The 57,671-nt window shown below is 51.2% G+C and carries 49 protein-coding genes (2 of these 49 cut by a window edge); 32 read left to right on the top strand and 17 right to left on the bottom strand.

Translation table 11 applies throughout. The annotated features are described in order from the left end of the window. From QEH59_RS08035 to QEH59_RS08025, 3 genes are all read left to right on the top strand, one after another. On the top strand, positions 1-1,294 hold the 3' portion of the coding sequence (locus QEH59_RS08035) for a tRNA uridine-5-carboxymethylaminomethyl modification enzyme MnmG/GidA (protein ID WP_308984849.1). It extends 692 nt beyond the left edge of the window; the window shows 1,294 of its 1,986 coding nt (coding positions 693-1,986); its start codon lies beyond the left edge, outside the window; the stop codon is at positions 1,292-1,294. A gap of 272 nt (positions 1,295-1,566) precedes the next feature. Continuing rightward, the gene (locus QEH59_RS08030) at positions 1,567-2,268 is read left to right on the top strand and encodes a response regulator transcription factor (protein WP_308984848.1); all 702 of its coding nucleotides are present in this window, start codon (positions 1,567-1,569) and stop codon (positions 2,266-2,268) included. Positions 2,269-2,381: 113 nt separating this feature from the next. Beyond that, positions 2,382-3,680 (top strand): sensor histidine kinase, encoded by a 1,299-nt coding sequence (locus QEH59_RS08025; protein WP_308984847.1) that lies wholly within the window; start codon positions 2,382-2,384, stop codon positions 3,678-3,680. Positions 3,681-3,838: 158 nt separating this feature from the next. Here QEH59_RS08025 and QEH59_RS08020 read toward each other — a convergent pair whose 3' ends face one another. Continuing rightward, positions 3,839-5,116, bottom strand: coding sequence for a type II secretion system F family protein (locus tag QEH59_RS08020; protein WP_308984846.1), 1,278 nt, complete (start codon positions 5,114-5,116; stop codon positions 3,839-3,841). A gap of 149 nt (positions 5,117-5,265) precedes the next feature. On the opposite strand from QEH59_RS08020, the gene QEH59_RS08015 reads away from it, so the two are divergent. After that, positions 5,266-6,078, top strand: coding sequence for a hypothetical protein (locus QEH59_RS08015; protein ID WP_308984845.1), 813 nt, complete (start codon positions 5,266-5,268; stop codon positions 6,076-6,078). A 127-nt stretch (positions 6,079-6,205) separates the two neighbouring features. Beyond that, positions 6,206-6,709: an NUDIX hydrolase gene (locus tag QEH59_RS08010; protein WP_308984844.1), complete on the top strand. Its 504-nt coding sequence runs from the start codon at positions 6,206-6,208 to the stop codon at positions 6,707-6,709. A 5-nt stretch (positions 6,710-6,714) separates the two neighbouring features. On the opposite strand, the gene QEH59_RS08005 is transcribed toward QEH59_RS08010, so the two are convergent. The 4 genes from QEH59_RS08005 to queC form a co-directional block, all read right to left on the bottom strand. Then, the gene (locus QEH59_RS08005; protein WP_308984843.1) at positions 6,715-7,419 is read right to left on the bottom strand and encodes a hypothetical protein; all 705 of its coding nucleotides are present in this window, start codon (positions 7,417-7,419) and stop codon (positions 6,715-6,717) included. After that, a complete protein-coding gene (locus QEH59_RS08000) occupies positions 7,419-10,493 on the bottom strand; it encodes a hypothetical protein (RefSeq protein ID WP_308984842.1) in 3,075 nt (1,024 codons plus the stop codon). Before QEH59_RS08000 ends, QEH59_RS08005 begins: the two co-directional genes overlap by 1 nt. A gap of 326 nt (positions 10,494-10,819) precedes the next feature. Next, complete coding sequence (locus QEH59_RS07995) at positions 10,820-11,263, bottom strand: 6-pyruvoyl trahydropterin synthase family protein (RefSeq protein ID WP_308984841.1); 444 nt, start codon at positions 11,261-11,263, stop codon at positions 10,820-10,822. 61 nt (positions 11,264-11,324) lie between these two features. After that, entirely contained in the window at positions 11,325-12,017 is a 693-nt protein-coding gene (queC, locus tag QEH59_RS07990; protein ID WP_308984840.1) for a 7-cyano-7-deazaguanine synthase QueC, read from the bottom strand. A 361-nt stretch (positions 12,018-12,378) separates the two neighbouring features. Here queC and nusA point away from each other — a divergent pair, with 361 nt between their 5' ends. The 8 genes from nusA to QEH59_RS07950 all read left to right on the top strand — a co-directional run bounded on the left by nusA (position 12,379) and on the right by QEH59_RS07950 (position 21,576). Continuing rightward, positions 12,379-13,629 (top strand): transcription termination factor NusA, encoded by a 1,251-nt coding sequence (gene nusA / locus QEH59_RS07985; protein WP_308984839.1) that lies wholly within the window; start codon positions 12,379-12,381, stop codon positions 13,627-13,629. 53 nt (positions 13,630-13,682) lie between these two features. Further along, entirely contained in the window at positions 13,683-16,367 is a 2,685-nt protein-coding gene (gene infB / locus QEH59_RS07980; protein ID WP_308984838.1) for a translation initiation factor IF-2, read from the top strand. A gap of 209 nt (positions 16,368-16,576) precedes the next feature. Then, positions 16,577-16,927, top strand: a complete 351-nt coding sequence (rbfA, locus tag QEH59_RS07975) for a 30S ribosome-binding factor RbfA (RefSeq protein WP_308984837.1) — start codon at positions 16,577-16,579, stop codon at positions 16,925-16,927. After that, a complete protein-coding gene (locus QEH59_RS07970) occupies positions 16,917-17,915 on the top strand; it encodes a DHH family phosphoesterase (protein WP_308984836.1) in 999 nt (332 codons plus the stop codon). The genes rbfA and QEH59_RS07970 overlap by 11 nt, the downstream gene beginning before the upstream one ends. Before the next feature lie 73 nt (positions 17,916-17,988). Continuing rightward, complete coding sequence (gene truB, locus QEH59_RS07965; RefSeq protein ID WP_308984835.1) at positions 17,989-18,717, top strand: tRNA pseudouridine(55) synthase TruB; 729 nt, start codon at positions 17,989-17,991, stop codon at positions 18,715-18,717. A 92-nt stretch (positions 18,718-18,809) separates the two neighbouring features. Continuing rightward, positions 18,810-19,754, top strand: coding sequence for a riboflavin biosynthesis protein RibF (ribF, locus tag QEH59_RS07960; protein WP_308984834.1), 945 nt, complete (start codon positions 18,810-18,812; stop codon positions 19,752-19,754). Between the two features lie 144 nt (positions 19,755-19,898). Beyond that, positions 19,899-20,837 carry an RluA family pseudouridine synthase gene (locus QEH59_RS07955; RefSeq protein WP_308984833.1) on the top strand — a complete coding sequence of 313 codons (939 nt, stop codon included), beginning with the start codon at positions 19,899-19,901 and terminating at the stop codon, positions 20,835-20,837. Between the two features lie 169 nt (positions 20,838-21,006). Beyond that, the gene (locus tag QEH59_RS07950) at positions 21,007-21,576 is read left to right on the top strand and encodes a response regulator (RefSeq protein WP_308984832.1); all 570 of its coding nucleotides are present in this window, start codon (positions 21,007-21,009) and stop codon (positions 21,574-21,576) included. 7 nt (positions 21,577-21,583) lie between these two features. On the opposite strand, the gene QEH59_RS07945 is transcribed toward QEH59_RS07950, so the two are convergent. After that, positions 21,584-21,856: a hypothetical protein gene (locus QEH59_RS07945; protein ID WP_308984831.1), complete on the bottom strand. Its 273-nt coding sequence runs from the start codon at positions 21,854-21,856 to the stop codon at positions 21,584-21,586. 122 nt (positions 21,857-21,978) lie between these two features. Between QEH59_RS07945 and QEH59_RS07940 the strand changes: the two genes are divergently transcribed. Together QEH59_RS07940 and QEH59_RS07935 are read left to right on the top strand one after the other, a co-directional pair. Further along, positions 21,979-22,980, top strand: coding sequence for an NAD(P)H-dependent glycerol-3-phosphate dehydrogenase (locus QEH59_RS07940; RefSeq protein ID WP_308984830.1), 1,002 nt, complete (start codon positions 21,979-21,981; stop codon positions 22,978-22,980). Positions 22,981-23,068: 88 nt separating this feature from the next. Next, positions 23,069-23,578, top strand: coding sequence for an SET domain-containing protein (locus QEH59_RS07935; RefSeq protein WP_308949335.1), 510 nt, complete (start codon positions 23,069-23,071; stop codon positions 23,576-23,578). 95 nt (positions 23,579-23,673) lie between these two features. Here the strand turns inward: QEH59_RS07935 and QEH59_RS07930 are convergent, their stop codons facing one another. The 4 genes from QEH59_RS07930 to QEH59_RS07915 form a co-directional block, all read right to left on the bottom strand. Further along, positions 23,674-24,870, bottom strand: a complete 1,197-nt coding sequence (locus QEH59_RS07930; protein ID WP_308984829.1) for an AIR synthase-related protein — start codon at positions 24,868-24,870, stop codon at positions 23,674-23,676. Positions 24,871-25,042: 172 nt separating this feature from the next. Next, positions 25,043-25,423 carry a GxxExxY protein gene (locus QEH59_RS07925; protein WP_308984828.1) on the bottom strand — a complete coding sequence of 127 codons (381 nt, stop codon included), beginning with the start codon at positions 25,421-25,423 and terminating at the stop codon, positions 25,043-25,045. Positions 25,424-25,693: 270 nt separating this feature from the next. Further along, positions 25,694-26,344 carry a lysophospholipid acyltransferase family protein gene (locus tag QEH59_RS07920; protein ID WP_308949332.1) on the bottom strand — a complete coding sequence of 217 codons (651 nt, stop codon included), beginning with the start codon at positions 26,342-26,344 and terminating at the stop codon, positions 25,694-25,696. Between the two features lie 63 nt (positions 26,345-26,407). Next, positions 26,408-27,037, bottom strand: a complete 630-nt coding sequence (locus tag QEH59_RS07915) for a (d)CMP kinase (protein ID WP_308984868.1) — start codon at positions 27,035-27,037, stop codon at positions 26,408-26,410. A 280-nt stretch (positions 27,038-27,317) separates the two neighbouring features. On the opposite strand from QEH59_RS07915, the gene QEH59_RS07910 reads away from it, so the two are divergent. Together QEH59_RS07910 and QEH59_RS07905 are read left to right on the top strand one after the other, a co-directional pair. Further along, a complete protein-coding gene (locus QEH59_RS07910) occupies positions 27,318-29,564 on the top strand; it encodes a TonB-dependent receptor (RefSeq protein ID WP_308984827.1) in 2,247 nt (748 codons plus the stop codon). Positions 29,565-29,584: 20 nt separating this feature from the next. Continuing rightward, entirely contained in the window at positions 29,585-30,661 is a 1,077-nt protein-coding gene (locus tag QEH59_RS07905) for a PepSY-associated TM helix domain-containing protein (protein ID WP_308984826.1), read from the top strand. 64 nt (positions 30,662-30,725) lie between these two features. On the opposite strand, the gene QEH59_RS07900 is transcribed toward QEH59_RS07905, so the two are convergent. Next, positions 30,726-32,705, bottom strand: coding sequence for a TonB-dependent receptor domain-containing protein (locus QEH59_RS07900; RefSeq protein ID WP_308984825.1), 1,980 nt, complete (start codon positions 32,703-32,705; stop codon positions 30,726-30,728). A gap of 42 nt (positions 32,706-32,747) precedes the next feature. Next, entirely contained in the window at positions 32,748-33,917 is a 1,170-nt protein-coding gene (locus QEH59_RS07895; protein WP_308984824.1) for a PepSY-associated TM helix domain-containing protein, read from the bottom strand. A gap of 263 nt (positions 33,918-34,180) precedes the next feature. Between QEH59_RS07895 and QEH59_RS07890 the strand changes: the two genes are divergently transcribed. Continuing rightward, the gene (locus tag QEH59_RS07890; RefSeq protein WP_308984823.1) at positions 34,181-35,083 is read left to right on the top strand and encodes a hypothetical protein; all 903 of its coding nucleotides are present in this window, start codon (positions 34,181-34,183) and stop codon (positions 35,081-35,083) included. Beyond that, positions 35,073-35,498, top strand: a complete 426-nt coding sequence (locus tag QEH59_RS07885; protein ID WP_308984822.1) for a hypothetical protein — start codon at positions 35,073-35,075, stop codon at positions 35,496-35,498. The genes QEH59_RS07890 and QEH59_RS07885 overlap by 11 nt, the downstream gene beginning before the upstream one ends. Positions 35,499-35,552: 54 nt before the next feature. On the opposite strand, the gene QEH59_RS07880 is transcribed toward QEH59_RS07885, so the two are convergent. Continuing rightward, positions 35,553-36,221 carry a hypothetical protein gene (locus tag QEH59_RS07880; protein WP_308984821.1) on the bottom strand — a complete coding sequence of 223 codons (669 nt, stop codon included), beginning with the start codon at positions 36,219-36,221 and terminating at the stop codon, positions 35,553-35,555. Positions 36,222-36,478: 257 nt separating this feature from the next. On the opposite strand from QEH59_RS07880, the gene QEH59_RS07875 reads away from it, so the two are divergent. From QEH59_RS07875 to QEH59_RS07835, 9 genes are all read left to right on the top strand, one after another. Then, complete coding sequence (locus QEH59_RS07875; protein ID WP_308984820.1) at positions 36,479-38,164, top strand: SUMF1/EgtB/PvdO family nonheme iron enzyme; 1,686 nt, start codon at positions 36,479-36,481, stop codon at positions 38,162-38,164. Between the two features lie 27 nt (positions 38,165-38,191). Continuing rightward, positions 38,192-39,259 (top strand): PstS family phosphate ABC transporter substrate-binding protein, encoded by a 1,068-nt coding sequence (locus tag QEH59_RS07870; RefSeq protein WP_308984819.1) that lies wholly within the window; start codon positions 38,192-38,194, stop codon positions 39,257-39,259. A gap of 200 nt (positions 39,260-39,459) precedes the next feature. Continuing rightward, positions 39,460-40,227, top strand: a complete 768-nt coding sequence (locus QEH59_RS07865; protein WP_308984818.1) for a DUF3450 family protein — start codon at positions 39,460-39,462, stop codon at positions 40,225-40,227. Next, positions 40,224-41,654 (top strand): MotA/TolQ/ExbB proton channel family protein, encoded by a 1,431-nt coding sequence (locus QEH59_RS07860; RefSeq protein ID WP_308984817.1) that lies wholly within the window; start codon positions 40,224-40,226, stop codon positions 41,652-41,654. Before QEH59_RS07865 ends, QEH59_RS07860 begins: the two co-directional genes overlap by 4 nt. Positions 41,655-41,665: 11 nt before the next feature. Beyond that, complete coding sequence (locus QEH59_RS07855) at positions 41,666-42,367, top strand: MotA/TolQ/ExbB proton channel family protein (RefSeq protein WP_308984816.1); 702 nt, start codon at positions 41,666-41,668, stop codon at positions 42,365-42,367. Further along, complete coding sequence (locus QEH59_RS07850; protein WP_308949320.1) at positions 42,364-42,768, top strand: ExbD/TolR family protein; 405 nt, start codon at positions 42,364-42,366, stop codon at positions 42,766-42,768. Before QEH59_RS07855 ends, QEH59_RS07850 begins: the two co-directional genes overlap by 4 nt. Before the next feature lie 28 nt (positions 42,769-42,796). Next, positions 42,797-43,462 (top strand): energy transducer TonB, encoded by a 666-nt coding sequence (locus QEH59_RS07845; protein ID WP_308949319.1) that lies wholly within the window; start codon positions 42,797-42,799, stop codon positions 43,460-43,462. Between the two features lie 12 nt (positions 43,463-43,474). After that, on the top strand, positions 43,475-44,827 hold the full coding sequence (locus tag QEH59_RS07840; RefSeq protein ID WP_308984815.1) for a tetratricopeptide repeat protein: 1,353 nt from the start codon (positions 43,475-43,477) through the stop codon (positions 44,825-44,827). Positions 44,828-44,981: 154 nt separating this feature from the next. After that, positions 44,982-46,094 (top strand): PAS domain-containing sensor histidine kinase, encoded by a 1,113-nt coding sequence (locus QEH59_RS07835; RefSeq protein ID WP_308984814.1) that lies wholly within the window; start codon positions 44,982-44,984, stop codon positions 46,092-46,094. A 67-nt stretch (positions 46,095-46,161) separates the two neighbouring features. Here the strand turns inward: QEH59_RS07835 and QEH59_RS07830 are convergent, their stop codons facing one another. The 3 genes from QEH59_RS07830 to QEH59_RS07820 all read right to left on the bottom strand — a co-directional run bounded on the left by QEH59_RS07830 (position 46,162) and on the right by QEH59_RS07820 (position 52,045). Further along, positions 46,162-47,700 carry a sialate O-acetylesterase gene (locus QEH59_RS07830; RefSeq protein ID WP_308984813.1) on the bottom strand — a complete coding sequence of 513 codons (1,539 nt, stop codon included), beginning with the start codon at positions 47,698-47,700 and terminating at the stop codon, positions 46,162-46,164. Positions 47,701-47,780: 80 nt separating this feature from the next. After that, positions 47,781-48,488, bottom strand: a complete 708-nt coding sequence (locus QEH59_RS07825) for a hypothetical protein (RefSeq protein ID WP_308984812.1) — start codon at positions 48,486-48,488, stop codon at positions 47,781-47,783. 50 nt (positions 48,489-48,538) lie between these two features. Then, positions 48,539-52,045, bottom strand: coding sequence for a hypothetical protein (locus tag QEH59_RS07820; RefSeq protein WP_308984811.1), 3,507 nt, complete (start codon positions 52,043-52,045; stop codon positions 48,539-48,541). Between the two features lie 86 nt (positions 52,046-52,131). On the opposite strand from QEH59_RS07820, the gene QEH59_RS07815 reads away from it, so the two are divergent. The 4 genes from QEH59_RS07815 (at position 52,132) to QEH59_RS07800 (ending at position 56,571) form a co-directional block, all read left to right on the top strand. Then, positions 52,132-53,142 carry a LacI family DNA-binding transcriptional regulator gene (locus tag QEH59_RS07815; protein ID WP_308984810.1) on the top strand — a complete coding sequence of 337 codons (1,011 nt, stop codon included), beginning with the start codon at positions 52,132-52,134 and terminating at the stop codon, positions 53,140-53,142. Between the two features lie 163 nt (positions 53,143-53,305). Continuing rightward, a complete protein-coding gene (locus QEH59_RS07810; RefSeq protein ID WP_308984809.1) occupies positions 53,306-54,139 on the top strand; it encodes a hypothetical protein in 834 nt (277 codons plus the stop codon). A 145-nt stretch (positions 54,140-54,284) separates the two neighbouring features. After that, positions 54,285-55,613: a BNR-4 repeat-containing protein gene (locus QEH59_RS07805; RefSeq protein ID WP_308984808.1), complete on the top strand. Its 1,329-nt coding sequence runs from the start codon at positions 54,285-54,287 to the stop codon at positions 55,611-55,613. A gap of 136 nt (positions 55,614-55,749) precedes the next feature. Further along, positions 55,750-56,571, top strand: coding sequence for a DUF6250 domain-containing protein (locus tag QEH59_RS07800; RefSeq protein ID WP_308984807.1), 822 nt, complete (start codon positions 55,750-55,752; stop codon positions 56,569-56,571). A 3-nt stretch (positions 56,572-56,574) separates the two neighbouring features. Here the strand turns inward: QEH59_RS07800 and aroA are convergent, their stop codons facing one another. Further along, positions 56,575-57,671, bottom strand: the 3' portion of a protein-coding gene (gene aroA / locus QEH59_RS07795; protein ID WP_308984806.1) for a 3-phosphoshikimate 1-carboxyvinyltransferase. The gene runs 265 nt beyond the window's last position; 1,097 of the gene's 1,362 nt are visible here — the last part of the coding sequence; its start codon lies beyond the right edge, outside the window — the gene reads right to left on this strand; it ends in the stop codon at positions 56,575-56,577.

Below are 57,671 nucleotides of genomic sequence, written 5' to 3'. Positions count from 1 at the left end.
ATTGTTTGCGTTTTACGATACCCGTGGAATCGATAATGTGTTCCACGTGGAACAATCGCAGCGTGGAGCAGAAAAGTCTGAGAGCGGAACGTTCCACGTGGAACAATCAAGTTCCACGGCTGAAAATGCCGAGCACCCACTGTTCCACGTGGAACATGCGGGACAGCGCAAGCTGGGTTGGCTGCCGGGGGCGGATCAGGTTTCGTGTTGGATGACGTATACGGGTCCAGCCACGCGTCAGGTAGTGACCGATAATTTGCACATGTCGCCGATGTATTCGGGGCAAATTGAAGGCACGGGGCCGCGTTACTGTCCGAGTATCGAGGATAAGTTTGTGCGCTTCGCAGATAAGGAGCGCCATATGTTGTTCCTGGAGCCGGAGGGACGAAATACCAATGAGTGGTATATAAATGGGCTTTCGACGAGTTTGCCCTTTGAAGTGCAGTTGGACATGCTGCGCAGTATTGATGGACTCGAGAATGTGCACATGCTGCGCCCGGCCTATGCGGTAGAGTATGATTTCGCGCCGCCGACACAGTTGTATCCTTCCTTAGAGTCTAAAAAGGTCGAAAACTTGTTCTTTGCGGGGCAAATTAACGGCACCTCGGGCTACGAGGAAGCTGCAGGGCAGGGCTTAATTGCCGGTGTGAATGCGGTTCAGAAGATTCGCGGGCAGGAGCCTTTGGTTTTACAGCGACATGAGGCCTATCTCGGCGTGTTGATTGATGATTTAGTGACGAAGGGCACTAAGGAGCCGTATCGTATGTTCTCCAGTCGTGCGGAGCACCGTTTATTATTTAATCATCCGAGTGCGGAGTTGCGCTTGCTGGATTCGGTGAATCGTTTGCAACTAGTGGATCGTCAGCGTTTGGCTCGTATGAAAGAAAAGGCTGCCAAGGTGTCTGAATGGACGCAGCGCTTAGAAGTGGAGCGTCGGGCAGGGGAGACCTATGCTTTGCATTTACGTCGTTCCCACTCGCAGCAGGACTTTCCAGCAGAGCTCTTGCAGGAAAGCAAAGAGGTGCGTGAGGAGGTGCACTATCGGGTCGTATTTAAAGGCTATTTGGAGCGTGAGCAAAAGCAGATCGAGAAGATGAAGCACATTGATAAGATCAAGTTGCCAGAGGGCTTTGATTTTACTGAAGTAAAGGGCTTGCGCAGCGAGAGTGCACAGAAGTTAATCGAGATTGCGCCGCGGACACTCGGGCAGGCCAGCCGTATCAGCGGGGTGAACCCGGCGGATATTAGTATTTTGATGGTGCACCTGGAGGCGCGCAGTGGCTCCAGGTGCTAAGCCTTGGTGCTGGGCTTGGACGGGGTTCTTGTTACACAATTATAAGTAGATGATCCTGTTAGTCGGTGTGGGCTTGTGTGGTTGATCCCAATTTGTTACAGCCATGCAACGGTCGGGTTTCGGTTGGGTTAAAATTGAGTCGGTATCAGGATGCAATAGCTTTAAGCGTTGACCTGTAATTGGATGTGATCGGTGTTGGTTGAGCAAAAAGATAATTGAGACTCTTCTCAAGACATGATAAACAAACAGGCTGTCGAGCCTACGTAATCAAAATGATCGCACCCAAAGTACACCGTATCTTAGTTTTAGACGACGAGCCCGACGTCACAGAGTTACTTGAGTATAAGCTCGAGCAGGAGGGGTATCGTGTAGAAGTTTTGAATGATCCTCTCATTTTTGTCGCTAAAGTCCGCGACTTTCAGCCAGATTTGATGATTTTGGATATTATGATGCCAGAGCTCAACGGCTTGCAGCTTTGCCGTATTGCTCGTTCTGATCCATCGATGAAAGAGATTCCCATCATTTTTTTGAGTGCACGCGGTGAGGCAGAGGATCGAGTTAAGGGCTTGGAGACTGGTGCGGATGATTACTTGTCTAAGCCGTTTAATGCGAAGGAGTTATTGCTTCGTATTAATAATATGCTGAATCGTATGGGAGCCCCGGTTGAACATACTGGGCAATCGCGAATCGAGATTGCTGGTGTGGTGATTGATGAGGACTTGCATGAGTTGACTGTAGATGGGGGCCATGTGGTATTGACGGCCACTGAATTTCGCTTGCTGAAGCTTTTGATGGAGCGTAAGGGGCGTGTGCAATCTCGGGAGCATTTGCTAGTAAATGTTTGGCATTATGATACGGATATTGAAACGCGGACTGTGGATACGCATGTGCGCCGTGTCAGGGAGAAGCTGGGCGCTTATGCGCATCTGATTGAAACGGTGCGTGGTGTAGGCTACCGTGCCGTAGATATTTAATTTTTAGGCAAGCGAATCAGGGGCGTGTATTGCTTGTCTAGTTCTGTTCATGGAGCCTCTGCCATATTTAGGTCGACCAGTTTGATTGATTGGTATTAAGTCTTATTCTTATCATGCTATGGTTCCTTACGTTAGTGCTACTGATTCTTACGGTCGCGTTGTCTATTCATATTTTGCGGTTACGCCGTTTGTTTCGAGAATTGGATGGTTCTGTGCGTTCGCGTCGTCGTTTATTGCTTGAGGATTCTGCACAAACCTTACGTAAGATTGGTGCTTTCGGGCTCGTGGAATCTTTGAATGAGTTAGTGGATTCACATAACCAGGCTTCGGCCCAGGAAAGTGGTTATTCCAGTCAAGTAGAAGCGATGTTGGGTGCGGTGCAGGAGGTTGTCATTGTGTTTAATGGTGATCGTGTGGTGGAGTATGCGAACCGTTCTGCGGAAAGGCTTTTTCGTGATGGGCAGTCGATTCAAGGTTTACGTTTAGAAGGAGTTTTTCGTTCCTTGACCTTGCTGGAATTATTGGATGCTGCGACCGATGTGGAGAGGACGGGCCCTTCGCAAATTCGCATTGAGCAAGACGGAGAAACGCTTTGGTTTGAAGCTTCGTGTGCAAAAGTTATAGGCATGGAGCCTGCGGCCACACGTTCTACCCTGTTGGTCTTACATGATATCACTAAATTAAAAGCGCTCGAAGTGATGCGACGTGAGTTTGTGGCAAATGTTTCGCATGAGTTACGTACTCCATTGACTATCATTAAGGGGTTTGCTGAAACCCTGATCGACGATGAGGCAACAATCGATCCAAAGTCCAGGAGTCGCTTCACTTTAAAAATTCTCAATAATGCAGAGCGTTTGCATGTTTTGGTTGAGGACTTGTTGACTCTATCGCGGATAGAATCGCGGCCGGATCAAATCGAACCCATTGAGCAGCCGCTACGTCCATTGCTGGACGAGGTCGCCGAGAATTACCGTACGCGTCTCAATTCCGAGCATCAAAGAATAGAGGTGAAAATGGATGCTAATGTGGGTGCGCTCGCCTTCGATCGTTATCGAATTAATCAAGTGTTGGATAATTTTATAGAAAATGTTTTTCGCTATGCGCCTGATTTTACCTGTATTCAGTTAGTGGTTGTCCATGAGGAGGCGCTGGGGCAGGTGCGCTGTTTGGTCATTGATGATGGGCCTGGTATTCCTGAGAAGGATTTGCCGCATTTGTTTGAGCGATTTTATCGAGTCGATAAGGGGCGTTCGAGGGAAACTGGAGGTACTGGTTTAGGACTGAGTATTGTGAAGCATATTGTGCAATTACATGGTGGCACAGTGCAGGCTGAAAGCACTCTTGGCGAGGGCACTCGCATGTCCTTTACGCTGCCGTTTTCAAGATCTTATACCAATTCTAAGAATACATGATCTATCTGGTGTTCTGAGGGGGAGGCATCGCGGTGATTTGTAGGCCGAGGCTAGGAAACGCATTTCCATTAAGTTCAGAATTTTTTTGAATGGGTCTTAGGTTCCAGCGGCTGCGAGCCTTTGTGGACTCGTTTAATTTTAGTCTGTGGCTGATGGGATTATGACAGTGTGCGACTGACTTGGAATACACTGGTTACGATCCCTAGTGCGATGAGTGCGACTAACACAAAGGCGCAAATCAGGGCACCTGTAGAAACCAGTGTGGTTAATTGAGAGAGTCGCGAGGTTAGTTCATTGCGAAAACCTTTTGTGACTTCATTCATGCTATGTGCTAGGTTGCCAGTGTTTTCCCCTACGGTTAAGATGTCAGCGGCTAGGTCAGGCATAAAGTTGTTACGTTGAAAGGCCTGAGCGATTGAGAGGCCTTCATTGACTTGGCTGCGGGCGATATTGAAACGCTCTTTTAGGTCAGAATTTTTGACTGTTCGTTCGGTCAAGCGCAGTGTTTCAGTGGTATTGATGCCGCTTTCAAGTAGGGTGCTGATTAAATTCCCCACTTGAAATAGGTCGCTGTATAAAAATATTTTGCCTAGAAGTGGAAGCTTTAGCAGCCATTTATCCGAGCGCTGTAGACCAGCTTTGGTTCTGCGCCATTGGCGGAAGAGCAGCGCAGCAATCACGGCGCCAATCAGTAGGAATGGACCTAATTGCGCGATTAGAGAAGAGCCGTCGATTAGGATACGAGCACTCCAAGTCATTTCGCCCCCGAGACGATCCAGCATGCCTTGAATCTGAGGTAGTAACACTGTCATAAAGAGTACCACCACGGCGATGGCGACTGTGCAGATGAATGTAGGATACATCATGCTGGCGATCATCTTCTTGCGGATCGCTTCCTTTTCTTCGAGGTAATCAATGACTTTACGTAGGATCGGCGCGAGATTACCGGTGGCCTCACCGGCCTCGATGACATAGCTGATAGAGTTAGGGAAATAGCGTGGTTGACGCGACATGGCTCCAGCAAGGGTTGAGCCTTCGCTCAGGTCACGCCAGAGGGTCTGAACGATTCCCCGTTGCTCTTTATCGCTGAGGCGCTGGCTGAGAATGCGAATCGAATCGCCTATGGGGAGGCCTGAGCTATGAAGTTCCATGAGGCGCTTTAATACAGTCAGGCCTATGTGTTCACGTTTAGAGCCGCGTTGTTTGGTGGATGCTTTAGTCTGCTCCTGAGAGGGCCCGTTGTTAGTTAGAGCTTTGGATCGTTCACTTAATTTTGCGAAAAAAGAGGGGCGGTCGTGACTACTCTCTTTCAGGGTTATAGGGCTTAGTCCCTGTGCTTGTAGACGCTGCATGGCCAGTCGCCTTTCTGCTGCTTCGATCGAACTGCTGACGACTGTGCCGTCTGCCGTACGCGCTTTGTAGTTAAAAACTGCCATAATACCATTTTGATGAGTGTCTCTTTGCTGACTGTAAGTCCACTATTTTCGATGTCGATTATAGGATCGTATCAAGTCGCATATGGTTGCGAAATGCTGGAACAAATATAGTGATTAAGAGACGTAGTCTTTTCACCTAATTGAGATACATGATATTACAGCGACATCTTTTATGTTTCCTTGCGGCATTTGGAATGTCGGCGGTGCTGTTGGTTGCTGCGGACGAACGAGAAGGGGGCGGTGATACTTTGTTGATGCCAGCTCAGTTGTCGGAGGCGTTACGAGTGGCAGCGATGCCTGAGCTACAGAATGGTCGTTTGGCTAAGATTTTGACTCGCTATTACAAGGAAGGACTGGGTGGGGCTGAAGCATGGAGTCAGATTTCCAGTTTTAAAGTGACTGGGACTTTAAAACTGAAGGAGGGGGAGTTTGAATTAAAGGCGTATCAGAAGAAGCCGAACTTGATGAAAATGTCGATTCGTGGTGACCATGATGAGTTGGTGCTAGCTTATGATGGGGACCTGGCCTGGCAAAAGCTACCTGGGCGTAATTCAATGGCGGAGCCAATGGCTGCTGCTGAAGCGAGGCGCTTTAAGCATAGTGCTATATTTGGTAGTTACTTACTCTACCCTTACGCCGAGGGGAAAACGATTGAGTACATTGATACCGTACCGACAGATGCTACAATCAGCCATCAGATTCGAGTCACTCTGGACTCCGGCTATCAGGTTGATTATTTTATTGATATTCGCAGCTATCTTGAGGTGAAGTCGATCAAAACAGATTTACAAAGTGGAGCTGTATCAGAGGCTATTTTTCGTGATTATGTGCGTGAGGAGGGGATGCCTATCGCCCGGCAAGTTGAAAGTTATGAGGATGGAGAATGGGTGAGTTCCTTGATGCTGGAGGAGGTGAAGGTGAATGCGGGTGTGATACCTTGGATGTTTAAAATGCGCCGCTAGTGGGCTTGATGGGTTTTGACGAAATGTTAACGAAATCGCGGTTTCTTATGCTCGCCCGCTTTTGAGAGAATCGGCACGTTTTGTGCACTTTATTTATAATAGACATAACTTATTCCAAATTGTGATCATGCCCGTAACCGATATTTTTGACGTCGTCGACATCGACGACAAGGTAGTGCGTCAGGAACCACGTTCAGTGGTTCATCGAGAAAAACTACTGCACCGTGCGATACACGTCTTCGTGTTCAACCAGGCTGGGCAGCTTTATTTGCAGCGTCGTTCATTGACAAAGGACACCGCGCCAGGCAAGTGGGTCAGCTCCTGTTCGGGGCACGTGGATACTGGGGAAGACTATGACGATGCCGCGCCGCGTGAACTGTATGAAGAGATTGGCTTGAGTGATCCAATTAATCTCAAGCGCATTTTCAAAGAGGCGCCCTGCAAACAGACGGGAAATGAATTTGTGTGGGTGTATACCTGTGAGGCGGAGGGACCTTTTGTGCTGGACCCGACTGAAGTTATGGAGGGGCAATGGATTGATGTTATGCACCTCAATCACTGGCTCAAAGAGCGCCCGCGTGATTTCGCTTGGTCATTCAGTCACCTATGGGCCAAGTTTCAGCAATTGTAGTGGGTTTATTTGACCGATTCACTCAGGAATCGAACGTCAAGATCTGCAGAACCTGTTAATACCGGTGGGAAGAATATTATTAGATACCGGTGGTTGGGGGCGAATTTGTATGTTTTGATTAATGCTGGTAGTAGTTTTTTTCCATCAAAGCTACGAGCCCATAGATTGATAGGGAGGCTTTCTTGCACTCGGTAGATTTCTGATTCGCCTGCGTCCAAATTCACGCGTTTATCTTCTAGCAGGCCATCTAGTTCCTTGCCCGATATATTCAGAAAAATTAGACCGTTTGAGGGTAAATGCGACAGGCTGTCGTCGAAGGGGTATACTAAATATTTCAACTGTTGTTCAGACTGGCTCTTGTAGCGAGGGTTTCTGACAAATATGAGCAGCCATCTTCCTGTTTCGGGTGGTATCGTGAGCTGTGCGACTAAGTTTTTATTTGTGCTATCGTAGAACTGCAGATGGCTGTCCCCTTTGTACGAGTATGGGCCCGTGCGAGCAAGTGAATGTGTTTTTATCTCGATTGGCTCGGGAACCTCTTCTCCCGACTTTAAGGCCGCTTCGTTGATTGGGAGGTATGTAACATTTCGGACGGGGTACTGACCGTAAACATTAAATTCGATCTCTCTGAATGTTGCTTCAGCTGAGGCTTTGCAGGTAGCGATCAGGAATAGTGCCATGGTTACTAGGATGTAATTTTGTATCTGCATTATACTTCGTCCTCCGATAGCCAGCGTATTGAGATAAGAATGAATCGACGATCGCTGGAGTCTGTAGGTGTCGCGGTCGAGTCGACTGTTTTCGGGGTGCGTTGAAAGGTGGCTTCCAGGTAGGCAGTTGCTTCGCTTTGCCCCTTTAGGTTTATGCTGTCGCCGCGAGTACGGATGGTAAATGTATCTGAGCGCGGAGCTAGCATGGGACCGATCGCGGTGAGTACGTCGGCTTGGGTGAGAAAGCCTGGTGAGAAATGGTCGATATCGATGATATCGACGCTATTGCCACGTACACCAGTGATCTCCCACAGATGGTCCCATTGCTGGCGTCCGGAAGTTGCGAAGACTGTTTTGATGGCTTTTTCGATTAAGCTCAGGTCGTCGCCATTGGCTGCGGAGAGAAAGGATTCTATGCTGGTGAAGGGGCTGCCACGTTCTTTGATTAGATTTACGATTGCCTGTGCAAAGCTTTCAAACTCGTCATCGTCAAAGCGGCGTGCGCCATGCCTATAAAATGCAGAGGGTGCGACCGGCTCGGTATCTTCAAACGCGGGGGTGGCGGGTGCTTCGTAGGTTGCTGCCAATGATTGTGAGAAGCGAGCAAAGCTGCCCACGCGGCTTTGCTGATTAATTGTTAACGAGGATAGGTCCGAGGTATCGTCTTCGGGGTAGTCTAAGTATTCGAAATCATTGAGTCGCAAAGAGCTCAAGACCGCTTTCCATGCTGCTACCGAAGTGGAGTTTATATTAAAACGATTCGCTACCATGAGCAGCTCTGCGGGACTTTTCGCTGCAGTGGTATTGGCAGCTGATTGGCTCTGCCAGTTCTGGAGTGAATTCGCGAAATCTTCCGTTTGATAGAAGATTAAAGCTGGGTTGGTCGGCCCCGTATCGGTGGCAAATTCGTTTGGATTGTCGCGACGACTCAGTCCGGATAAGTAGTAGCGATCAAACCACGCAGATGTGTTGGTGCTTCCGTCGCTGCCCCAGCTATTACCCACCTGAAAGGGGCGCTCGTTGTGGAAGTAGAGATGTTGTAGCGAGGCCAGAGAGAGAATGCGATGCCGGGGTAATTCGAACAGCGGGGCGTCTTGCCAGAGTTTGTTGTAGAGTTGGCTATTTATTCCAGAGCTGCGATCCATGAATCGCCTAAAAATTATGGTATTGATGGTGCCAGGATCAAAGATTTCAGCAGGCTCGGGGATCAGTAAAGTGCTAATTCCATCCTTAACTGGGACATAGGCACTTCCGCTGTTGAAGCCAGGATCGTTGTCCAAGTTCCAGTCAGGATTAAATTCGGGAGCTGGGTTTCTAGGATCGTGGTCGTAAAGCCAACGACCTCTGAAATACTCGCTGTCATCTGAGCTCAAGTGTGGCCCTCTTAGGATAAAATGATAACCGAACTTTGTCCCACTGTGTGTATTGCTATAGCCGGTAGGGCGTGTTGAGACGGGTTGATATTCCAAGCTGTCTATAGTGGATATCAGTTTTCGCTCATGGGTTGCATCATTTACGAGATATACTTTAACGCTAATATTATTGGTGCCGATGCTTTCGTGTCTGATATCGCCTGTTAGGCGAGGTTCAAAGGTATCAATTCCAGTCGAGCCCCCAAGGTTGTGGTCGGGATCAACCCATACTTTGCCGTCATTTTGAATGGAGTAATAGGGGGAGGGACCAGTCGCTCTACTGGCATCCACGCCAGTCCAATTGTTCGATTGTCCGGGAAGCCAATCCTGTGATGTATCGTTGACCAAACGTATGACCATTGAACGATCCGGATGGCTGGGGTGTCCTGTAAGATTTTGTATACTGATTGGAGCGCTTTGATCGAGCGTACCGGTAGTTTTGTGTACTATGACTTCAGGCAGACCATTTATTTCTAATTCCAATTCTAAGTCATTATTCGATTCATCCTTCATGTTTAGGGTGTTGGTATAGGGATTCCAAAACTCGCAGAAAAAACGCATGCGCAGATAGAAGTTTGGGTGACTGGCCACTGGAGATTCGGAGCGAATTGTAAACGCCATCATGAAATTGGATAGAATCGGGGCAATGGGAGTGGCAATGTCTCCATCACTGAGTGGACCGATTGCGTCGAGCCCTTGAATTTGCGTGAATAGTCGCTTAGCGGATATGGTGTCGCCTAATTGGTTTTGGACTTCAGCATGGGTTTCGCCGAGTTTGAGAAATTCTTCCACACCGTTGCCAAGTATTTGCGGAAAGAGCGAAAGATCACGCATGAGTCCTCCATCGGCGTCATTGAGTGTGTTGGAGAGCACGCCTAAGCTAAAGGGGGCGATGGAGTGGTAGCTGGCTTCGCCTGAGAAGTCCGTATCGGCTGCAAGAAAGTCGAACTGTGCGAGCAACTGTCTGTAAGAAATAACACGGTCCAGATGGTTGGCACCGCTTGAATTAAATCGATCATAGTTTGGGAAGATGCTTTCCAGTCCCTGGCTTGAGGCCACCAGGAGGTCCAGCGCATCAAATGATTCTGCAGTGAGGTAATTGGGGAGGGGGCGCAGGTTTCGTGGTGTATTGCCAGCACTTGCTTTTACGCCGTCATCGCTGACCCACCAGGCGATTTTAGCGTAGACTGAATGACCTTTATCAATGTCAATGACAGGAACGGATACGTAGTTAGCGCTGTCACTACCGCCAGAGCCGGAGCCTAGAACTGGCAATGTTAGGGTGGGTGGCACTTGGGAGCTTTGGTCTTGCCAAGAGACCATCCAGCGCGGGCTAGTGCTGAGATCTGCACTGTCCCAGACGCCGGTCCAGAATGGATTGGCAGTGGCGAAGTCATTATCGAGAATCTCAGCACGTGCGGTCACCCGCTGATCGGGGCCAGCGTAGCGTTGCAGGTCGCCGAGGGCCATCATGAGTGCCAGACGGGCACTTTCTTTGGCGCGTAACTGATATAAGGAGATCTGACTGCTGGCAGTTTCCACGTTAATCAGCAGAGTCATCGAAATCAGTAATACTAGGACAAAGGCCATCATCGAGAGGGCCACCACAAGCGCAAAACCATGTTGATTGAGGCTATTGGATGATTTCTTCCGTGCTTTCATGACTCCCTGCTGGAAAGAATTTTACCGAAATAACTATAGCGAAGCGATCTATTTTTTATCATCCTATCGTAGTAGAAATGACAGTTGAGTGATTCCTCACTGTCGCTAAGACTTCCTATGTTCTTCTCTTGTATGAGTCAGCCGAGGAGGTGGTGGCGTCGGTATTATTTCTGGCAGAGGTTTGCGGGCAATTTAGGCGACGATGTGGTCAGCTGTCGGATGTGTGACCTTGCATGCAGCTGAGAATAAAATAGAGCCGCAGCTTTGTATGGTGTCGACCTGGCTGCGGATGTGGAAACGAATGGCGAGCCGAATCGATTAGCAGTTTAGCAGTTGCTCGTTATTGATGAATAGGATGCACTGTTTTTGCTGTCTTCTTCGATTTCCACTGTTGTGACCCATGCGCGACCGTTGGTTTGAAAGCGCACCATTGGGTCGAAAATTTCATAGATGTGTTGCGCCAGGCCTTCGCAAGAGCAGGAAGGCAGAGTGTATGTCTTGAACAGGTGTCCAAACTGTGCGAAGAGCGCGTCTTTTTCAGGGTCGCCTTCGTTGAAGAGGCAGGCGTGATCCAGATTTGTATCGATCCAAGTTTTAAGATATTTCACTTTACCAAAATCGATAACAAAGCCGTTGGCGTCGGCTTCATGGCAGGCGAATGTGAGCGTGATGGACCAGTTGTGCCCATGAATGAGGGCGCAATGGCCGTCGTGATGGTGTTGACGATGGGCGAATGGAATATCGTGATAAGTTTTTTTACAGGTGAACACGGCGTGGATAATGTGGAATTTCGGATTGAACTGAAAAATAGCTTTCTAAAGTCGCCAACCCTTATTTTTCAGGCTTTCCGCGGTGGGTGCATCGGCGGCGTAGGGCGTAGGGCGTAGGGTCCTCTACATTCGCCAGATGAAAGGCTTCTCGGCGTTCGATACAGGTTCCGCAGCGTCCGCAGTGTAGCTTGCCACCTTTGTAGCAAGACCAGGTTTTTGCGAAGGGCACGGCTAATTCCGCGCCACGCTTGACGATATCTGCCTTTGTCCAGTTAACAAAGGGGCGGCTGAGTTGAACTTGTTCCCAGTCGGCGAGAGCGATTGCAGTTGCCATGGCATCGGCAAATTCATTGCGGCAGTCGGGATAGATTGCGTGATCTCCCGAGTGGGCCGCGTAGGCGATTTGGCCTGCCTTTATCGAGAGAGCATGCCCAGTGGCGACAGCCAAAAAGATCATGTTCCGATTGGGTACCACAGTGGTTTTCATCGTCTCTTCGGTATAATGCCCTTCGGCGACTTCGATTTCCGGTGAAGTTAAGCTATTACCCGCTAAGAGAGGCTGAATTGCTGAAAGGTTTGCAGTCGGTTGCGGAATATTAAGTTGCGCGCAGATGGCTGCAGCACGTTCGAGTTCGCAACGATGGCGTTGCCCATAGTCAATGGAGAGCGCATGTAGCTCGTGGCCTGCTGCGCGCATATGGTAGAGCAGGACGGTGGAATCCAGTCCGCCGGAATAGACGATTACAGTTTTCATGAATTCAGTGTTTTATTTGCCTGAATGGCGGCACCCTGGGAATTCAGTGAGCAGGGAGCTGGATTGGTGGCAGGATGTTGAGGTCCTGATTATTCGCAAGTATAAAGGTCGGACCAGCTGAGCGCATATTTCCGATTTTTCTTGAGCTTATTAGCCTAATTGATCGATTTCAGCAGGATCTGGCAGTGTGTGAAGGGATGAATTCGGGTTGCGGAGATGCTTAAACGGTCGACTCTGCTTAAAACCGCTCTACAAGGTACCTTGACAAGACCTAGGCGCCCTCTACTGTGCCGGATTCACTTTTAAACCCAGTAACACTTTAAAGGCGGGCTTAGCCTGCTTTTTTTATTTTTAGCACCCAATGAGCCACGAGATATTATCAGTTTTAGAATACATGGAGAAAGAGAAGGGGATCAGTCGTCCAGACATGATCGAAGCCATCTCTGGTGCCATTGCGAGCGCTGCCCAAAAGGGCATCAGCGCAGGACAGGACATCCGTGTGGTTATCAATCCTAAAACGGGTGCTTTAAAAGCGTGGAGTATTTTGCAGGTGGTTGATTCTGTGAGTGATGCGGAAATTGAGATTCACATTGAAAAGGCGCGTCAAATCAATCCTGAGGCTCAGATTGGTGATACTATCGAAAAAGAAGTTGATCCGGCTTACCTCGGGCGCATCGCCGCGCAGACCGCGCGTCAGGCGATCATGCAGCGTATTCGCCAGTTTGAGAAAGATCGTATTTACGATGATTATAAAGATACGGTGGGCGACATTGTTACGGGCACAGTTCGTCGTCGTGAGCGCGGCGATCTGATCATCGATCTTGGCAAAGCAGAAGCGATTCTTCCGCCACGTGAGCGTGTTCCGGGTGAAGATTATGCCCCGGGCGAGAGCATTCGCTGCCTTTTACTCAAGATCGAGCAGACTAATCGGGGGCCGGATATCATTCTCTCTCGTTCTAATTTGAACTTTGTACGTCGTCTTTTTGAACTTGAAGTGACTGAGATTGCAGATGGCACTGTTTCGATCGAAGCGATGGCTCGCGAGGCTGGCTATCGCACAAAGATCGCCGTTAATAGCATTGATCCCAAGGTGGACCCTGTAGGAGCCTGTGTAGGCGCTCGTGGAGCTCGCGTAAAAACCATCGTCCGCGAGCTTGGTGGCGAAAAAATTGACATTATTCGCTATTTCCCTGATCCGCTTCAACTACTTGAAGAAGCGCTCAAGCCTGCGATTCCCAAGAATATCAAAGTAAATGAGGTCGAGCGCCGGATTCACTTTGAAGTGGCGGAGGATGATCTTTCGATTGCAATTGGTCGCCGTGGTTTCAATGCCAAATTGACTTCGCGTCTGCTCGGGTGGAAGCTCGATATTGGCAAAGAAGAGAAAGAGGCGGTCGGTTTTGATGAGAAGATGGCGAAGGCAGTTGAAGGCCTTAACGCAATTGATGGACTTGATCCGGACGTTGCTTCTCGTTTAGTCGCGATCGGATTCGCCAGCCCCGAGGTTTTTGAAGGCGTCACTGCCGATGACCTTGTCGATGCTGGTTTCAGTAACGCTGAGGCGGCCGATGTGATTTCGAAAGTCCAAGCATTTTTCCAGCAAAACGGCTAGTCGCTTGCGCCGCCGTTCCAACCAACAACCAGACTTAAAGTAAAAACTCATTTATGAGTGTTCGTATACACCAACTTTCCAAAGATATCGGAATGGAGAACAAGGAGCTAATCGCGCTCCTGAAAAGTCGTGGCTTCGAGGTGAAGAGCGCTTCCAGCACGATTGACAATATCTCTGCCGACGCCCTTCGCGAAGAATTCGCTGCCCAAGCTCCTGAGCCTGAGGTGGACGAAGCGGTCGCTGACGTATCTGCTGCATCTGCTGCGTCTAAACCATCTGAAGAGGCTCAAGCACCTGTGGCACCGAAGTTACCCGAAGGGGTTTTCGTTAAATCGGCTGCTGACATTAAGCGAGAGCATGAAGAAAAGGCTGCCGCAGCTGAAGCTGAAAAAGCAGCCAAGGCACCGAAGCCGGTGGAACCTGTTGCACCAGTGATACCTCCAGCGGCAGCGAAGCCTTCCACGCCACCATTTGCTTCGAGACCGCCGATGCCGGCTGGACCTCCCAAGCCACCGGCAGGTGGGCCTCCTAAGCCACCGGCCGGAGGACCGCCCAAGCCACCGGCAGGTGGGCCACCTAAGCCTCCAGTTGCTTCGACTCCGCCAGCGGCTGCGATTCCACCTAAACAAGTTGGAACAGCACCCGCTGCGGGCTCGACACCACCAGCGGCTGCGATCCCGCCTAAGCCTGTAGTGCCTGTAGTGGCACCTGCTCCAGTGAAGAAGGCAGATTCTACTCCACCAGCGACTCAAGCACCAGCGGCTGCAGTGCCGCCGGCGCCTCCAGCTGGACCACCCAAGCCTCCGACACCCTCTGCACCGCCAGCTCCTGCAGGTCCACCTAAGCCGCCGGCAGCTGTGAAAGCAGCTGAAGCCGAAACGGTTCCTGTGTCGAATGCTGAAGGCACAAAGGATGAAGCGACTGATGTGCCAGTCACCGAACTGAAGAAAATTCACGTCAAACCTCCGATTGTTGTTCGTGACTTTGCTGGTGAGATTGGCTTAAAGCCTTTCAAATTGATCTCTGAATTGATGGAGATGGGCATTTTTGCTTCGATGAATCAAACGATCGAGGAGAGTGTCGCCGTTCAAATCGCTAGTCGTCATGGCTGCGAATTGGAAATTCATCACCGTGGAGAGCAAAACGAGCAAACTGGTTCTGCGAAGCCTAAGGTTGAGAAGCCTGACGACGACGATCCTAAGTTCCTCAAGCCGCGTCCTCCGGTTGTGTGTATCCTTGGACATGTTGACCACGGTAAGACGACCTTGCTTGACACCATTCGTAAGGCCAACGTGGTTGGCGGCGAAGCGGGTGGCATCACCCAGCACATCGGTGCGTATCAGATCGAGCATAATGGGCAGAAGATTTCGTTTATCGATACACCTGGTCACGCCGCTTTCTCCATGATGCGTGAGCGTGGTGCCAATGTGACCGATGTCTCGATTCTTGTGGTCGCGGCGGATGACGCCTTCAAGCCACAGACAGATGAAGCACTGAAATTTGCCAAGGAGGCCAACAACGCCATTATCGTTGCGATTAATAAGATCGACGCGAAGGGCGCCAATGTCGACCGCGTGAAACAGCAGATGCAGGAAAAAGGTATCGCACCCGAAGATTGGGGCGGTGAAACGATTGCTGTTGAAGTTTCCGCACTCAAGGGGACGAATATTGATGATTTGCTCGACATGATTTTGCTGCAAGCAGAAGTGCTCGAGCTGAAGGCGAACCCAAGTTGCCCTGCATCGGGCACTATTGTTGAGTCTCAAGTGGAACAGGGCCGTGGCGCGACTGCTACTGTTATAGTCGAGCGTGGCACCCTGAAACGCGGCGATGCATTGCTGTGCGGCGAAGTTTACTGCCGCGTGAAAACGATGACCGATGCCGATGGAAAAGTATTAAAATCAGCCCCACCCGCCACTCCTGTAAAGGTCACTGGTTGGTCGGATGTGCCAGCTTCTGGAACTAAATTCAGCACGGAGAAAAACGAGAAGACTGCCAAACGCAATGCTGAGGAAAACATGCAGGTTCGCAAGCTGCACGATGCCGCGCGAGCCCAACAGCAAAATGCCAGTGGCGGGGCTGCGACGGTCGAAGATCTGTTCGCCGCGATTGAAAATCAGCAGAAGAAGTGCCTGCGCGTCATTGTTAAGTCGGATGTGCATGGCTCTACAGAAGCTTTAGTTCAAGCGCTCAAGGAAATCGAAAGCAGCAAGGTTGATTTGGATGTGATTAGTAAGGGCGTCGGCCATATTACCAAAAATGACATCACGCTGGCGAGTGCAGGCGGTGCCATGGTGGTCGGCTTCAATGTCAAACTTGATAATGGCGTGCAGAGTCTGGCGAAGCATCATGATATCCGCATTATTCAACATGCGATCATCTATGAGCTGATTGATCAGGTCGAAGAGGCCATGGCGGATCTACTGGATGCGGAATACACCGAAAAGAAGACCGGGGCGGCTGAAGTGCGCCAAGTGTTCTCTGTTGGGAAGAGCCGCAATGTTGCTGGCTGTATGGTCACTGAGGGATCCATTCAGCGTAACTGTATCGCACGCTTGATGCGAGGTGGTCAGCTCATTCATGAAAGTAAGATCGATACGCTCAAGCGCTTCAAGGATGACGTTAAGGAAGTCCGGGCTGGTTACGAGTGTGGTATCAACGTGGCTGGTTATGACGACTATCAAGAAGGTGATACAATCGAGTGCTTTGCAGTCGAAGAGCAGCGTCCATCTTTGTAATTTGAACTCAAGAGTGGCTTTGATGATCTTGGAGCACTCTTTTTCACTTCACGTGTGAGTGACTTCCTGGTTTGAGGGGAGTCACTCTCCGTCATTTTCATATAAATGTGATCGTGAGACTGGCCCTGTATCGAAAGGCGGTCTCCTTTACACGGTCTTCAGTCACCATTTTATAGTTATTATATTTTGCCACTTAGTGGCCCGCTGACATGTCCCAACGTATTACACGCATCAATGCACTTTTACAGCGCGAAATCAGTGAGCAAATGCGTCGCTATTATCGCGCTGATACTGCGGCAGTTACCATCAGTGATGTCGATTGCTCTGCTGACCTACGCAACGCCCGTATTTATTATTCAGTGTTAGGCGATGATGCTGAGATTGTGGCGACACAAAAGCTCTTCCGCAAGATTGGTAAAGATATTCGGCAGCGAGTTAGTCGCGAAATCACCCTTAAATACTTTCCAACTTTTTATTTTATCTACGATCCTTCGCTCGAGCGTGGGGCCGAGATCAACGCCATTTTAGATCAACTCGACCAAGACAAAAATGAAGGATAACCAGTTTTACCCAGAAGATAGCGCGCGTTTTGCAGCGGCAATTGAAGTACTGCGGGGGCAGAAGGTTGCCGTGCTTGGACACCAGCGTCCGGATGGGGATTGTATTGGCTCCACAGTTGCTCTTGTGCGGGTATTACGCACCCTCGGGATTGATGCGGTTGGTTTGAATCGCGACGCGATTCCCGCAACATTGAAAGCCTTTGTTGGCGATACTCCCATGTTCTTGGCTGAAGACTTCACTCCGGCGGGCCATGTTGCGGTCTCAGTGGACTGTGCAGATTTCAAGCGGGTTGGTGAGCGTTTGAATGAGCTCTTTCCCACGGTGGCCTTAAATGTGGATCACCATATTTCCAATAAGTTGTATGGCTCGGAGAATCTGGTGATTGCCACCGCCTGTGCCACTGCTGAGATTCTGGCTGGTTTTTATTTAGACAATGGCTACGAAATCGACGCAGTCACCGCGCAGGCCTTATATGTTGGGATTGCGACCGACACTGGGCAGTTCCGCTTTCCTTCTACGACGCCGGACACCTTTGAGATTGCTCGCCGCCTATGTGAGTGTGGTGCCAATCCTTCTGCAGCGGCGCATGAGCTGTATGAGAGAGAGAGCTTTGCAAAGATTAAATTGCTACAGCATTTTCTGAATTCCTTGAGCATGGAATTTAATAATCGTGTGTGCGTTGGTTTGATTCAGGACGGTGTGTATGAAGAGTGCGGTGCCACGATTGATGACTCTGAGGGCTTAGTTGATTACGCGCGCTCTATTGATGGGGTAGAGATTGGTGTACTGATAGAAGATTGTGCAGGGGCACTTAAAGGGAGCCTACGCGCCAAAGATCCCAAGCAGCGGGTAGATCAGATTGCTAAGCAGTTTGGCGGAGGCGGGCACGCATGTGCGGCAGGTCTGAATGTCGCCAAGAGTTCGATCAAAGAATTTTATCCACAATTGATGGCGGCCATTGGCGCACATCTCAGTACTATCGATTAACACCACTCTGTCTGATTGCTTCGACGATTGTATCAACTGTTTAGATTAGAGCGCAGCGTCAGACTTTTAGAACATGTCTCAACTTACTAATGACGTGCCGGAAGGCATTCTCCTTGTCGATAAGCCCCAGGGCATCACCTCCCATGACGTTGTGTCAAAGATGCGTCGTGTCTTTCATATGAAGAAAGTGGGTCACGCTGGAACGCTTGATCCAATGGCGACTGGGATGCTATTGATTCTTATCGGTAAAGCCACCAAGGCCTCTCAGTATTTGATGAGCATGGATAAGGAATATGTCGGTCGAGTTAAATTAGGTGTTATTACGGACTCCCAAGACGCGGATGGTGAAGTCACTGAGGAACGTGCAGTGCCAGCGTTGAGCGAAGAACAGGTGAAGGCTGAGATGAAGACATTTATTGGTGACCAGTACCAAACACCTCCTATGTTTTCCGCAAAGAAAATCAACGGGCAGAAGCTCTATAAATTGGCGCGGCAGGGGAAGACTGTGGCGCGTGAACCCCGTGTGATACATATCAGCCGGTTTGATATGACTAAATTTGAGTTGCCGGAAGTTTCTTTTATCGTGGGCACCAGTAAAGGGGCTTATGTCCGCACGATTGCGAACGATCTTGGTGAGCGTTTGGGCTGTGGTGGGCATTTGAATGAGTTGCGACGGACTGCGGTTGGCCAATTTCGTATTGAAAAGGCATCTACGATTGAAGCCTTGGAAAATATGTCACCGTCCACTCTCAGGAAGCAGTTGATTCCTGTCATTCAAGCAGTGCCAAGTCACGCCCTGTAGCTGATGGTATCGATTTTGAGTGATCACACGGGTATTTCTTGCAGAGTAACATTATACAGTAGCATTCACGACCGCAACCAATCCTCTCCTTAATGAACTTCCCAGTTGCAGTTGATAGCTTTGAGGCACTTGCTCATTTAAATGGAGAGCTGCATCTCGCCATCGGAGTATTCGATGGTGTGCATCTTGGACATAAGGCTGTTATTGAGTCGGCTGTATTTTCGGCCCGTCGCAGTCACGGTTTTTGTGGCGTGCTGACTTTTGATCCGCATCCCAGTCGGCTTTTTCGGCCTGAAGCGCCTACGCGTCTTATCATGCCAATTGAGATGAAGACTCGGATGCTGCATCAGGTTGGGGTGGATTGTGTGATTCGGAAGCATTTCGATCATGCTTTTGCATCCATTCCCGCAGATCGATTTTTGAGCCAGTTGCAGGATGCGTTACCAGCTTTGAAGTCGATTTATGTTGGTGAGAATTTTCGTTTTGGTCAAAAGCGTGCCGGCGATGTCTCGACTCTGATTGAGTCAGGGCGTTTACTTGGGCTGGGGGTATTTAGTGCGGAGCGTATCAAGCATAATGGGCAACCGATCAGTAGTACTCGTATTCGCCAAGAACTTGAAGCGGGTGCAATTGTTGCTGTAAACGATTTGCTTGGTTACAATTACACGGCCTCTGGTGAGATCATCCGCGGCGCACAGTTGGGGCGTACTATCGGTTTTCCTACTTTGAATCTGCCATGGCAGCCAGAGTGTCTGCCTCGATTTGGTGTGTATTATGTTAAATTTCGCCTCACAGGTAGCAGCGAGTGGGCTTCAGGTGTCGCTAATTATGGTGTTAAGCCCACAGTGGCAAATCCAGGGCAGATGCCGGCACTCGAAGTGCATGGCTTGGAGCCCACCGACTTAGCGGCTGGAGACTGTATTGAGGTGGAGTGGCTTCAGTTCATTCGTCCTGAGCAAAAATTCGATTCTATAGATGCACTCAAAGCTCAGATCGCTCTCGATTGTGCCACTGCCCGTGATTGGGCCGCTCGATGATTTTTGCTGCATCATTGTTTGTCGTATGCGAGTCATTAGACCTGTCTCGAGTGTTGCCGGGTCATGGGGATGACCTGGCAAGGGACAGGCCAGCGTTCATGGTGCTGTTAATCTCCTGAAAGCGAATTTATTATAGTTACTATTATGTCGGACAGAATCATAGAATTTACGGTGCCTGCGGGGGCGACTGCGGGACGCGCAGACAAGATCTTCGCTTCTGAATTTGACGACATTAGCCGTGCGCGTTTACAGAAAGCCTTCGATGCCGGGCAGGTGACTTTTGATGGTGTGACTATAGATAAGCGCTTTAAAGTAAATCGCGAGGGCATCCTGCGAGCCGTTTTGGAAGAGCCCACTTTTGATGTGTCACCCGTAGCAGTCGACTTGCCGCTTGATATAATTTATGAAGATGAGTCGATTCTGGTGGTTAATAAAGCGGCTGGTATGATCGTTCACCCTGGTAGCGGCACTGGGGACAACACCCTCGTCCATGCGCTGCTTCATCACTGCGGTGAGAATTTGAGTATGATTGGCGCTCCCAATCGGCCCGGCATTGTGCATCGTTTGGACAAAGAAACCAGCGGCCTAATTATCATCGCGAAGAATGATACTGCACATCATAAGCTGGTTGCTGAATTTAGTGAGCGTAGAACCTATAAACGTTACACTGCTTTAGTTTTTGGGCACCCAAAGGTGAGTCGCGGTAGTGTTAAGGAGCCCATCGGTCGACATCCGGTGATGCGCACCCGTATGGCAGTTGTGCATAGTGGGAAGTCTGCGCATACCGATTGGAAGGTTGAAGCGCGCTACGGGCATAAAGTGACTCGTATGAGCTGTGTTATTCATACTGGCCGGACACACCAGATTCGTGTACACATGAGCGAGATCCGTTTTCCTTTATTGGGGGACACTACTTATGGTTTCAAGCCAGGGCGCTTGAAAGAAATTGCGGTGCCTCGCGTTATGCTCCATTCCTCTGAGTTACACATTCAGCATCCTGATCGTGATGAATTGATGAAATTCAAAGCACCTTTACCTGCAGATTTTGAGGCACTTATTTCTCAGGTCGAAGATCTTACTTGAGTGTCGCTCTATTTTTCAGCAGTTGGCAGTAGTGTGACAGCCATCGAGGCAGCATAACGATGTTGCCTGCATTCCTATATCATGCCGTCTGCTGGCACAGTTGATGTTGCCGAATGCTAGCGGGCTCGTGTCTTGACCTCATAATTTTGTGTATTAGTCTATTGGTCACATGGAAATTCTGATTGCCGAAGATGATATGATATCGCGTAAGTTGCTGACGACTGCGCTTAAACAGTTTGGTCACTCGGTAAAGGCTTTTGATAATGGTGCGGATGCCTGGGCAGAATTTGATGTCGCACCTGTGCGTGTGATTGTGAGTGATTGGCTAATGCCAGGTCTGGATGGTTTAGATTTTTGCCGCCGTGTGCGTAAACGTATGTCTACGGAATACACTTATTTCATCCTGTTGACAGCCAACGCACAGGGAAAAGATTCTTATATGGAGGCGATGAACGCGGGGATTGATGATTTCTTAACCAAGCCACTGGATCGGGATCAAATTTGTATGCGACTGCGGGTCGCTGAGCGAATTTTGAGATACACATCTGCGATTCAACATTTGGAAAGTATGCTTCCGATATGCTCCTATTGTAAAAAGGTGCGCGACGACAACAACTACTGGCAGCAGGTGGAGACTTATCTTTCTAATCGGATGGGCACCAGCTTTAGCCATAGCGTATGTCCGACCTGTTATACCAACAAGGTGAAACCTGAGATCGATAAGATCAAAAAAGGCTGAGTCTAGATTAATTCTTTAATATCGCGAAGGCGGCGATACTTTCAATAACGATCCAGCCGAATAGGAGTGCCAGTAGAATGGTGATCACTATGGCTAGGCCCTTACGGCGTTGACGTGGTAGATCGAAGCGGTCGAAGGTGCGTCCGCGTACCGAAGGTTGTGACATGTAGCTGCCTAGGTTGACACGACCATTCGAGTAGCCGTTGCGGTCCGACGGCACTTTATAAGAGCCGGCTTTTTGAGCGCGCCGGTAGCGCCAACGGTAGATGTAACGGAGCATTGGTTTCGAAGAAGACAAAGGGTTGTCAAACGAAGTCAAGCTATACAGATTCGACTTTCACGCCACATTTTCAATCGTTAATAAGCGTAAATTTACGTTAATTATTCACCAACCAAATTTTTATGAATTGTTGTATCTTAGGAGCCGGTGCTTGGGGCACTGCGATGGCTCTACATCTTGATCGTTGTGGTCATTCTGTCACATTGGTGCCGCGCCGCATCGAACACGCGCTTGATATTGCATCGAGACGGGAAAACCGAGATTATTTGCCTGGCTACAAGTTGCCACACACGATCCAGATCGGCTGTGAGATCGGGCCGGTGCTAATGGAGGCGGAGGTGATCTTTCTCGCCTGCCCGTCCAAGGCGCTGCGCTCACTATGCGCATCCATCAAGCCGCATTTGCAGGCGGCGTGGCAGCTCAAGCTTGCTCTAATTATGTGTAAGGGCTTGGAGCTGGACAGCCTGAAGACACCCGCTGAAATCGTCGCCGAAGAATTGCCAGGTCTCGCCTGTGGCGTGCTGTCCGGCCCTACCTTCGCGGGCGAGGTGGCCGCTGGCAAGCCCACCGCAGTGGTGCTGGCTGTGGGCAGCGACTGTGAGCAGCCCGAGCGCTATCAGGAAGCTTTTAGTAATACCGGCCTGCGCGCGTATCTTTCCGATGATGTGCGTGGCACCGAACTAGGCGGCACCTTGAAGAATGTCTATGCTATCGGCTCCGGTCTATGTGACGGCCTGCAAATGGGCGACAATGCTAAGGCAGCCTTACTCACCCGCAGCCTGAATGAAATGGTGCGGCTGGGCGTCGCGCTGGGCGGGCAAAAGGAAACCTACTTCGGACTCAGCGGCTTCGGCGACCTCGTCGCGACTTGCGCGGGGCAATGGAGTCGCAACCGCACTTTTGGACAACGAGTCGGCGAGGGCGAAGCGCCGCAGGCGATTGTTGATGGTCAAAAATCGGTAGTCGAAGGCTACCTGGCGACCGAGTGTTTATATCGTATCTGTCAGGAGCAAAAAGTCGAAGCGCCGATTCTTGCTGTGATTCATGCGATCCTTTACGAAGGCCTAGAGCCACTGACTGCGATGCAGCAGCTGATGACCCGGGATTTAAAATCTGAGAGCTAAGCGTTGGGGCGCCACTTGTGACGCCCCAACGCTTAGCCGAATTTATGCGGGCGTCACAAGTGACGCCCCTACCTTTTTAAAACGAGAAATGCCAAAATCACTTTGCAAAGTTAAATCATCCACCATCCACGGGCGCGGGCTGTATGCCACCGCCGACATTGAGGCGGGCACGGATATTATCCAATACATCGGAGAGAAAATCTCCAAGGAAGAGTCGACCAAGCGTGCCTTGGAGTGGGAAGAAAAAGCCCGCGAGACTGGCGAAGGCCTGGTGTATATCTTTGAGCTGGATGATGAGTATGACATCGACGGCCGGCTCGGGGATAACCCTGCGCGCTACATGAATCACTCCTGCGACGGGAATTGTGAAGCGATCAACTACGACGGCGAGATCTGGATCGTAGCGCTCAAGGACATCAAGAAGGGCGACGAGCTGGTCTATGATTATGGCTACGACATGGAGCACTTTCTCGATCACCCCTGCAAATGTGGCTCCGATAACTGCATCGGCTACATCGTGCGTGAAGATCAGCGCGCGAAGGTGAAGAAGCTACTGCGCGGTAAGAAAAAGAAGAAGAGCAAGAAAAGCAAAAAGTAGGTGGCTTGGGTAGGGGCTTCAGGTCTTCACTTGTGAAGACCTGAAGTCATGTAGCTCGGTATTGGCGGTCTTCACAAGTGAAGACCCTACGATTTTTAGTGCTCCAGTTCGTAAGTCAGTGTCTTGCCTGCGTGCTTAATGGTGACGTGGTTCTCGCCGTCTGCGCGCTCGGTGGCTTCGGTGCGGCCGATGATTTGGGCGGGGATGCCGAAGGACTCGCTTTGGGCGATGATGGCTTCGGCGGCGTCGGGCTCGCAGAAGATTTCCATCCGGTGGCCCATGTTGTAGACGCGGAACATTTCCTCGTCGCTGGTGCCGCTGGCCTTTTGGATGGCCTTGAAGATTGGAGGAATGGGCAGGAAGTTGTCCTTGATGTGGTGCACCCCGGTGCCGAAGCGAATGCACTTGGTCTGGCCGCCGCCGGAGCAGTGCACCATGCCGTAGATGCTGTCGCGGTTTTCGGTGAGCAGCTTTTTAATGACGGGCGCGTAGGTGCGGGTGGGGCTGAGCAAGGCGTCGCCTACGGTCATGTCGGCCTCGGGCAGCGGGTCGTCCATCTTGTAAGGGCCGCAGTAGAGATATTGCTTGTCGGTTGTGAGGTCGACGGTCTCCGGGTACTTCTCTAAATAGTAGGGGCTGAGCAAATCGTGGCGGGCGCTGGTCAGGCCGTTGCTGCCGATGCCGGAGTTTTCGAAAGTCTCGTAGTTGGCTTGGCCGGAAGAGGCGAGGCCCACGATCGCGAGGCCGGGCTTGATCTTGGCGTTGTCGATCACATCGGCACGGTCCATCACCACCACGGCGCAGGAATCGACGGTGACGGTGCCGGTGAGGTCGCCCACGTCGGCGGTTTCGCCGCCGCCACTGTGCACCCCGACTCCGTATTCGCGCAGAGTGGCGAGAAAGTCTTCAGTGCCGGAAATGAGTTGGCCCAGTGCTTCACCGGGAATGGCGCGGGCGTTACGGTTGACGGTGCTGGAGATCAGGATGCCGTCGATCGCGCCCACACAGAGCAGGTCGTCGATATTCATGACCAAGCTGTCTTGAGCGGTCTTGCGGAAGCCCTTGGGATCGCCGGTTTCCTTGTAGTGCAGGTAAGCGAGCGTGCTCTTGGTGCCGGAGCCGTCGGAGTGAATGATGTTACACTTGTCGGGGCTACCGGTCAGGATGTCGGCGCCGATTTTACAGAAAGCGCCCGGAAAGACGCCACGGTCCAGATTGTCGACCACTGCGTGGACTTCGGATTTCGAGGAAGAGACGCCGCGTTGGGCGTAGCGATCGGAGGATGTGCTCATGGGAATTGAATTTGGGACCGTGGATGGAGGACGTTGATTGGAACCGTTAATTTACGTTAATTAGCGTTAATTTTTATGACTTGGAAATACGTGGACTAGAAATACGTGGGCTTGGAAATGCGTGGGATGGAAATGTGTGGGATGGGAAGGGGGGGGAACTGCAATGAGGTGCTTATGATGGGTTTAGAGTGACTTTTCGCCACTGTAAACTTGGATGCTTAAAATTTATGATGAGACCAGTGGTTTTTTGCGTGAATCGCAGATAGGTCAACATCTGTCCGAGTTCGTAGTCGCCGATGTTTTCAATTGTTTTGGTATCTACGATGACTGCGTCTTCGACTTCGAGGTCGGGGATGTATTCGTCGACTTTGACATCGCGGTAGATGACTGGGTAGCTGGATTGTTGACTATATTGAATGTCGAGGTGCTGGAGCTCGACGACTAGAGCGCGTTCGTAAGTCTTTTCTCGGAGGCCATATCCTATCTTCGAGTGAACCGTCATCGCCGCCCCGATGACTTTGTAAATCAGTTTCTCTATCTCGGCTTCGTCCATTTTACCCCTTTAATTCTAAGGCCATCTCGATTTCACATAGATCCAAGTCACAGCTTGAGCAACCACGCATATTAAAGAGCAATATGAGCAGCTACGTATGTTTAAGTTCAGTTTGAGCAGCTACGCATATTAAAGAGAAGTGTGAGCAGCCACGCATGTTAAAGTGCAGTTTGATTAGTTACGTATTTCCAAGTCATAAAAATTAACGCCAATTAACGTAAATTAACGGTTCAAAAGCGTCTCCAGCACTGGTTACGGTCCATTCACGGTTCAAACGATAGGTGTGATCGGCGGTTGTAGGGCGGCGATGCGTTGCATGATGCGGCGACTGGCTTCCAGGTAGCGTTCGGGGTGCGCTTTGCCGGGGTCGATTTCGGCGGTGGTCATGGGCGTGCCGTAGGCGATGTGAATGTGGCCACCGAGTTTGGGGGCTTTGGCGTTGCGGCCGTAGGCTTCGTAGGTGCCGAAGAGGCGGGTGGGGATGACGGTTGCTTTGGATTTGCAGGCGATCATCCCAGCGCCGGGTTTGGGCTCAGCCAGTTGGCCGTCGGCGGAACGTGTGCCTTCTGGATAGATGGCGACGGCGCCTTGGGCTTTGAGCGACTTAAAGATCGCTTTGAGCGACTTGATCTCCGCGTTTTCGCGGGCGACGGGAATGGTGCCGATCTCGACCAGTGCCTTGCCGAAGAGGCCCTTGAACAGGGTGTCGCGTGCGAAGTAGTTGATGGCCCGATGGTGACAGGCACCAATGGCGGGTGGATCGTAGAAGCTTACGTGGTTGGCCGCAAAAATGACGGCACCTTCTTGGGGCACGTTTTCAAGGCCACTTTGCGTGTAGTCGTAGCAGGTGTTGAAGAACCAGTCTGCGGTGACGCGGACGACTTCGTAGAGTTTTGGGTTGGGAATGGAGCTGGTGGACATCACTGGGTGAAGGTTGGAATCAATGTTTGAGAGCTTTAGGTCTTGGGCGGGCGGGCGCAGTGCCTATTTCTCGATTAAAGTGGCGATTTTGTCGATCACCTCCTCTAAGGTGTGCGGGCCGGTGTCGATTTGGGTGGCGCCTTCGGGACAGACCAGTGGCGCGGTTTTGCGGGAGGAATCCATCTTGTCGCGGGCGGCGATGGAGTCGGTCTGGCCCTCTTTAGCGCGGCGTGCGCTGCGGGTGGCCTCGTCGGCATGGAGGAAAAAGCGGTGTTCGGCATCCGGGAAAATGACGGAGCCGATGTCGCGGCCCTCCATGATCAGGCCGGCATACTTGTGCTCGCGGGCGAGCTCGGCCAGCGAGCGCTGGTAATCGAAGAGCTTCTGGCGCACGGCGGGCACGGCGGCGAATTTGGAGACGTTGGCGTTGACCTCGGGGGAGCGAATTTCGGCATCCGCCGGCACTTGACCGTTGATGCCGAGGCGTGCGCTGCGGCCTTCGATTTCGGTGCTGAGGCGGAGTGTGTCCAGCACTTGCGGGATCGTTTCCGGCTGTCCGGCATCCGCGCCGGCGGCGAGTAGAGCGTAGGTGAGCGTGCGGTAGTGCGAGCCAGTGTCCACGTGCATAAGGCCCAGTCGCGTGGCGAGACCCTTAGATGTGGAGGACTTTCCGACGGCTGCGCCGCCGTCCATTGCGATGATTTTAAACTGTGTGGAAACTGACATCGTCTCCAAGAAAACCGATAGTGGCTAAAGCTAAAGGTTAAAAGCGGCGGATTTACCGTCCAGCTCATTGCAGCTTGGTTTTGTGGGCTTGCTAGTTGTCGTGCTGGGATTCAGCCATTCGCAGCCCATGTAGTCGAACGGGTGGAACATGCGACTCTTGACATTTTGAGATTAGGTCTCATTATCGTGGTTTTTCTCTCAAATCCTGTCTGATTGAATACGGTTAATCTAGCTGAGAATTATAAATATGAAACACAATTTATCTGAAGACCGCACCGATTCGGTGCCTGCATTACGGCGTTTGGGGGCTGCGTTAGTCGCGATTGTTACGCTCGCACAGCCAGTCATGGGACAGGCCGATGTCGGGACCGCATCGCGCTCGTCTGATCAAGAGGCGGCCTCTGTGGTTGAGATGGATGCTGTCACATTGACGGCAAGCGCTGATGCTTCATCGGAGGGGCTTGCGCCCGCGTTTGCAGGGGGACAAGTCGCGACGGGATCGCGCTTAGGGATTCTTGGAAATCGTGATATACGCGACACGCCTTACAACACGACTGCGTATACGGAAGAGTTGATTGAGCAGCAGCAAGCGCGTGGAATTGGTGAGGTCCTACTCAATGATCCGACGGTGCGGGTGGCGCGAGGTTTTGGAAATTTTCAAGAGGTCTACATCGTGCGCGGGTTTCCGATTTTTTCAGATGATATCGCGTATAACGGTTTGTATGGTCTGTTGCCACGTCAGTATGTCGCGACGGAATTTGTCGAACGGGTGGAAGTGGTGCGGGGCGCTAATTCGTTTTTGAATGGTGCGGCGCCTTCAGGCAGCGGTATCGGCGGCTCGGTGAATATTCTTCCCAAACGTGCGACTAACGAGGCACTGAATGAGTTAACCTTTGCGGTTGAGAACAATGCGCAGTTTCACACAGGCGTTGACGTGGCGCGACGTTTTGGATCAGACGACGCCTTTGGCATTCGCCTTAACGGCGCCTTTCGCGATGGGGAAACCGCCATCGATGGGGAGGATCGCAATCTCGAATTGTTTGGTATCGGGCTTGATTACCGGGCAGATCGCTACCGTTTGTCGGCTGATATTGGTTATCAATATCATCGCATCGACGCGCCACGTCCGAGTGTGACGCCAACTGGCGATATCCCGGATACACCCGATAGTGATAGCAATTTTGCTCAATCTTGGACTCATTCCGAGGAAGAGCAGGTGTTTGGCACATTGCGTGGTGAATTTGACATTAGTGAGAATTTTACTGCTTGGGTCGCAGCTGGGGCTCGTTTGGGGGAAGAGGATAATGTCTTAGCCAATCCGAGAGCCGATGTAGACGGCGTGACTAATGCCTACCGTTTTGACAATACACGCGAAGATACGGTGACTACAGGAGAAGTTGGAATTCGGGGTCGAGTGAATACGGGAGCCATCTCGCACGAGCTCGGTGTTTCTGCGAATGCTTTTAATTACAAATCTAAAAATGCATATGCTTTTTCCGATTTTGGCGGTTTTGCTGGTGATTTGTATGATCCCTATGATGTGCAGGCACCGCTTGCCAATGCCCTGGTTGGAGGGGAGCTTTCTTCGCCTGACGTTACGGAGCGCATTAAAACGCGTAGCTTCGCGGTTGTAGACACTCTGGGCTTTGTGGAGGATCGTGTTCTATTGACTGTTGGAGCGCGCCATCAGAATCTTCAGGCCTATTCATACAATTACAACACAGGTGCGAAGACTTCGAGTTATAACGAAGACGCGGTCACACCCATGGCGGCTGTGGTCGTCAAGCCGCGTGAAAATTTGTCATTGTATGCGAATTATATGGAAGGATTGGTTAAAGGTGACGTCGCGCCAGCCACTAGTGGAGGCGTGGCAGTTGTGAATGCAGGTGAGGCTTTAGAGCCTTACAAAGCGCAGCAATTCGAATTAGGAATCAAATATGAGTCCGAGGGGTTTGGTGTAACGCTGTCGGCCTTTACGACTGATCGTCCATTCAGTATTGTAGATTCAAATAATGTGTTCAGCGACGGAGGCGAACGTCAGCATCGTGGGCTGGAGCTGATGCTTTACGGCGAACTCAGCGAAGACTTTCGGTTACTCGGGGGCGCAACTTATCTGGATACCGAATACTCGAGTACAGAAGACGGGCTCAATGAGGGGAATGATGTCGTCGGTGTGCCGGAGTATCAAGTTAACTTAGGCGCTGAGTGGGATGTGCCCACATTGGAGGGGCTGACATTGACCGGGCGGATCATCCACACGTCATCGCAATATGCGGATATGGCGAATTCGATCGAGGTCGATGCTTGGACGCGTTTTGATGTAGGGGCACGTTATCGTACACGCATTGGAGATGCAGATGTGATTTTCCGTCTCAATATTGAAAATCTAACCGGCGAAGATTATTGGGCCTCAGTCGGAGGATTCCCTGGCTCGAATTACCTCGTGCTGTCGGAGCCGCGGACTTTCGTTTTGAGCACGACTGTGCGCTTTTAGCGTCCTTACTTTACTGTTGCGTGAAGATCAAAACGATATGGAAGATTCATTCGTGGCTTGGGCTAGTTGCTGGTATTCCTTTGCTGTTGATTGCTTTGACCGGGAGCCTCTTGGTTTTCAAAGACGAGCTGAATGCTTGGCTGATTCCAGAGCAGGCGCTCGTTGAGCCGACATCAGCGGGTCCACTTAAATTGGTGGAGCGCTTGGCCGCTCTTAGGGCTGGGCTCCCCATGCACGAGGTGACAGGGTGGTCACTGGGAAAAGGGCCGAAGGATGCCGACTTTGTCTACGTCATGGCGCATGGCGACAACGAATGGTTGCATGTATACCAGAATCCATATACGGGTGAAATTCTAAGTGAGCCCGCGCCCCTGAATGCACAATTGATGGAGTGGCTGTTGGATGTACACTACACCTTTCTAGCTGATGATCTAGGTATGGCGATCTGCGCTCTGTTGGCTATTTTGCTCTGTTTACTTGCCGTTACTGGTTTCTTTATCTACCGAAAATTTTGGAAAAATTTTCTCCGTTTGCGTTGGCGAACGAGCCTACGCCTACTGAGTGGAAACCTGCATAAGCGCGTCGGAGTGCTTGCGGCGCCGATACTGCTGATTCTGGGGGGGACTGGCGCTTATTGGAACATTGATCACGTGCTGCATGAGCTGGAGCATCATGCAGAGGAGGACGGGGCGCATGAGCCATACTTGATGGCAGGTGGTCTTTACGCTGCGGATCTGCCATTAGATGCCTTGGCTGAGCAGGCGCGTGAAACCATTCCTGAATATAAGATTAACTATATCGGTTTCCCATGGGAACCGGGGGTGGACATCATATTTTGGGGCTCTTTTGAAGGGCAAAGTCCTCTGCGCAGTCAGCATCACAGCACAGTCGCGTTTAATGCGCAGACAGGGGCCTATGTAAGCAACACTCGTATGAATGAAGCTTCTCTTTGGAAGCAAATTGAGGATAGCTTCGAGCCTTTACACTACGGTACTGTGGGGGGCTTATTGACCCGTGTGCTTTGGTGCGTGTGTGGTGCCGCGCCTGGCTTTCTCGCATTGTCAGGGTTTTTCATCCGTTGGAAGCGAGGCTACTAGAGCGATAAAAAAAGCACCACCGTTGTAGAACGGTGGTGCTTTGGAGAGTGAAGATGGGGCTCGCTTAGAAGCGGTAGCTGGCGCTTACGCGTACGACACGACCAGCGCTTTGCAGGCCATTGTCTGTGAACAGGGTGTGGTCCTGATATTGTTTATCGAAGACATTGTCGATGTTCAGAGACAGCTCTAGATTCTCCAGTGCAGGGGGCGTCAGGCTGAAGTTGAGGTTGTGTAATACATAGGAGTCTTTCTCCGCGACAGAAGGGTAGCTGCCTAGGGGGACTTCGTCGACGCTTTCGCGGTATTCGATGAACCAACCGGCGCGCCAGAAGAAGCGACCGTCTGCGTGGGTGGCGACATAGCCGAAGTCGCCGATCCAACGGCGGCCTGCGACAACCATGCCGAGATCATCGCGGTAGTCGTAACCGTCGACTTCGGGATCTGAATCGGAGACACCTGCAGCGGCATAAAAGCCGTTCTTGCGTAGGCCGAGTTTTAGTTCATAGCCATCATTTTTGATGTCACCGAGGCTGCCACCGCTTGTAGGATAGAAATAGTCTTCGATTTCTTGTTTGTAGATCGAGCCAGTCGCGAAGTAGAGCCCGTTATCATAGTCGAATGAAAGTTTCCATGTGTTGGCTTTTTCACCTTCGCTGTCTGCTGGGTACATGTTCCAAGGGGCTAGGAAGGCTTCGCGGCGAGTGACACCACGATAGGCTTCAGCATAGCCACCTGTGATCGAGAGGTGTTCGATCGGCTTTACGGTAAGGTTAATGTTCGGGCTTACTTCATCTGACTCGAAGTCCTGATCGAAGTTGTCGTCGAAATTGTAATCATCGTAACGTAAACCGAAAGACAGCTCTGCGTATTCAGTCACAGGGACAAACGCTTGTGCGTAGAGGCCAAATACTGAGGAGTCTTCGTCGCCAGTGGCGGGGCCTCCCGCATCTTCATATTTAGCGGTGATGTCGTCTTGACGGTAATCCATCCCGTAGGTGATGGAGAATAGTTGAAAGGCGCTGGTGTTGCGTAGGTCGAAGCCGATGCTCTCTACGTAGGCCTGGGCGTATTCTTCGCCGTCACTTGGGTCGCCGTCGCTTTCATAGCCTTGGTCTGTGTAGTAGAGAGTTGTTTCAAGGTCGATCCAGTCGTTGTCCTCCGGGTTTAATTGATAGCGAACGGTCGCGGTATCGCGCTCCGTTGTCATCGGCACTAGCGAGCCTGTCCAGCCGCCAAATACGCCTGTGTCGATATTGACACGATAGTATGAATCAAAGTCTTCCTCGAAGTGTTCGAAGCTGAATTCAATTGTTTGGGCGTCGTCGATTTTTCCGGTTAGTTTGGCCAATACACTTTCGCGTTCGTAAGCAGAGTTTTCGATGGTGTCGCCGTTGCCGTCATCGAGTTCAGAGCGATCCATATAGGAGGCAGAGATCAATGCGCCCCAGCCGTCGGCGACTTCGCCGAATAGGGATTGGGAGAATTTGAAACCATCGCCGTTGCTGTAACCGGTGACCTTGGAGAGGCCGCCGAAGTTTTCGCCCTCTTTGAGTAGATCATAGGCGTTCTTAGTTTCGAAGCGAATCGCACCAGCGAGTGCGCCTGCGCCATCGAGTGCCGACCCAGCGCCCGCCTGGATGTCTACGCTTTTGAGTAATTCCGGCTCCACTAGGACGCCAGACTGGTGGTGATGTTGAAAGGTTTGTGCGGCGCCGTCTACTGTCACATTGGCAAGAGTCGACTCCAGGTTGTAAATATAGATTTGTTGCGCCTGGGCCTTACCACCGTTGACGTGCATGGAGAGGCTTTTGTCAAAGAGTGCGGCCAGATCCTCGGGTTGCTTTGATTCAATATCGGTGGAGGAGACGTTGTTCAGCTCCAATGATTCAAGCGCTTCGGGTGCGGCTGCGCCTTGAAGCGTGGCTTCTTCCAGATCGACGGCGTCGTCGGCATGGAGTGCAGAGCCGAAGCCTGCGGTGAGGAAAACGCCCAGTCCGAAGCTGAGTCCTTTTCGGTATCCAGTGATGTGTTGTTTGGCTTTCATGTATGTTTGTTGTTTGGGTTGTAAAATGTGTGAGGGTTGCTGTTAGCGGGTGCGTCGATGTTGATTGAAAAAGCGGCGGTAACTTAGGCTGAAGCCGGTATAGACCAGCACCAGTGCCGCGAAGCAGCCGAGTGAAGCGATGACTTTACCCCAAAAACCGAAGGCTCCTCCTGTATGTAAGAAACGTATCCAGATGCGCGCCTGAAGGCCGGCACTGCGATCTTTCAGGTGGGTGGCGCGCAGAATGAGACCGCGATAAGGATCCACATCTACTGGCATCCAAGCGCGGTTGGGCATGTAGTCGGGGAGGTAGAGGTCGAGACTGACGGGCTTGTTTAGCGGTGCCTCGCTTGGTGCGAGCAAGGGCAGGCCAATTTTCTCCCACATCGGGTAGGCGTCTTGAACGGGGGCCAGCATTGCTTCAGCTGAAAGTGGCTGGCTGTTGTGAGCCGGGGGTGCAATTTCCAAGGGCGCTTGTGCCATCATGCTGAAATTGCGTGCTTTAGGAGGCTCTTCTCCGAAGGCTAGGAAAGGTAGCTTGTGCCCCCATTCAAATGAGATCGAGACCGCTGTGGCAGCCAGTATGAGGACCACCGGTAAGCTCCAAAATCCAAAGACATTGTGCCAATTAAAATCGCGAGCTTTACTGCTGGAGTAGGAGCGAAACCAAAGGATGGCACGGATCGCGCGCCAGCTCCAACGGCGTGGAAACCATAGGTAGAGCCCTGTTATGCAAAGTATCACCAGCGCTAGATTGCTGATGCCCGTCACCAGGCGTCCCAAACTGCCGGGTTCGCCTGATCCCCCAAAAAATCGATGCCACTCCTCAATTTCGTGAATGACGTGGTGCACCGCCTCACGGTTGGACTCGCTGATGGCGCCGTTGTAAGGGTCTACATAGATGGGCCCCTTCCGGCTGTGGTAAAAACTGTAGGCCAAACTCGGGGCGGAGGGCACTTCTACGTAGTTTGCGGCAAACTCAGGGAGTGCTTGCTGCAAATGTGACTGCGCAGTTGCAATCGACATGCGTTCCGCTTCAGGAGTGGCGGGCTGCGCAATTTTTACCGCTCGATCCGACCATTCTAGCATTTCATCTTCAAATGCGATCGCGATCCCAGTCGCTGACATCATAGCGATTACGATTCCCGTGATCAATCCGCTGACTAAATGAAGCCAGAAGATCGATTTTCGTAGTTTGCTGTTGAGTGCCATATTGCGAGGGGAATTGTTGAAACCTTTGCTTTTTGTTCTGCTAATGAGACGCATTTTCAGTGGGGCGAAAGTGATAATGGGTCTCATTTCGATTTGTCAATGTCTGATTGTGTGAGGTGATATCACTTGACTCAGAGGTATCGCATCGGAGGGGCGAAGGAGTCATCGATGAAAAAAAGAATCGAAATATGTTGCACTTTTTTACCAATTGCGACTGTGTCTCACTCGCATTAGAGAATTATTAAAAATAAAACCCGCATAGCATGGACGAACTCAATCGAAGATGGCCGCATAAAAACCGCATTGGTGTTTCCTATCCGGATGCGCCTTATTCGCGTCTGAGGCATGGCTTTCGCACGACAGCAGATGGGTTGATCCCAATTTTAGAGGATTGGTCGTATTTGTTATATTGTTTGAGTCGTGTGCCGCAGTTGTTTGTACAGCTTGACCAGCCCTGTGGACGGATGACAGTACGCATTGGGCGCAAGGACTTATTGGCTTCAGTGGATGGCCGAGTGGCTGGTAGCGCTTTAATACCTGCACCCAATTTTGAGGGCTGGAGTCGTGCCACTGCGAAATTGGAAGCGTGTCATTGTTGTGGATCACCGGGGGGCGTACAGTTATATAATGAGTTCGGTTTTCAGTTTATACAGATGAGTGCACCGAGTGATCTGGCGCCGTCGGGCTGGGCATCTGTACTGGGGGACATCGCATTGGATAGGCCCGCTCAGGCGCCAGTTGTCGCGTCGGCATCCACTCGTGATTGGGGGCGTCTGCTGTGCCCAGAGGATGCTGTGGAACAGCATTGTTGTGGAGTGAGTTGTTTTCAGCCACTTCATGCCGCATATCAGATGGGTTTGCCATTGGAAGTTATAGCGCGGCGTTATGAAGTAAGTCTGTTGCATACGTATGTGATCGAGCGCTTTGAGCGAGAGGGCTATTGGGCGCACTGTTTCGGTACCCTTGGGGGCTTTAGTTTAGATCTATATGCAGTCAAGCGAACAGTCTTGCATGATGAGGGTGGGCGTCTCGCCTGGCTTTTATTAGGTGATGGGGATGCGGTGCTGTATGAGCTGAGGGCGGCGCGGGAGCTTGCTGCTGAAAGTGCCTGGCAGCAAATTATGCAGACGCAATTGACAACAGGAGGGGCGAAGGATGCATACTAGTTTAAGTATTTATCATAACTGCACTGAAGGTGAGACTTGGGCTTCTGCTTTTATGCTTTGCCGCCATGCTGAAGATTGTGGCGTAAGGGCAGAGATGTTTGAACTATCGACTGTCAGTGAGCAGCGCTTACAGAGCGGAGGTTATGTAGTGTTTATCTTGAATCAGGCGGGTTCGATTGCATTACAGCAGCGTCTCGCGGCAACCAACTTATGGCTGGGGCGACTTAAATATTCTATTTTAATTTTAGGAGATGTTCTTGCTTCGGCTTCTGCCCAAGCGCTCGACGAGTGCTTTCGTTCGCTAGGAGCCGTCGCTGTGGTGGATTCGATTGCGGTGGATTTCTTCAAAGCACGAGTCATTGCGGATTGGGAAGACTGTGTGCTGCAATTGGCGACCGACCTGCAAGCGAGTTAAGCTGAGCGTTGTCTGAGGTCTGGCGCGTTTGTTAGGGAGAGCAGCAGCTGTTAATTAGCGGAGAGCATGCGTCGTGTCGGGAAGCTCTGGGGCACTCTTGTCTTTGGCCAGGGCTAAGTGGCGTTCGCGTGCAAACATATCTTCTTCCCACTGCTCGAGTTCGGCTTCTTTTTGGATGAGTTGATTCATGCGATCCAACAGATCTTCTTCCATTTTGAGTAAATCAGCTTCGCGCATGTCGATTTGGTTCTGTAGACTGGCTTGCTCGATTTGCTGCTGATCGAGCTGCTGCTTGAGTTTCTCTATGGTCGTGCGGTCTGCCGTGACTATTTCGACTGTTTTGAGAGCTTGGTCGAGTTTGAGATGTAAGCGCTTTTTTTCCTTACGTAATTCGGAAATCAGACTTTCAAGTTGTTCAATCTGGCCGGCTGCGCGTGAAAGGAATCGCGGCCCTTTATTGAGCGTTCCTTTTTGAGTGCTCACGTAAGCGCTGGGTTCCAGATCATCGATTTTGAGCCCAAAGGTGGCAGTTAAATCGGGGTACTCTAAATTCGGTCCTACTGTGAGTAGATTTCGTCGTTTCCGATCCGGTGACTCCAGTAATACTACATAGTCTACATCGCGATCCGTAAATAGGGCTTCGACAGCTTTTCGCTTAGAGCGATCTACGCTCTTGAGCAAAGTTTCCCGGCTGATTTCTCTAATTGTATGATCTGTGCTCATTCGCTCTGCTTTCCATTCTGGCTAAAAGACTAGTGCAATAGGGGAAGAGTTTGATAACATCAACCTTCGACCTGCTAAGAGTAGTTATTTAACGTATTTGACACTTAGTATTCGATATATGAATACGGGATGGGATGTGAAAAAGTTACGATTATGTCCGTTAGATGTCGATTGAGTGAAGTTTTTATTCACTCACCTATGTTCGCTCGACACCTTGATTTCTTTGAATCAGCAACTTGATGTCTAGGGAATATTAGATGAGTAATCCGAATAAAAAAAGCGTGCTGATGGATCTGTCTGATGCAGGTGGGCCAAATGAAAATCAGCGAACAATATCCGTTGTTTGGCTGTGCCTGGGCGCGTTGTTACTTTTTGCAGCTGGTTTGTATGCCTTTTTATCTATTTCAGGTCAGGGCGAGATTGCGGAGACTTCTTTGGAGCAGTCGAAGGGGGCGCAGTCTGTGGAGCCTGCTGTCTCTCTGGCGTCAGAGGTCGTTGCAGCCCCTCTGAGTGTTGAGACTGAGGTGGCGGAAGCTCAGGCAGAGTCGTCCGATTTGTCGGAGTCCCTCGAGTCGAAAAGTTTAAACGATGCCTCTGAGATGGTTCCTTTGATGCAAGTTGGCCAAGCCCAGGGGCGGCATGTCGCAGAAGTGGATGCTGCAACACATTTGAGTGAGATCGAAGCGATCACAGAGCAAATTGCCGCGGAACTCGCGAGGACTACTAGCGATCATGCCATCGAGGCGCTTGCTTTTCAGTTGGAAGAAGCGCGCGCTTTGAATTCGGATCAGGCATCGATTCTTATGTTGGAGACGGCGTATGCTCAGGCTTTGTCAAAGCAAGGGATCGAGAGCATTCGTCGTGATTTTGCGCGGCTTGATAAGCTTGCTCAAGAGCATGCTATGCAGAATTACGCGACTCTAGAGTGGCAGCAATACTTGGAACAAGTAGAACATGCTGAAGGCCTTGCGACTGAGGCAGGGCCCTACGCGATGCTTAAAGCATATCAGCAGGCCTATGAATCGGGAAAACAATTTGAGCAGGTGAGCTTAAAGAATTTATCAGCTCTGGCTCAGCGTGCGATGAGCCAGTCGGAGCCTGCCCGCGCGGTGGAACTGTATCAGAAATTACGCTTACTGGATTCCGATAACGCCGAGGCGCTTTCATATTTACACCAGTATGCTTATACGGCTGGTGAGCGGGTGCATGTTGCCCCATTTGGAATTAGAATGCGAATGGTGCCGGCGGGGAACTATACGATCGGAACGCCTGAGTTGGAGTTTCAGCGTGATGCGGATGAGCACTTGCATTCGGTTACACTGACTCGCGCCTATTATATTGCCGAGACCGAACTGACTCAGGGGCAGTGGATGGCAGTCATGGGGGAGTTGCCACAACAAATGCGCAATGATGCTTCAGCTAGAGGCGATACGCTTCCTGTGCATTCAGTCACATGGACTGAAGCCGTCAATTTTTGTGAGCAGCTATCCGCGCATTCGGATTCAATGCAATATCGGCTTCCGAGCGAGGCGGAGTGGGAAATTGCCTGTCGTGCGAATCAACAAGCTGCCTACAATACTGGATCGAATCAATTGAGCTTACAGCAGGCGAACGTGTTTGATCCCCAGTCGCCTCGCAATCATGATCAAGCGCTCCCTGTCGCTAGTTATCAGCCGAATGATTGGGGCTTGTATGACATGCATGGCAATGTCTGGGAATGGTGTCATGATTGGCTCGCTGCTTACTCCCAACTAGGTCCTGTCGATCCGATGAACGTTGAAGGTGGGAATGCGGCCGATGAAAATCTGCGCACCAAAGTCCTGCGCGGTGGTTCTTACTATGACGAGGCCTCACTCAGTCGTTCCGGGAACCGTTGGAGTTATGCGCCGAGTGTAGCCACCCAATACATCGGCTTCCGTATCGCATCTGCGGCTCAGTTTTAATTTTTCAATTACTTACGTAAACTTGCTATGAAACATACCTACACAAGTCTGGGCTCCGCCTTTTTGCTGGCGATTGCACTTTTATCCGGCTGCCAAGAGGGCAATCGAAAGCAGGCGGCCACTCCGCTGGGCCAATCAGCTACAAGTCGCCAATCGGTCGCAGTCACTGCAAGTCCCGCGGTGATGACGCCGCAACCGGTGCCTGCGATCCATGCAGTGAGTGCTCCGTACCCTGCCTATTCGGTGCAGGTGCCATTGCAGGGGTATTTGAGGAGTATTGGCTCGGATACGATGGATGAACTGTTGGCGGAGTGGGAGGCAGAGTTAGGTCGATTTCAAACCGGGCTTCGTTTTCGACATGAGGGGAAGGGGTCTTCGACCGCGATCCCTGCTCTGTTGGAGCAGCGTTCCGACATCGGCCCGATGAGCCGTGTGATGAAGGGCGATGAGAGCGCACGCTTTGAGCAAGCTTTTGGTTACAAAGCAACACAGTTAGCAGTCGCAGTGGATACGCTGGCTGTGTATGTCCACCCAGATAATCCAATACTACAGACGGGGCTATCGCTGGAGCAAATCGCGGCTATATTTAGCGAATCAGACTCTCCGCTTCAGCGTTGGGGGCAACTTGGTTTAACAGGACCGTGGAGCAATGCGCCGATCCGACTCCATGGTCGCAATCCAGCCTCCGGTACCCACGCCTTCTTTAAGTCACATGCACTGGACGGACGCACCTTTCGCGAGAGTTTAACAGAGCATGCGGGGAGTGCCGAGGTGGTGCGCCATGTGGGGATGGATCCTTATAGTATCGGGTATTCCGGAATTGCATATAAAACGGCAGACGTGGCGACGCTTCCCCTGCAGGCAGCGGATGGCAATTTTGTAAACGCCAATAAGCGCAATGCGGCTCGCGGTATTTATCCCCTGACACGTAGTTTATATGTGATTCTCAATATCAATCCTGAGCAAGGGCCTACCGATCTACAGAAAGAGTTCCTACGCTTCGTTTACAGTCGTGAAGGGCAGCAGATTGTAGAGCAAGTTGGCTACTTTCCCATTGATCCAGCCATTGCGCAGCAAGTATTGCAGCAGTATTAGTTTAGCTGGGCCCATGCATTCATGGGCACTGAAATGAGTCGTTCATTGCAATTCTCAATTGCAATGCTGGTAGTGAGACTCAGTATCATGCTTGACCTGTTTGAGGCGAGCTCGCATTTTGCGGGCGGATTATTCAAACGCAGGCCGTTTTTTCGAGGAGCTCCCTCGAGGATCGCGATGCTGGAACCACTCACTTTATTATGAAACGACTAACACTTGCGCTGATGAGCGCATATATATCCGTAGCCAGTGCCTCGCCGGAGGCGCTCGACGACGTGCGTACGACGATCGGCGAGTGGGCCACTGCTGAGAAGGCGATCTCGCGCGAATCTCTGCAATGGCAGGAGGAGCGAGTGTTACTGGAAGATCTTTTAACTGTCGCGGACAAGCGGGTGGCCAAATTGGAAGCCATCATTGAAGAGCACGAAGGCTTTGTTTCGACTGCAGATGCCAAGCGTCTGGAGCTCTTGGACCAAAGTGAGCGAGTCGCCGCGGATGTGCAGCAGATCGAAAGTTTTCTGGTTAAAATGGAGCGCGGGCTGCGCGAGTTGAAGCCGCGCTTGCCGGAGCCCTTGCAGGAAGAGTTGGAGCCGGTTTATCAGCGCCTCCCCCTGCAGGCGGACGAAACGACGCTCGGTTTGGGCGAGCGCATGCAGTCTGTGGTGAACCTGCTGGGCAAGATTCGTGAATTTGACGCCAAGATTTCCTTAAGCGAAAGCATCCGCGCGCTGCCGGGCAGTGAGGTGGAAGTTTCCTTCCGCACGCTGTGGATTGGCCTGGGGCAGGCTTACTACCTGGCGCCAAACGATGCGGGCTATGGCAAATTAGGCACGGCGGGCTGGGAGTGGCACTCGCAGCCGGAATTGGCCGCCAAGATTCAGGAGTGCATCGCACTGGTGGAAGGCCGCAGCACCGAGCCGAAGTTAATTGAGCTGCCAGTTGCACTGAAAGAAGGGGCTGTGAAATGAATGGGTCTATCAACACTTTTAAACGCGGGCTAAAGCACCGCGCTACTTTTCCGGTCATTGCGCTCGCACTCTTACTCGGCTCTTTGAGCGCGTCCGCGCAAACGCTGGAACAAATCACCCAGGCACGCGAAGCGAAGCTCGAGACCTCTTTGCAAGAGTTGCACGCTTTACGCGAATCGATCCAAGCTGAGCGCTTGCCGTTGACGCGTGACTTGAATGCGACCCATGCCAAAGCGGATGAACTGGAGGACGAAGTCGCACGTGTGCGTCGCCTCAAGGACAGTCAAAGCGTGGAGCTGGAGACCCTGCGCGAGCGGGTGACCGGGCGTCAGCGCGAAGTCGACTATGTGACACGCACCTTGATGCCTAGCTATTTGGCCAACTACGAGGCCGCACTGTCGGTAGGCGAGCTGGAGACGGTGGGCGAGAGCATCCGTGAGTATAATCTATATCTTGAAAATGCCGATGCCAGTGAGGCGGACAAGCTGGCCGCTGGTTTGACGCTGATGGCGGATTCGCTGCAGCAGCTGGAGTCACTGCTGGGCGGGCAAATCTATGCTGGCAATGCGCTCACGCCAGAGGGCACCTTGCTCGCTGGGGATTTCGTGCAGGTGGGCCCCTTGCTCTACTTTGGAGCCAGTGATCAATCCACCGCCGGCTTCGCACTCGCCTCACGCTCCGAGCGTGCAGACTTGCACCCTCTGGAGGACGAGGCGGCCGGAGAGATCTTTACCTTACTGTCCTCCGGCTCTGGCCAGCTGCCGGTCGATCCCACCTTGGGCGACGCGCTCGCAGTCGAGCAAGCCAAGGACAGCATTCCGGAGCACCTGGTCAAGGGCGGTGTCTGGGTCTATCCAATCCTCGCCTTCGCCCTTGTGGCCACGGTCGTGTCGATTTTCAAGGCACTGCAAGTCTTCTCGGTGCGTCATCCGCAGCCACTGGTCATCCACGATATTATCAAGCACTTACGCGCAGGCGAGAAGCCAGCCGCCCTAGAGCTTGCGAAGGCGCAGCCACAGCCCACACGTGAAATGCTGGTCATGGCCGTCGAACATGCCGACGAATCGACCGAGATGGTCGAGGAGGTGATGTATGAGGCCATGCTCACCACACAGCCGAAGCTGGAGCGCTTTCTCAATGTGATCGCAGTCACCGCCGCGGCGGCACCCTTGCTGGGGCTGCTGGGCACAGTGACGGGGATCATTAAAACCTTCCGCCTGATGACCGTCTTCGGTGCGGGCGATCCTAAGCCCCTGATTTCCGGTATCTCGGAAGCGCTGATCACCACCGAGCTCGGTCTGATTCTCGCGATCCCTGCCTTGGTGATGCATGCAATGCTCTCGCGCAAGGTGGCTGGTATCATGGCACGCCTGGAGAAGACGGCTGTGACTTTCGTCAATGGCCTCTCCCGCAGCAAGCCTGAGTAAGATTGTTCGCCATGTTTGAAATACTCGCAGTTCTCGAATCGAATGCACCGGAGAAAATTCCGGTGGATTTGCTCGATTACGCCCTCGGCATTTGGTCCAGCGGGGGCTGGCTGATGCTGCCGCTACTGCTCTTGACCATTTTTATCTATGCCACCGCGTTGAATCTATTTTGCCGGGTGCACTTTCACTTTCTGCTCAAAGGGCGTATTCATAACTTGGATGCGAGCACCCTTGCCCGCTCACAGGAAGAGTCGGTGGTCTTAGCGCGCAAGCTGGTTAACTACGGGGCGCTGAGTGCTGAGGAGGTGCGGCGTCATTTTGAAGCTGTGCGCAACGAGTATCTACCCTTCGTGGATCGCCGGATACGTTTTCTAGGCATCATTATCACAGCCGGTCCGCTACTGGGCCTGCTCGGCACGGTGACGGGTATGCTGTCGACCTTTGACGGTATGCTGGTGGTCGCGGGCAACCGCTTCGATAGCATTGTGACAGGGATTTCAGAGGCATTAATCACCACCCAGACCGGTCTCATTATCTCGATCCCCGCCATCGTCATCCTTTCGCTGATTGTGCAGCGCCGCAACGCCCTGGTGCTCGCGATCGCCCGCTTGGAGCGCTATAATACACGGCTGGCCCTGCGCGCCGACTGTCCCGTGCCGGCGCAACTCGAACGCTTTAAGGCCGCCATCGGAAAATCAAAAAGTAAATCATGAAACGTCGCCGCTTACTCTATGCTTCTGAAACGAAGAGTGAAGAGATCAATGTCTCTCCACTGATCGATATCGTTTTCATTTTGCTGATTTTCTTCATTGTGACGACCGTCTTCGTGGAAGAGACCGGGGTGGAGGTCAGTCGTCCGCAGGCCGCCTCGGCCAGCATGTTGGAAAAAAACTCAATCCTCATCGCCATCACATCCGAGGGTAATGTCGTCTATGGCGGCCGCGAGATCGGGCTCAGTGGCGTGCGTGGCACGGTGCAGCGTTTACTGAAAAGCGATGAGATGCCCGTGATCGTGCAAGTGGACAAGGCCGTCTCGATCGAGCTCTACACCAAGGTACACGATGCCGCGCTGCTAGCCGGTGCCAAGCGTATCAGCATGGCCACGACGCACTAAGACTGGAGCGCTGAAAACTGAATTTATAATGTCACAAGAATTTCCCAGGCAAAATTGGAAGTGGGCGCCCTATCTCGCGATCGGGGGCGCCTGTCTCTTGGCGGTGCTACTGTTCTTGTTGATCCCTCTCACGCAAATGTTGAATTCGCCCAAGCCACCACATCTGATGGTGCGCGAGATGCAGTTGAGCGCTCTGCCGCCGCCTCCAGCGACACCTCCACTACCCGAAGAAACGCCTCCGCCCGAGCCACAACAGGTGGTGCAGGATATGCCGAGTGAGCCCACGCCGATTGATTTGCCTCTGTTGGATGTGGACTTGAGCCCCGGTAATGCCGATGCCATCGCAATGGGCGCGCCGATGCCCAGCTTGCAGATGCAGACCGATACCATTGCTGACATTCAAAAGATGTTCAGTTTCGACGACCTGCCCGAAGTGCCGCGCCTCGTCAATACACCCAACTTCCGTTTTCCTCCCAATTTGGCGCGTAGGGGTGTGGACAAGGGCAAGGTGATCGTCGAGATCGACATCCTACCCAACGGCTCCGCCAAGTTGCGGCGTATCGTTTCCTCGACTCATGTCGAGCTGGAGGAGGTTGCCAGAAAGATCATCGCCCGTGCCCGCTTTACCAAACCGATGGTCGGTGGCGTGCCGCAAACCGTGCGCGGCTTGTTCCCACTTGTGCTGCAAAATTAAGAATTAATCCTTATGAAACGCTTCTCTACATTATATCTTGTATCTTCGCTACTCACTCTGTCCTTGAGTCATGCGGCCGTCCCTTTTCAGTTGACCGATTCCAGTCCCGGCAGCGCCGAGTTTCGTGAGCGCTTTTTAGGCAATTACGGCATGCTCTCCGAGCTCGAGCCTAGCGTGAGCGTTCAGGACAAGCCGCTGTTTGTGCGGGTGGAGCCCTTTCTACGCAATAACCCCCAGCAGGCGATTCAAGTGCTGGAGTCGGCCTTGAATAATGAGTCGAGCCCCGCCTTTCGCTTTCTGTTGGGCAGCTTGTATTACCAGACCAGCCGCTATGGACAGGCCGAGCAAAATTTGCGCATGGCAGTCAAAGCCTTTCCTGATTTTCGCCGTGCCTATCGCACGCTCGGCTTGATCTATGTGCAGAATAACCGTTACCCCGAAGCCATCACCGCATGGCTGAAGGTCATCTCACTGGGCGGGGGCGATGCGCAGAGCTATGGTTTGTTAGGCTATGCTTACCTGACCGAAGGCAAATATCAGAGTGCCCTCAGTGCCTATCAAATGGCGCGCATGTTTAAGCCCGACAGCGTCGACTTCCGTCGTGGCGAAGCCCAATCGCTGCTTGAGACCGGGCAATATCGCCAAGCCGCCGCGCTCTTCGAAGAGTTGATCGCCGAGCAACCCACCGTGCCCGACTCATGGTTACTGCAGGCCAATACCTTCTTACAATTAGAGCGCTACGACGAGGCGATTGCGAATCTCGAAGTCGTGCACAGCATGGGCGCCGGCTCCCGCGACAGTCGCTTTCTGCTCGGTAACTTGTATCTACGCGCGGAGAACTATCGGCCCGCGCTGCAGGCCTATCAGGCCGGCCTAGCTCAGCCCGGCGAGCTCAATGTCACCTCCGCGCTCAAGCCACTTGATTATTTGATTGGTCGTGGCCTCATCGCCGAGTCACGGGTCTATTTGCAAGATTTGCAACAACGCTTGCCCGCGACACTCACGCCGGAGCAACAAGATCAGCTCGCCCTCGCCGAGGCGCAAATCGAGCGTCGCAGTGACGATTCCGCCGCAGCCATGGCCGTCTTAAAGCCATTGGTGGAACGCAACCCCTTACAAGGCGAGGCCTTATTGTTGATTGCCGAGCTCGAACTCGAAGCCGAGCATTACGAAGAAGCCGTATTTTATTTGCAGCGTGCCCAATCCTTGCCCGAGCACAAGGTCGATGCCTTAGTCGCCCTTGGTCGTTTGGAAGTGGCCCGCGACGACTTTGCCGCCGCGCTCAAGCATCTGCGCGCCGCGCAGGAAATTGAAGCCCGCACAGGCGTCGCCCGCTACATCCGCTCAATCGAGCAAGCGTTGTAAGGCGCTGAGGAATGAGTGTCTGCATTATTGAGGTAAATCAGGGCTTTGAGTGGGGGTTAATCTTTAGACTTTTGTATGATTTATTGACAGTTTTTTATCTGCGAAATTTCTCGACCCGTTCCTCTGAGCGAAGCAAATTAGTCGCGAGAATAATATGACTTCAGCGACTGAAAGCGAACTTAGAAAAACCATTCACGATCTGGAGCAGCGACTAGAGATTGCGCTTCTTTCTGCCAACCAAGTTTGGTGGGAGTGGGACTTACCCACGGGTATATTAAAAACGCATGCCATCAAAGACTGTATTCTTGGCTATGATCTAGGTAAGATTCGGCATCATGAAGAATTTTGGATGGATGCGCTGCCTCCTGAAGAGCGTGAACCGGTGCGGAAGAGTTTACGTGAGCATCTGGACGGTGAAAATGATTTTTGGGAAATGGAGCATCGTTATCGCGATCCTGCGGGGGAATACAAATGGGTGCTCGAAGCTGGCAAAGTGCTTGAGCGGGCCTCTGATGGTAGTCCCTTGCGGATGGTCGGTATCACTCAACGCATTCATGAAAAAAAACAGCAAGAGCAAGCCCTTAAAGAAAAGAATGAAGAGTTGATTCAGGCACTTAAACTTAAGGATATGCTCTTGGCAGGAGCTGCACATGATGTGAAGAACGCACTCACAGCAGGCATTTGCGCGGCGGGCTTACTACGAGAGCAAAATCGAATTGCTGGACCTGAATTGGAATTGATTGAGGACTCTTTAAGACAGTCAGCAAAATTGATTGCCAGCGTGCAGGAGCTGGCGGCTGGCCAACTGACTCAACTTGAGGATGATCGGGTCGACCTCACTCATGTTATTCAGAGTAGCTCTGATTTTTATCGCTTATCCGCACAAGCGAAAGGATTGGATTTACGGACACAGGTGCAAGTGACTAATATACGCAGGCTGGATGGATCTGCGCTGCGACGTATTCTTGATAATTTGGTGGGGAATGCGATCAAGTTCACCAGTCATGGGGAGGTATCTATTGTTGATCGCTCTACAGGCAATGAAGTGATCATTGAAGTACTTGATACCGGTCGTGGCATCCCTCACGGGCAACATGAAAAGATTTTTGTTCCTTTTAATCGTCTTGCGTCAGATCTAGAAGGCTCTGGGTTGGGGCTAAGTATTTGTCAGAATTTGGCCAACAAATTGGGAGGGCAGCTTGCTTACCATCCCAATCGCCCGACGGGTTCGATCTTTAGGCTGAATCTTCCAATTAGTGCCGTTTGAGGCTGCGCATGGCTGCCAGTGTAAGTATGCTGTCCTGCCTTTATCGACTTTGGGATCGTTGCAGGTCTTATTTTACCTTGCCTTTGGTTGCTGCGCGCCAGTCATCTGTTCGAAAGGGTGTGACGGGTAAACCATTTCTGTCCTGTAGATTGGCTACTGGATTTCCTGCCCATGCATAGCGCACGGCGACTGGTTCTGTTACTTGATCACTGTATACTTCAACTTGATTTTTGCTTACTATTTTTGCCTGAGCCCATACAAATTGCTGGTCGGATCCGGCAATGCTGAAGCCTTTAACCTCCTCGGTATCAAAGGCTCGTAGCCCACCACTGCTTACATGCTCAAAAGTGAGTGTGACTGTGTGGCCTTTCACTTGCATCGAAGTGTAACGTGGACTGTCACTTGCCATCTCGAAGCCATAGTTCTTGGCCAAAGCGTGTCGTACCAAACGGTCGGCCACAGTCTGTTTGTCGCGTGGATGAACGTCGCGTCCTTCGCCGGAATCTATGATGACTGCTTCGCCTGTGTTGGGCAGCGATAGTGTCATTGTTTGTGACTCGCGTAGTTCTGCCCAAGCTGAATTTTGAGGTGTCGCTACCTCTGGATGGCGATCGGCCAGTTGCACCCAATAGAAGGAAAAATCGCCTTGTTGCCATAGCTCACGCCAAGTGGAAATCAGTAGTGGGAAAAGTTCACGATAGGCGTATGCACGTCTGACATTTGATTCTCCTTGATACCAGATCACGCCACGGATGCCAAAACCAAGTAAGGGGTGCACCATGCCGTTGTAGAGATTGGATGGGCGTTGCTGGTCGACGCGTGGGTCTTTCGGCCAGTGCTGTTTTGGATGCGGCTTTCCCGCGGCGACCCATTCCCGGTATTCCTTTATTTTTTGTGCATGAAGCTCATCACTATAGTTCGCGCAACGTTCGTCCCACATTTCAATGTATTCGTTGTATTTATTGGCGTCTTCGAGCACATCTCGAGGCATCCATGCTTCAGCAGCTGAGCCTCCCCAAGCGTTATCGATCAAGCCGATTGGGACGTCTAAGGCATTTTGTAAGCGCTTGCCAAAGAGGTAGCCGACTGCAGAAAAGTCTGCCGCGCTCTCGGAGCTTGAGAGTTGCCATTCGCCCCTTATGTCATCTTGCGGTATGGTTGTCCCATTTCTTTCAATGGTCAGCAAGCGGATCTGCGGATTGTTCGCAGTCGCGATTTCAACGTCCGCGTGGTTGATATCATTCAATGGCCACTGCATGTTGGATTGCCCGGAACAAAGCCAAACTTCGCCCACTAGCACATCCTGAAAGTTTAATTCATTGCTCCCGGACACGCTTAATGTATAGGGGCCGCCAGCTTCGAGTGGGGCAAGTTCGACTCGCCAATTTCCATTTGTGTCAGCAACGGTGACATGCGATTGCTCTTCGATTTGAACAGTGACAGTTTCGCCTGCATCGGCAGTTCCCCAGACTGGATTGGCTTGCTCGCGTTGCAGCACCATGTGGTTCCCAAAGATGCGAGGTAGTTTCACGTCAGCTTGCGCGGTATAGCAAAGACTGAGGGTTGATAGTAAACATACTGTGGCGCGTAGGTTGAACACTTGCATAAGCTTATTGGGGAGTGTTTGTGGATTTATCAGGGTGATTCAGTTCACCGACGGATAAGAGTGAATCGGAGGATGGCGTGTTATTGGCTGTGAGTGGTTTGTGTGAGAACTTGATAATATTTACGAATTTCAGGTGTACCTTCACCTTCTCCGTGAATGAATACCCAAGCACGCCGTCTTTTCGGAGGGGCCCAGCGAGATTGATAAATCATCGTCCATCCATTGTTTTGCTGGTTTGCTGCCATTTGTACATCAACATTTTGTGTGTTGGAGGTTGCTAACGGCATAATTAGGCTAGTGCCAGGTGCTATTTGAAATTTGTGCTCACCCACACGTATGGCCAAGCGCTTTTTTGTTAAGTTATAGAAATTGAATGCATTACTCGTGAAATCAGCTTCAGCAGCGGGAAGCGCAAGTATTCTATAGGAAAGGGCTGAATCGATCGATGCGCGCGTTGGGAAGAAGATTAGCAGTAACTCTTGATGGTTTGCGACTGTTGTGGATGCGACTGTTGGGTAGATGGGCTTACCTTCTTCGTCGATCTCTTGTGTATGAAAACTCAAGTTCGGTGGGCCCTTGTAAGTGAACTCGGATCCGGGCGCGCCATTGGGAATTAAAATTGGAGTGGGAGCGCCATTATTAAAATAGAGCAGTTCCTTGATACTACCTTGCCATGAAAGTGTGCTAAAGGTCATCGTTACGCCCTCTTCTGCGTCTTGTGCGACTATTTGTATTGAGGAAATGACTACAGCGAAAAGCAGCAGGAGTGGCCGTTTTATTTTATGCATGTGTTGGGAAGTTATTGATCAGAGTATACGGATTGTTGCCATAAATAGGCTTATATTTCATTCTGATTGAGCCAGCGTAAGGATACTATTCGGAACTTGCGTCCGAATGGACTGGTCGGGTTCTGTAGTTCACTGTATGTGGCGTCGGCACCATCCGAGACAGGATCCGGTAGGCGTTGGACGATGGCCTCACACCAAGCAGATGCCGCTGCTTCGCCTGTGACGGGGTGAGTGCTGTTGCCATAAGCGCGAATCTTGAATGTATCCGATCGCACTGTCATTAGTGATCCTAGTGCCTGCAAGAGATCGCTTTGTAGAATCCAACCTGGCATGCCGGTTCCTGGTTTATCAGAGCTATTGTAAACGTCTTCAGCGAAGTCGGGGATGATCAGTTCGTCCGTTTCATTGTAGCCGATTAAGCCCGGGTCCAGAGTGTTATTGATGCTGCTATCGAGTGCCGCTTGAATCGCGCCTCTGCGTTGGTGTGCCGCTTGCGTGGCACTTGGGCGGCGGTTGATGAAATCCGCAAGTGATGAAAAGGGGCCGCGATCTTTAACTTCGCTGACCATGGCTGTTGCTAAATCGGTGAGCTCGGAATCCGTTAGCTGGCGATATGCGTTCCAGAAATTGCTGCCATTTTCAGGGGTTACGAATCCCTGATCGTAGGAGTATGGAGAGCGAAAGGATATGGGCTGAGATTCGCTTACGGTAGAGGTCGACAATCCTGAAGATACATTGTAAATTGGCAGATCCAGGTTAGAGTTGCTGGAGAGGAATGCCTTCCATGCGTCGATAGACGTCGAGTTGACGTTAAAGCTTCCCGCTGTCATTTGGAAGGCGGCGGCAATGGCTGCGGTCGCTTCGTCATTATCGTCTGTGAGCAGATCAGCGAGTTCTTGATTGGATAGCTTGTAATTTTCAGGTTGGTATGGAATGAGGCGAGGGTTGGGCATGCTTTGCGCATTGTTTTCGATTTCATCAAAGAGATCTGCTGCGTCGGCGCTATTCTGTGGGATCGTGGAGAAGTAGTAACTGTCCCAGACCGCTTGATTGATTGCATAGGACCAATCATAGACGTAGTGTGTGCGCGTGTATTCCGGGTAACTACTGTGTGTTGACGCAACGGGTATTTTTGAATTGGCGTAGCTATTGCCGAAAATATAGGTAGGTTGATGAGCGTATCGACCGAGAGCTGCATGCTGGAATGCACCGATTGAAGTGATGGGCTCGCGGGGTACGTGGAAGAGAACGACATGACTGGCGGGAGTGGCAGTACTATCGCTTAGAGCAGAGTTGCGTGTATTGCCCCAAAAGCTGGTATACCGATCCAGATCTGCGATCTGAGGCTCCAGGTTGTCGCCGGCCTTATATTCAAACACTGTCCAGCCGGGAATTGTTCTGAGCCCCTTCGAGTTTCGGAATCCAGCTTGTTTACCAGATTGCATTAGAGCGCGTGGGTTCGCATCGACAATCTGGCGGTGTTTATCCTCAGTATCATTGGTTGTGCGCAGGCCAAAAGCCACGGCAGCGATATCTGTGGGGTAGCCGACCAGTGTTGCTAAGTCAAATGAACTAGTCTGTTCTTGGGGGCGCATGGAATCGGTGTATTCCTGATAGTAGCCATCGACAATTTGAGCCGTGATATTGGTGTTGCTGCCTGAACCTGTTCTTAAGTATAAAATTCTGTTTATTGAATTTGCACTTTCGCCAGAGTTGTTAACCACGTCGTAGTCAATACTGATTTCGATTTGAGGCAGTGGTTCATTTTCCAAGGGCTTAATGGTCAGTCGATCAATTTCATCGGTGGTAAAGCCGAAGCGACTGCTTTTTTCATCATCTCCAACACTTTGGCTCGTGTATTGAGAGTATCTGGCGGCAGTATTACCATCGATACTGGCAAGCGGTATGAAGGGAGCGTTTTCATTATCATTGACTGTGCCTGAGGTGGTATTGGTGGAATCGATTAGATTGATGTAGTAAGCACCATCCTCGCTCCAGTCGGCCTTCATTTGGGCAAAGTCACTGCTACTGGTCCAATTTTGCATTTGATGCGACTGGTCGAGGGCGTAGTAGCGCGTTTCGCCCGCTTGCAGGTCTGTGTCCGTGTTTATACGCCAGCGAAAGAAGGATCCATATTGGTCATTTTCTGGAAGAATTTCCTGAATATTGAACGATACAGATTCCACTGTGCCCGATGCATAGGATGAAGTGATGGTGATCTTCGGTGCGAATTCCCAATTTAAATTATAAACAGCCGAGCTAATCGCAATGTCGTATGGATTGTAGAGTGCGACGAGGGGTTTTAAATGAATGATTGGTTTGTAGATGGTGGTTGATTCATTGGCGTTACCATCAGTGGCATCGATTTCAAGGTCTTGTTCGTAACTCACCGCTATAGATAGGCGCATGAGCGAGACAATTGGATGGATGGCTTGATTGTATTGATACGGCTCTTTGGAGTTTTGGTAGGTTTCCTGACTGCTTGAATAGGTTGTTGGTAGAGGTGTGATGACTGAAATCGCGCCATTATTGACCTCGCGGTATAGTCGATAGTAAGAAGCTAAGATGCCCCAATTGGGGGCCCCATAGGGGAAGTCGTAGCTATCCTCGGCATCATGAAATGTATAAGGCTCTGGCCAGGTGCCAATTGGAGACGTGCTTGGACCGATCCCAAAGTAGCGCTGGAAAGCAATGTCGCTTTCCAGTAGATGGCTGAGGTCTTTTTTCAATCCACCGTTTTGAACGTCGACTTGTAGGCCCAGCCCATACGTGGACAGATCGTGATAATATTGTTTGGCCACGCCTGAATCGATGTCGGCCATGCTAAGGTCATTTAAGTCAAAAATTCGACTCAAGCGTGTGTCATCTGCTTGAATGCTAGCGAAGTCAGAGCTAATCAGTGGAAAACCAGTGTAGCGTGGTGACATGAGCTCTGGAGCCACACTGGAAGTCGTGTTGGACTCAGGCAGGCTGATGCGGGCTTTGGTGCTGAGTTCATCGGCCCAGAAAGCATAATGTCCTGAGTTATTAATTTTAACTTTTCCCGCAGCAACGTAATCAGCTATTTTATTTGCTGTGACACTTTCTTTATTAACGATCGCGACCCAGTCATCTTCTTGCGTCCAATCAATATCGTCGACGGCTGGTAGATTCAGGCTATTGTCGATCTGATCCGGCAAAGATACTAGCCAGCCTAGAAAATCATTGTCGTTTGCGCCGCCCTTGCTACCTGCTCGCCACACCCCGGTCCAATGGTGTTTGCCGTCGACTGTACTGGCTTCAATTTCTGCAGGTGCGGTGATTCTCTGATCCGGCCCGGCTAGCTTTTGGAGATTACCAAGTGCAATTTGTAAGCCTAAGAGTGCATTTTGTTCGGCTTCTGCACGTCTCTGAGTATAGGCACTGCTCCTCGTTTCCACTTGGGTGAGTGCGCTCAGGCTGATGATTAACAGCAGAATGAAGGCCATGAAGCTGAGCGCGATGACTAGGGCAAATCCATTTTTATTGTGGCGTCGTTTCAGGCGCAAGGATGGGGCTTCTCGAGAGGCGTGCGGCATGTCTTAGCAGTAGTAGAGGTTTTTTTAACTATAATGGTTCAAGTATTTATTGAATATCAAATGGATATGTGTTCAAACAATTGCGCATGAAGCGTCGTGTTACATTGAAGGCAATTGCGGAGTCTGCCGGTGTGCATGTCTCCACTGTTTCTTTGGCCTTACGCGATCATCATCGTATTTCCGCTGAAGTGCGTAAGAAAATTCAAGACTTGGCTGTAGAAATGGGGTATCGGCCCGATCCATCCATGCGGGCGTTGTGTGCGTATCGTCATGCTGTTCGGCCTCGGGATGTTCAAAGTGGTCTGGCTTATTTAACAAATTTCGATTCATCTGTGCCTTATCAGAGATTAGTGCGGGATAATGCCCGCCGTCGGGCTGAAGAGTTGGGCTATAATTTGATTGAGTATAATCTGTTGGAACAGGATATCAGCCTAGAACGCTTAAAGTCTATTTGGTGGAGTCAAGGTCTTCGTGGAATTATTGTGGGGCCCTTTCGTAATCAGACTAAGTTGGAGTTGAATCTCGATCAGTGGCCCGTGGTGGCGGTTGGACATTCTGTGCAAGAGCCTAATTTTAACCGTGTCACCACACATCATTTGCAAAATATGCTTACGCATTTGGAGGAGTTGCACTCGCGTGGCTATCGCCGCGTGGGTCTCTGCCTGCCGACTAATTTGGATGAGAGGACTGGCGGGCAAATTCACGCGGCATATTTGCTGGATTCCAAGATGGCAGCCTTGCAGAGCCCCCCGCCAGTTTTTGCTCAGTGGCCAGCTTTGGATGGGATTGAGGAATGGGTTCGGCAGCATCGTATTGAAGCAGTGATCGGGCATGTGGACCATTATAAGGCTTTGCTTGCGTGTGGCTTCGAAATTCCCAGGCAGATTGGTTTTTCAGTTCTAACCATAAGTCGAGATCAGCAGCAGTGGGCGGATCTGGCAGGCTTCGATGAAATGACTGAAGAACTGAGTGCCAACATGGTTGATTTTCTCGTATCATTGATTCACGAACAAGCAAAGGGAGTGTTAAATCCGCAGAGATTTTTCCTTGTTTCAGGCAACTTTAGGGATGGGAATAGTCTACGCCCTAAGTGCTAGGCACTGAGGCGTCTCTTGATGCCTCAGATGAGTGCGCAAATGTTTGACTTCAAAAGAATTTGTGCAGCGCGGGTTATTGATCAGGGTTATTTGTCTCAAGTTTCCTTAGTCAAGTTCACTACGAAATAACCCTATGATGTGCTTTATGAATATGACCTCAAAAATGAAAACAGTATACTCCCGTGCTTTGTTGTTAAGTTTACCGCTATTGTTTAGCTCTGTTCAGGCAGACGTTCTGCTCTCGGAAGACTTTGATAGCGGTGAGCGAAACACTCAAGATCTGCCTGATACATCTGCGTGGTACAGCAGTGCCTCTGGCGGGTTGAATGATACCAGTGGCGATTTGGTTTCTACAGCGAATCGCTTCGCGTTAACTTATTTTACTGATTCCGGGACGGTGGATCTCGCTGTAGGCGACTCCCTGACAGTTGATTTTAGCTTTTCGGTATCGGGGCCGACCGCAAATTACACAAATTTACGTGTAGGGCTTTTGGATTCGGGTGGTTCGCGTATCACTGGCGATTTGAACAGTCTAAGTGATGCCGCCTTTGAGGATTATTCAGGGTACGCCGCCTTCATGAATGTAAATCAGTCATCCGGGTTTAAATTGAGCGAACGTCTTGATGGTTACCAACAATTGATTCACTCCGGGAGTGCTTATTCGTCGTTAACCGAATCGTCTTTGGGAACCGGGGGAACTTATGATGAGGAAACCACATACAATGGTGTCTTTTCAGTGACCCGCACATCAACTGGCGTCGATCTGTACTTTAGTATTGATAATTTTGAGGGGTATTCGGCGACAGTATCCGATAATGTAGGGGCCACGATTTCATTTGATACTTTTGTCTTCTATGGAGCGGACACCGCTGTGAGCGGATATTCTCTGAGCAGTGTCGAAGTGAGTTACTCGGCAGTGCCCGAGTTTTCCTCCTCTAGTGTCGTGCTCGGGCTCGCCGGTGCTGTGGCTGCTGTGGCCAGTCGCCGCCGCAGGTAATTAATGTAGGCAATTTTAATGCTCGTCGGGGATGTTTCAGGCTCGCTGCCTGAGCGTCCGATTGTGCCTTTATGTACTTAAGTGTTATAATCTAATGTTAAAGAGACTTTCATACTTTAGCAGCTGTTTCATAGCTGTAATCTCGATGAATGCAGCGGGTGGTGATGGCACTGCCGTTTCCTTGGCTGCTAGCGAAACAGGAGTGGCTGCATGTTGTGAGGTTGATTCGTCGGCACATGCTCCAGAGTTTACGAAGCTGGCTGCCGATGCGACCTATGGTTGTCGTCGGCCGCATGGCTACGGCTTATACGATGAGGTTTCCAATAAGACCTTTGTCTGCTGGAACGGGCCCGGGATGAGTGTGATGGGGCGCTCTTATGATCATGCGAGTCAGACATGGTCGCCCGCGCGTGAGCTTTGTCATCAGGAATACTATGCGACCTGGGATTATCATAACTATCCCAACATGGCACTGGCACCGGATGGGCATCTCATTATTACTTGGGCGGATCATGGTGCGGATCTTCGGGTGATACGTTCTCCACAGCCCAACTCAATGGAAGGTGATTGGAGCTATCGAGTCGCAGGAGAAGATCGGAATTGTTATCCGATGATTATGACGGTGGGCGAACGGATATATGTATTTTACAGTCAAACCGTCGACCTGAAGTGGCCTTATCGTTCATTTGGCTATGTCTATTCAGATGACAGTGGTTTAACATGGTCGGATCATATTCCAACCATTGACTCGCAGCAGCTGGATCCAAACAGAATTGATGAAGTATATGGGTACCACTTCAGCCTAGAGCCTGCTAAGGGGGATGAGCCGGATAAAATTCACTTTGTATGGATCATGCGAGGTGGCCCGAATGGTCATAATCAAGGCTCACGTAATGTTTATTTTGCTTCGTTTATCCCGGATTCAGGCACTTGGCGCTCTTTGGACCAGACGGATTTAGGCACTTTGATCGACCTAGAGGAAATGTTGGCCCATTGTATCGTGCTGGATACAGGCCCCATCTATGAGGAGAAGCTGGTCACCCGCGCCCTTTGCTCCTGGTATAGCGATGGCAGTCCAATCGTGATTTATAATAAACGCGAAGAATGTTGGATCGCGGTTTGGAATCAGGATTCTGGACTTTGGGAGCACGAATACTATCAAGATACCTTAGCCAAGGATCTAGAGCGTATGGATGACGGGAGCCATCGCTTGTTGACCATATCGCCATCCTCAAGTGTGCCACATCTGCTCAGCATTTATCAGCAGGGCCAAAAAGGGGCGGATTGGACTCAACAATTTCAGCAAGCAATCCCTTACGAAGATGGTGCAGACCGTACTTGGTCGATGGCATTTTTAGATCATTCATTGCCCGAAGTAGATATCCTATTAAGCCAACTTAAAAAAGGCGAGGAGCAGCGTGACTACTCTGGCCGTTGGCCAGTCTGGACAGTTGATACGAGTGGGGCTGAATGAGTTGATTTATGAAATGATACTATCTACTTAAACCATGTGTAATTCCCACTTCCAATCTAAATGGGCTCGAGCGACTGGTCCTCTCAATTGCTTGCTTGCTGCCTATTTGTTTATAGTCGTGCAGTCTTTAAGTGCTATGTCTTATGCAAAAAATGATTCGCAGCCACTTCAATCGGTAGAGCCAGTTGTGGTCGGCTATGGTGTGGATGCATTTACCATCGGGGAATTGCTATACGAAACTGATTTTAAAAATTCTCAGGAATGGGAAGTGCAGATACAAGCGAGTGACTCGCCGATGGAGCCGCGGGTTGTTTTTGATCAGGGGATGCTCGACATCTATATGCCAGCGCGGGGAAGCACCGTCTGGCTAAAGCATAAGTTTGAGGGGCCGATCGCAATAGTCTATCAAGTCAGATGCCCCGAAGACACGCTATCCTTTCCGGAGGTTCAGGCGCGCGATATCAATAACTTCTGGCATGCCAGCGATCCCGAAGTCGCGGATGGTCTTTTCGATGCGTCTCGTTATGATGGAGCCTTTCGCAGTTATCATAAGTTACATGGATATTATGCCAGCACTGGTGGTGGGGGCGCGACAGGAAATCAAACCACACGCTTTCGGCGTTATCCACGGCAAGATGTTAAGGGGAATGATGTTCAGCATATTGCGCTAAACGATCGTGATGGGCAGGCAGATTATTTGATTTCACCCGGCAAATGGCACACGGTGCAACTTGTTGCGGCAGAAGGCATCGTGCAGTATTTGATGGACGGTCGAGTTTTCTACGAAATGAAGCCGGGAGATCTGGTTTCGTTGGAGCGGGGCAAAGATCCAGTCATCGAGAAAGCCTATACGCTGGATCAATTTCCTGCGCATACAGCAGGGTATTTTGGATTTCGCTTAGTCCGCTCTCATCATCAATATACCGATTTTAAGGTCTATCGACTGAATGTTAAGTAGCACCTATGATTTTGCTGTGCGAATGGCTGTCAGCGCTTCGAAGAAATCGGGGAAGGTTTTACCGCAGCAGGCGGGATCGTTGATCGCCAGCCAGGGCTGACCGTCTTCGAGCAGGTCGAAACTGCCGAGGATGCCGAAGCTCATGGCGAAGCGGTGGTCCTCGTAGGTGTCTATGGTCAGCAGTTTGCCTTCGTTGCGGGCCTTGAGTGCGCGGGCGCGTAGTTCGTTGGGTTTGATCGATACGGTGAGGGCCTCGGGCTCTTCTTTGACGAGTTGCCCCAGCTTGGAGAGCTCTGCAGCCATGCCGGCGATGCGGTCGGTCTCTTGCAGGCGGGTGTGCCCGATGCCGCAGATGCGCACGGAACCACCGAGTAGGGGGGAGATCGCCGCGTAGGTCAGAAAGGTGTCGGAGATGGTGTTGAAGTCGATCTCGCGGTGGCCGCGTTGGATGTCGCGTGGGGTGGCGCAGGCGACGGTCCATTCGTTGTTCTCGGCGTCCACCCGTAGGCCGTGGTGGTTGAGCACGTCCACGAAGTGGGCATCGCCTTGCAGCGGATCCGTGCCTACGTTGGGGATTTTCAGTGTGCCGCCTTGGATCAGGGTGAGTGCGAGGAAGTAGCTGGCCGCGGAGAGATCGGGCTCGATGGCGTAGCTGCCCGGGCTTTTATATCGAGTTGGCTCCAGGGTGTAGCTGCTGGTGTCGTCGGCTTCGAGGGCCTGAGCGCCGAAGGCTTCGCGCATCGCGAGTGTGATCGCGACATAGAAAGGGCGTACGCCTGGGCAGCTGAGCGTAGTGGGGGCGCTGCCGGCAGGAGCGGAGAGGAGCAGTGCGGATAGGATTTGACTGCTACTGCTGGCGTCGACTTCGACCGAGCCGCCGCGATAGCCCTTGGCTTTGAGGGTGAAAGGGAAATGGCCCGCTTGGCCGTGAAATTCAAATTCTGCAGCGTCGAGTGCGATCAGTGCGTCTAGCAGGCCCGCCATCGGGCGCTCGCGCATGGCGGGGTCGCCGTCGAGCTTATAGCTGCCGCCTTCGGCGAGCGCGAGAAAGGCAGTGAGAAAGCGTGCCGCCGTGCCAGCATTGCCAATGTGGAGCTCCG

The sequence above is a fragment of the Thalassobacterium sedimentorum genome, assembly GCF_031127905.1.
Lineage (GTDB): Bacteria > Verrucomicrobiota > Verrucomicrobiia > Opitutales > Coraliomargaritaceae > Thalassobacterium > Thalassobacterium sedimentorum.
Note: the sequence above shows the minus strand (reverse complement) of the source record. Positions and strands in the feature narration are given on the sequence as shown.

Excerpts from the sequence above, each read along its gene's own strand:
- QEH59_RS08030 (WP_308984848.1), top strand. The coding sequence starts at position 1,567 with ATGATCGCACCCAAAGTACACCGTATCTTAGTTTTAGACGACGAGCCC.
- QEH59_RS08025 (WP_308984847.1), top strand. The coding sequence starts at position 2,382 with ATGCTATGGTTCCTTACGTTAGTGCTACTGATTCTTACGGTCGCGTTG.
- QEH59_RS08020 (WP_308984846.1), bottom strand. The coding sequence starts at position 5,116 with ATGGCAGTTTTTAACTACAAAGCGCGTACGGCAGACGGCACAGTCGTC.
- QEH59_RS08015 (WP_308984845.1), top strand. The coding sequence starts at position 5,266 with ATGATATTACAGCGACATCTTTTATGTTTCCTTGCGGCATTTGGAATG.
- QEH59_RS08010 (WP_308984844.1), top strand. The coding sequence starts at position 6,206 with ATGCCCGTAACCGATATTTTTGACGTCGTCGACATCGACGACAAGGTA.
- QEH59_RS08005 (WP_308984843.1), bottom strand. The coding sequence starts at position 7,419 with ATGCAGATACAAAATTACATCCTAGTAACCATGGCACTATTCCTGATC.
- QEH59_RS08000 (WP_308984842.1), bottom strand. The coding sequence starts at position 10,493 with ATGAAAGCACGGAAGAAATCATCCAATAGCCTCAATCAACATGGTTTT.
- queC (WP_308984840.1), bottom strand. The coding sequence starts at position 12,017 with ATGAAAACTGTAATCGTCTATTCCGGCGGACTGGATTCCACCGTCCTG.
- nusA (WP_308984839.1), top strand. The coding sequence starts at position 12,379 with ATGAGCCACGAGATATTATCAGTTTTAGAATACATGGAGAAAGAGAAG.
- infB (WP_308984838.1), top strand. The coding sequence starts at position 13,683 with ATGAGTGTTCGTATACACCAACTTTCCAAAGATATCGGAATGGAGAAC.
- rbfA (WP_308984837.1), top strand. The coding sequence starts at position 16,577 with ATGTCCCAACGTATTACACGCATCAATGCACTTTTACAGCGCGAAATC.
- QEH59_RS07970 (WP_308984836.1), top strand. The coding sequence starts at position 16,917 with ATGAAGGATAACCAGTTTTACCCAGAAGATAGCGCGCGTTTTGCAGCG.
- truB (WP_308984835.1), top strand. The coding sequence starts at position 17,989 with ATGTCTCAACTTACTAATGACGTGCCGGAAGGCATTCTCCTTGTCGAT.
- ribF (WP_308984834.1), top strand. The coding sequence starts at position 18,810 with ATGAACTTCCCAGTTGCAGTTGATAGCTTTGAGGCACTTGCTCATTTA.
- QEH59_RS07955 (WP_308984833.1), top strand. The coding sequence starts at position 19,899 with ATGTCGGACAGAATCATAGAATTTACGGTGCCTGCGGGGGCGACTGCG.
- QEH59_RS07950 (WP_308984832.1), top strand. The coding sequence starts at position 21,007 with ATGGAAATTCTGATTGCCGAAGATGATATGATATCGCGTAAGTTGCTG.
- QEH59_RS07945 (WP_308984831.1), bottom strand. The coding sequence starts at position 21,856 with ATGCTCCGTTACATCTACCGTTGGCGCTACCGGCGCGCTCAAAAAGCC.
- QEH59_RS07940 (WP_308984830.1), top strand. The coding sequence starts at position 21,979 with ATGAATTGTTGTATCTTAGGAGCCGGTGCTTGGGGCACTGCGATGGCT.
- QEH59_RS07935 (WP_308949335.1), top strand. The coding sequence starts at position 23,069 with ATGCCAAAATCACTTTGCAAAGTTAAATCATCCACCATCCACGGGCGC.
- QEH59_RS07930 (WP_308984829.1), bottom strand. The coding sequence starts at position 24,870 with ATGAGCACATCCTCCGATCGCTACGCCCAACGCGGCGTCTCTTCCTCG.
- QEH59_RS07925 (WP_308984828.1), bottom strand. The coding sequence starts at position 25,423 with ATGGACGAAGCCGAGATAGAGAAACTGATTTACAAAGTCATCGGGGCG.
- QEH59_RS07920 (WP_308949332.1), bottom strand. The coding sequence starts at position 26,344 with ATGTCCACCAGCTCCATTCCCAACCCAAAACTCTACGAAGTCGTCCGC.
- QEH59_RS07915 (WP_308984868.1), bottom strand. The coding sequence starts at position 27,037 with ATGGACGGCGGCGCAGCCGTCGGAAAGTCCTCCACATCTAAGGGTCTC.
- QEH59_RS07910 (WP_308984827.1), top strand. The coding sequence starts at position 27,318 with ATGAAACACAATTTATCTGAAGACCGCACCGATTCGGTGCCTGCATTA.
- QEH59_RS07900 (WP_308984825.1), bottom strand. The coding sequence starts at position 32,705 with ATGAAAGCCAAACAACACATCACTGGATACCGAAAAGGACTCAGCTTC.
- QEH59_RS07895 (WP_308984824.1), bottom strand. The coding sequence starts at position 33,917 with ATGGCACTCAACAGCAAACTACGAAAATCGATCTTCTGGCTTCATTTA.
- QEH59_RS07890 (WP_308984823.1), top strand. The coding sequence starts at position 34,181 with ATGGACGAACTCAATCGAAGATGGCCGCATAAAAACCGCATTGGTGTT.
- QEH59_RS07885 (WP_308984822.1), top strand. The coding sequence starts at position 35,073 with ATGCATACTAGTTTAAGTATTTATCATAACTGCACTGAAGGTGAGACT.
- QEH59_RS07880 (WP_308984821.1), bottom strand. The coding sequence starts at position 36,221 with ATGAGCACAGATCATACAATTAGAGAAATCAGCCGGGAAACTTTGCTC.
- QEH59_RS07875 (WP_308984820.1), top strand. The coding sequence starts at position 36,479 with ATGAGTAATCCGAATAAAAAAAGCGTGCTGATGGATCTGTCTGATGCA.
- QEH59_RS07870 (WP_308984819.1), top strand. The coding sequence starts at position 38,192 with ATGAAACATACCTACACAAGTCTGGGCTCCGCCTTTTTGCTGGCGATT.
- QEH59_RS07865 (WP_308984818.1), top strand. The coding sequence starts at position 39,460 with ATGAAACGACTAACACTTGCGCTGATGAGCGCATATATATCCGTAGCC.
- QEH59_RS07860 (WP_308984817.1), top strand. The coding sequence starts at position 40,224 with ATGAATGGGTCTATCAACACTTTTAAACGCGGGCTAAAGCACCGCGCT.
- QEH59_RS07855 (WP_308984816.1), top strand. The coding sequence starts at position 41,666 with ATGTTTGAAATACTCGCAGTTCTCGAATCGAATGCACCGGAGAAAATT.
- QEH59_RS07850 (WP_308949320.1), top strand. The coding sequence starts at position 42,364 with ATGAAACGTCGCCGCTTACTCTATGCTTCTGAAACGAAGAGTGAAGAG.
- QEH59_RS07845 (WP_308949319.1), top strand. The coding sequence starts at position 42,797 with ATGTCACAAGAATTTCCCAGGCAAAATTGGAAGTGGGCGCCCTATCTC.
- QEH59_RS07840 (WP_308984815.1), top strand. The coding sequence starts at position 43,475 with ATGAAACGCTTCTCTACATTATATCTTGTATCTTCGCTACTCACTCTG.
- QEH59_RS07835 (WP_308984814.1), top strand. The coding sequence starts at position 44,982 with ATGACTTCAGCGACTGAAAGCGAACTTAGAAAAACCATTCACGATCTG.
- QEH59_RS07830 (WP_308984813.1), bottom strand. The coding sequence starts at position 47,700 with ATGCAAGTGTTCAACCTACGCGCCACAGTATGTTTACTATCAACCCTC.
- QEH59_RS07825 (WP_308984812.1), bottom strand. The coding sequence starts at position 48,488 with ATGCATAAAATAAAACGGCCACTCCTGCTGCTTTTCGCTGTAGTCATT.
- QEH59_RS07820 (WP_308984811.1), bottom strand. The coding sequence starts at position 52,045 with ATGCCGCACGCCTCTCGAGAAGCCCCATCCTTGCGCCTGAAACGACGC.
- QEH59_RS07815 (WP_308984810.1), top strand. The coding sequence starts at position 52,132 with ATGAAGCGTCGTGTTACATTGAAGGCAATTGCGGAGTCTGCCGGTGTG.
- QEH59_RS07810 (WP_308984809.1), top strand. The coding sequence starts at position 53,306 with ATGAAAACAGTATACTCCCGTGCTTTGTTGTTAAGTTTACCGCTATTG.
- QEH59_RS07805 (WP_308984808.1), top strand. The coding sequence starts at position 54,285 with ATGAATGCAGCGGGTGGTGATGGCACTGCCGTTTCCTTGGCTGCTAGC.
- QEH59_RS07800 (WP_308984807.1), top strand. The coding sequence starts at position 55,750 with ATGTCTTATGCAAAAAATGATTCGCAGCCACTTCAATCGGTAGAGCCA.